General features: G+C 58.4%; 62 protein-coding genes and 1 pseudogene (2 of these 63 only partly in view). 42 read left to right on the top strand and 21 right to left on the bottom strand.

All coding sequences use genetic code 11. The features are described 5' to 3' along the window. On the bottom strand, positions 1-182 hold the start of the coding sequence (locus DET50_RS12240) for a DNA internalization-related competence protein ComEC/Rec2 (RefSeq protein ID WP_258546122.1). It extends 2,122 nt beyond the left edge of the window; the window shows 182 of its 2,304 coding nt (coding positions 1-182); the start codon lies at positions 180-182; its stop codon lies off the left edge, out of view. A 201-nt stretch (positions 183-383) separates the two neighbouring features. On the opposite strand from DET50_RS12240, the gene DET50_RS12245 reads away from it, so the two are divergent. After that, a complete protein-coding gene (locus DET50_RS12245; protein WP_113863130.1) occupies positions 384-929 on the top strand; it encodes a DUF2062 domain-containing protein in 546 nt (181 codons plus the stop codon). On the opposite strand, the gene DET50_RS12250 is transcribed toward DET50_RS12245, so the two are convergent. Both DET50_RS12250 and DET50_RS12255 read right to left on the bottom strand, forming a co-directional pair. Beyond that, positions 917-1,627, bottom strand: coding sequence for an ABC transporter ATP-binding protein (locus tag DET50_RS12250; protein WP_181799983.1), 711 nt, complete (start codon positions 1,625-1,627; stop codon positions 917-919). The two genes, DET50_RS12245 and DET50_RS12250, sit on opposite strands and share 13 nt — an antisense overlap. After that, on the bottom strand, positions 1,620-2,861 hold the full coding sequence (locus DET50_RS12255; RefSeq protein ID WP_113863131.1) for a lipoprotein-releasing ABC transporter permease subunit: 1,242 nt from the start codon (positions 2,859-2,861) through the stop codon (positions 1,620-1,622). Before DET50_RS12255 ends, DET50_RS12250 begins: the two co-directional genes overlap by 8 nt. Positions 2,862-3,122: 261 nt before the next feature. Here DET50_RS12255 and DET50_RS12260 point away from each other — a divergent pair, with 261 nt between their 5' ends. The 8 genes from DET50_RS12260 to infA all read left to right on the top strand — a co-directional run bounded on the left by DET50_RS12260 (position 3,123) and on the right by infA (position 9,184). Then, on the top strand, positions 3,123-3,431 hold the full coding sequence (locus DET50_RS12260; RefSeq protein WP_113863132.1) for a hypothetical protein: 309 nt from the start codon (positions 3,123-3,125) through the stop codon (positions 3,429-3,431). 103 nt (positions 3,432-3,534) lie between these two features. Next, entirely contained in the window at positions 3,535-4,587 is a 1,053-nt protein-coding gene (locus DET50_RS12265) for an agmatine deiminase family protein (protein ID WP_113863133.1), read from the top strand. Then, positions 4,584-5,507, top strand: a complete 924-nt coding sequence (locus DET50_RS12270; RefSeq protein WP_113863134.1) for a carbon-nitrogen hydrolase — start codon at positions 4,584-4,586, stop codon at positions 5,505-5,507. The genes DET50_RS12265 and DET50_RS12270 overlap by 4 nt, the downstream gene beginning before the upstream one ends. Before the next feature lie 7 nt (positions 5,508-5,514). Further along, complete coding sequence (locus tag DET50_RS12275; RefSeq protein ID WP_113863135.1) at positions 5,515-6,426, top strand: AAA family ATPase; 912 nt, start codon at positions 5,515-5,517, stop codon at positions 6,424-6,426. Positions 6,427-6,477: 51 nt separating this feature from the next. Then, a complete protein-coding gene (gene trxB / locus DET50_RS12280) occupies positions 6,478-7,431 on the top strand; it encodes a thioredoxin-disulfide reductase (protein ID WP_091999898.1) in 954 nt (317 codons plus the stop codon). Positions 7,432-7,456: 25 nt separating this feature from the next. Continuing rightward, entirely contained in the window at positions 7,457-8,170 is a 714-nt protein-coding gene (aat, locus tag DET50_RS12285; protein WP_113863136.1) for a leucyl/phenylalanyl-tRNA--protein transferase, read from the top strand. After that, positions 8,171-8,884 (top strand): arginyltransferase, encoded by a 714-nt coding sequence (locus tag DET50_RS12290; protein ID WP_113863137.1) that lies wholly within the window; start codon positions 8,171-8,173, stop codon positions 8,882-8,884. It begins immediately after the preceding gene. An 81-nt stretch (positions 8,885-8,965) separates the two neighbouring features. Further along, on the top strand, positions 8,966-9,184 hold the full coding sequence (gene infA, locus DET50_RS12295; RefSeq protein WP_014421226.1) for a translation initiation factor IF-1: 219 nt from the start codon (positions 8,966-8,968) through the stop codon (positions 9,182-9,184). Positions 9,185-9,290: 106 nt separating this feature from the next. Here infA and clpA read toward each other — a convergent pair whose 3' ends face one another. Both clpA and clpS read right to left on the bottom strand, forming a co-directional pair. Further along, positions 9,291-11,561 carry an ATP-dependent Clp protease ATP-binding subunit ClpA gene (gene clpA, locus DET50_RS12300; RefSeq protein WP_113863138.1) on the bottom strand — a complete coding sequence of 757 codons (2,271 nt, stop codon included), beginning with the start codon at positions 11,559-11,561 and terminating at the stop codon, positions 9,291-9,293. 18 nt (positions 11,562-11,579) lie between these two features. Beyond that, positions 11,580-11,939 (bottom strand): ATP-dependent Clp protease adapter ClpS, encoded by a 360-nt coding sequence (gene clpS, locus DET50_RS12305; protein WP_091999910.1) that lies wholly within the window; start codon positions 11,937-11,939, stop codon positions 11,580-11,582. Between the two features lie 331 nt (positions 11,940-12,270). On the opposite strand from clpS, the gene DET50_RS19745 reads away from it, so the two are divergent. From DET50_RS19745 to DET50_RS12345, 8 genes are all read left to right on the top strand, one after another. Further along, complete coding sequence (locus tag DET50_RS19745) at positions 12,271-12,579, top strand: cold shock domain-containing protein (RefSeq protein WP_113863139.1); 309 nt, start codon at positions 12,271-12,273, stop codon at positions 12,577-12,579. Positions 12,580-12,806: 227 nt separating this feature from the next. Then, the gene (locus DET50_RS12315) at positions 12,807-13,424 is read left to right on the top strand and encodes a pseudouridine synthase (RefSeq protein ID WP_113863193.1); all 618 of its coding nucleotides are present in this window, start codon (positions 12,807-12,809) and stop codon (positions 13,422-13,424) included. After that, on the top strand, positions 13,421-13,870 hold the full coding sequence (locus tag DET50_RS12320; RefSeq protein ID WP_113863140.1) for an NUDIX hydrolase: 450 nt from the start codon (positions 13,421-13,423) through the stop codon (positions 13,868-13,870). Before DET50_RS12315 ends, DET50_RS12320 begins: the two co-directional genes overlap by 4 nt. A gap of 48 nt (positions 13,871-13,918) precedes the next feature. Beyond that, positions 13,919-15,097, top strand: a complete 1,179-nt coding sequence (gene mnmA / locus DET50_RS12325) for a tRNA 2-thiouridine(34) synthase MnmA (RefSeq protein ID WP_113863141.1) — start codon at positions 13,919-13,921, stop codon at positions 15,095-15,097. Continuing rightward, the gene (gene hflD / locus DET50_RS12330) at positions 15,094-15,732 is read left to right on the top strand and encodes a high frequency lysogenization protein HflD (RefSeq protein ID WP_113863142.1); all 639 of its coding nucleotides are present in this window, start codon (positions 15,094-15,096) and stop codon (positions 15,730-15,732) included. The genes mnmA and hflD overlap by 4 nt, the downstream gene beginning before the upstream one ends. A gap of 104 nt (positions 15,733-15,836) precedes the next feature. Next, complete coding sequence (purB, locus tag DET50_RS12335) at positions 15,837-17,204, top strand: adenylosuccinate lyase (protein ID WP_113863143.1); 1,368 nt, start codon at positions 15,837-15,839, stop codon at positions 17,202-17,204. Positions 17,205-17,219: 15 nt separating this feature from the next. Beyond that, the gene (locus tag DET50_RS12340) at positions 17,220-18,371 is read left to right on the top strand and encodes a cupin domain-containing protein (protein ID WP_113863144.1); all 1,152 of its coding nucleotides are present in this window, start codon (positions 17,220-17,222) and stop codon (positions 18,369-18,371) included. 7 nt (positions 18,372-18,378) lie between these two features. Continuing rightward, positions 18,379-19,344, top strand: coding sequence for a GNAT family N-acetyltransferase (locus DET50_RS12345; RefSeq protein WP_113863145.1), 966 nt, complete (start codon positions 18,379-18,381; stop codon positions 19,342-19,344). Here DET50_RS12345 and DET50_RS12350 read toward each other — a convergent pair. Continuing rightward, entirely contained in the window at positions 19,333-20,343 is a 1,011-nt protein-coding gene (locus DET50_RS12350) for a LysR family transcriptional regulator (RefSeq protein WP_113863146.1), read from the bottom strand. The two genes, DET50_RS12345 and DET50_RS12350, sit on opposite strands and share 12 nt — an antisense overlap. Positions 20,344-20,617: 274 nt before the next feature. On the opposite strand from DET50_RS12350, the gene DET50_RS12355 reads away from it, so the two are divergent. Continuing rightward, positions 20,618-22,879, top strand: a complete 2,262-nt coding sequence (locus DET50_RS12355) for a hybrid sensor histidine kinase/response regulator (protein ID WP_404932740.1) — start codon at positions 20,618-20,620, stop codon at positions 22,877-22,879. Positions 22,880-22,904: 25 nt separating this feature from the next. Here DET50_RS12355 and DET50_RS12360 read toward each other — a convergent pair whose 3' ends face one another. Next, positions 22,905-23,390, bottom strand: coding sequence for a glutathione peroxidase (locus tag DET50_RS12360; RefSeq protein WP_113863148.1), 486 nt, complete (start codon positions 23,388-23,390; stop codon positions 22,905-22,907). Positions 23,391-23,626: 236 nt separating this feature from the next. Between DET50_RS12360 and DET50_RS12365 the strand changes: the two genes are divergently transcribed. The 3 genes from DET50_RS12365 to htpX all read left to right on the top strand — a co-directional run bounded on the left by DET50_RS12365 (position 23,627) and on the right by htpX (position 26,294). Beyond that, positions 23,627-24,841 carry a pyridoxal phosphate-dependent aminotransferase gene (locus DET50_RS12365; RefSeq protein WP_091999942.1) on the top strand — a complete coding sequence of 405 codons (1,215 nt, stop codon included), beginning with the start codon at positions 23,627-23,629 and terminating at the stop codon, positions 24,839-24,841. A 10-nt stretch (positions 24,842-24,851) separates the two neighbouring features. Beyond that, positions 24,852-25,319: a hypothetical protein gene (locus DET50_RS12370; RefSeq protein ID WP_113863149.1), complete on the top strand. Its 468-nt coding sequence runs from the start codon at positions 24,852-24,854 to the stop codon at positions 25,317-25,319. A gap of 93 nt (positions 25,320-25,412) precedes the next feature. Beyond that, positions 25,413-26,294, top strand: a complete 882-nt coding sequence (gene htpX, locus DET50_RS12375; protein ID WP_113863150.1) for a protease HtpX — start codon at positions 25,413-25,415, stop codon at positions 26,292-26,294. 171 nt (positions 26,295-26,465) lie between these two features. On the opposite strand, the gene pdxB is transcribed toward htpX, so the two are convergent. The 3 genes from pdxB to DET50_RS12390 are packed head-to-tail and all read right to left on the bottom strand — an operon-like array spanning position 26,466 to position 29,515. After that, entirely contained in the window at positions 26,466-27,620 is a 1,155-nt protein-coding gene (pdxB, locus tag DET50_RS12380) for a 4-phosphoerythronate dehydrogenase PdxB (RefSeq protein WP_113863151.1), read from the bottom strand. 15 nt (positions 27,621-27,635) lie between these two features. After that, entirely contained in the window at positions 27,636-28,928 is a 1,293-nt protein-coding gene (locus DET50_RS12385; RefSeq protein WP_113863152.1) for a DEAD/DEAH box helicase, read from the bottom strand. Further along, positions 28,925-29,515 (bottom strand): elongation factor P hydroxylase, encoded by a 591-nt coding sequence (locus DET50_RS12390; RefSeq protein WP_113863153.1) that lies wholly within the window; start codon positions 29,513-29,515, stop codon positions 28,925-28,927. The genes DET50_RS12385 and DET50_RS12390 overlap by 4 nt, the downstream gene beginning before the upstream one ends. Positions 29,516-29,643: 128 nt before the next feature. On the opposite strand from DET50_RS12390, the gene dsbD reads away from it, so the two are divergent. Continuing rightward, positions 29,644-31,551 (top strand): protein-disulfide reductase DsbD, encoded by a 1,908-nt coding sequence (dsbD, locus tag DET50_RS12395; RefSeq protein WP_113863154.1) that lies wholly within the window; start codon positions 29,644-29,646, stop codon positions 31,549-31,551. An 8-nt stretch (positions 31,552-31,559) separates the two neighbouring features. Here the strand turns inward: dsbD and tusA are convergent, their stop codons facing one another. Further along, positions 31,560-31,799, bottom strand: a complete 240-nt coding sequence (gene tusA / locus DET50_RS12400; RefSeq protein ID WP_113863155.1) for a sulfurtransferase TusA — start codon at positions 31,797-31,799, stop codon at positions 31,560-31,562. A gap of 87 nt (positions 31,800-31,886) precedes the next feature. Here tusA and DET50_RS12405 point away from each other — a divergent pair, with 87 nt between their 5' ends. Next, complete coding sequence (locus tag DET50_RS12405; protein WP_113863156.1) at positions 31,887-32,177, top strand: antibiotic biosynthesis monooxygenase family protein; 291 nt, start codon at positions 31,887-31,889, stop codon at positions 32,175-32,177. 30 nt (positions 32,178-32,207) lie between these two features. On the opposite strand, the gene rlmM is transcribed toward DET50_RS12405, so the two are convergent. Continuing rightward, complete coding sequence (gene rlmM, locus DET50_RS12410; protein WP_113863157.1) at positions 32,208-33,281, bottom strand: 23S rRNA (cytidine(2498)-2'-O)-methyltransferase RlmM; 1,074 nt, start codon at positions 33,279-33,281, stop codon at positions 32,208-32,210. A 112-nt stretch (positions 33,282-33,393) separates the two neighbouring features. On the opposite strand from rlmM, the gene DET50_RS12415 reads away from it, so the two are divergent. Continuing rightward, a complete protein-coding gene (locus DET50_RS12415; RefSeq protein ID WP_113863158.1) occupies positions 33,394-35,259 on the top strand; it encodes a sensor domain-containing diguanylate cyclase in 1,866 nt (621 codons plus the stop codon). On the opposite strand, the gene DET50_RS12420 is transcribed toward DET50_RS12415, so the two are convergent. Then, a complete protein-coding gene (locus DET50_RS12420) occupies positions 35,228-35,881 on the bottom strand; it encodes an alpha/beta family hydrolase (protein WP_258546123.1) in 654 nt (217 codons plus the stop codon). The two genes, DET50_RS12415 and DET50_RS12420, sit on opposite strands and share 32 nt — an antisense overlap. Before the next feature lie 220 nt (positions 35,882-36,101). Here DET50_RS12420 and ccoN point away from each other — a divergent pair, with 220 nt between their 5' ends. The 9 genes from ccoN to DET50_RS12465 all read left to right on the top strand — a co-directional run bounded on the left by ccoN (position 36,102) and on the right by DET50_RS12465 (position 44,766). After that, positions 36,102-37,532 (top strand): cytochrome-c oxidase, cbb3-type subunit I, encoded by a 1,431-nt coding sequence (gene ccoN / locus DET50_RS12425; RefSeq protein WP_113863160.1) that lies wholly within the window; start codon positions 36,102-36,104, stop codon positions 37,530-37,532. A 15-nt stretch (positions 37,533-37,547) separates the two neighbouring features. Further along, on the top strand, positions 37,548-38,156 hold the full coding sequence (gene ccoO / locus DET50_RS12430) for a cytochrome-c oxidase, cbb3-type subunit II (protein ID WP_113863161.1): 609 nt from the start codon (positions 37,548-37,550) through the stop codon (positions 38,154-38,156). A 4-nt stretch (positions 38,157-38,160) separates the two neighbouring features. Next, positions 38,161-38,346, top strand: a complete 186-nt coding sequence (locus DET50_RS12435; RefSeq protein ID WP_113863162.1) for a cbb3-type cytochrome oxidase subunit 3 — start codon at positions 38,161-38,163, stop codon at positions 38,344-38,346. Beyond that, entirely contained in the window at positions 38,343-39,233 is an 891-nt protein-coding gene (gene ccoP, locus DET50_RS12440; protein ID WP_113863163.1) for a cytochrome-c oxidase, cbb3-type subunit III, read from the top strand. The genes DET50_RS12435 and ccoP overlap by 4 nt, the downstream gene beginning before the upstream one ends. 134 nt (positions 39,234-39,367) lie before the next feature. Further along, complete coding sequence (gene ccoG / locus DET50_RS12445; protein WP_113863164.1) at positions 39,368-40,798, top strand: cytochrome c oxidase accessory protein CcoG; 1,431 nt, start codon at positions 39,368-39,370, stop codon at positions 40,796-40,798. A 48-nt stretch (positions 40,799-40,846) separates the two neighbouring features. Next, positions 40,847-41,362: a FixH family protein gene (locus tag DET50_RS12450; protein WP_113863165.1), complete on the top strand. Its 516-nt coding sequence runs from the start codon at positions 40,847-40,849 to the stop codon at positions 41,360-41,362. Next, positions 41,359-43,806, top strand: a complete 2,448-nt coding sequence (locus tag DET50_RS12455) for a heavy metal translocating P-type ATPase (RefSeq protein WP_113863166.1) — start codon at positions 41,359-41,361, stop codon at positions 43,804-43,806. The genes DET50_RS12450 and DET50_RS12455 overlap by 4 nt, the downstream gene beginning before the upstream one ends. 37 nt (positions 43,807-43,843) lie before the next feature. Beyond that, positions 43,844-44,092, top strand: a complete 249-nt coding sequence (gene ccoS / locus DET50_RS12460; RefSeq protein WP_113863167.1) for a cbb3-type cytochrome oxidase assembly protein CcoS — start codon at positions 43,844-43,846, stop codon at positions 44,090-44,092. Beyond that, entirely contained in the window at positions 44,092-44,766 is a 675-nt protein-coding gene (locus DET50_RS12465; protein ID WP_113863168.1) for a sulfite exporter TauE/SafE family protein, read from the top strand. Before ccoS ends, DET50_RS12465 begins: the two co-directional genes overlap by 1 nt. Before the next feature lie 13 nt (positions 44,767-44,779). Here the strand turns inward: DET50_RS12465 and ttcA are convergent. Beyond that, positions 44,780-45,523, bottom strand: a pseudogene (ttcA, locus tag DET50_RS12470) (tRNA 2-thiocytidine(32) synthetase TtcA); the annotation flags it as partial. Positions 45,524-45,797: 274 nt separating this feature from the next. Then, positions 45,798-46,022 (bottom strand): helix-turn-helix domain-containing protein, encoded by a 225-nt coding sequence (locus DET50_RS12475; protein WP_113863169.1) that lies wholly within the window; start codon positions 46,020-46,022, stop codon positions 45,798-45,800. Between the two features lie 115 nt (positions 46,023-46,137). On the opposite strand from DET50_RS12475, the gene DET50_RS12480 reads away from it, so the two are divergent. Genes DET50_RS12480 through DET50_RS19635 form a run of 3 tightly spaced genes read left to right on the top strand, consistent with a single transcriptional unit; the run spans position 46,138 to position 48,208 of the window. After that, positions 46,138-46,689: a hypothetical protein gene (locus tag DET50_RS12480; protein ID WP_113863170.1), complete on the top strand. Its 552-nt coding sequence runs from the start codon at positions 46,138-46,140 to the stop codon at positions 46,687-46,689. Next, on the top strand, positions 46,686-48,086 hold the full coding sequence (locus DET50_RS12485) for a DEAD/DEAH box helicase (RefSeq protein ID WP_113863171.1): 1,401 nt from the start codon (positions 46,686-46,688) through the stop codon (positions 48,084-48,086). The genes DET50_RS12480 and DET50_RS12485 overlap by 4 nt, the downstream gene beginning before the upstream one ends. Further along, positions 48,083-48,208 (top strand): hypothetical protein, encoded by a 126-nt coding sequence (locus DET50_RS19635; RefSeq protein WP_258546124.1) that lies wholly within the window; start codon positions 48,083-48,085, stop codon positions 48,206-48,208. Before DET50_RS12485 ends, DET50_RS19635 begins: the two co-directional genes overlap by 4 nt. 140 nt (positions 48,209-48,348) lie before the next feature. On the opposite strand, the gene DET50_RS12490 is transcribed toward DET50_RS19635, so the two are convergent. Continuing rightward, positions 48,349-48,933 (bottom strand): DNA-binding protein, encoded by a 585-nt coding sequence (locus tag DET50_RS12490; protein WP_113863172.1) that lies wholly within the window; start codon positions 48,931-48,933, stop codon positions 48,349-48,351. Between the two features lie 683 nt (positions 48,934-49,616). Here DET50_RS12490 and DET50_RS12495 point away from each other — a divergent pair. Genes DET50_RS12495 through DET50_RS12510 form a run of 4 tightly spaced genes read left to right on the top strand, consistent with a single transcriptional unit; the run spans position 49,617 to position 51,024 of the window. Further along, positions 49,617-50,237, top strand: a complete 621-nt coding sequence (locus DET50_RS12495) for a 3'-5' exonuclease (protein ID WP_113863173.1) — start codon at positions 49,617-49,619, stop codon at positions 50,235-50,237. A 59-nt stretch (positions 50,238-50,296) separates the two neighbouring features. Next, positions 50,297-50,536, top strand: a complete 240-nt coding sequence (locus tag DET50_RS12500; RefSeq protein ID WP_113863174.1) for a hypothetical protein — start codon at positions 50,297-50,299, stop codon at positions 50,534-50,536. A gap of 34 nt (positions 50,537-50,570) precedes the next feature. Beyond that, complete coding sequence (locus DET50_RS12505) at positions 50,571-50,792, top strand: MbcA/ParS/Xre antitoxin family protein (protein ID WP_181799984.1); 222 nt, start codon at positions 50,571-50,573, stop codon at positions 50,790-50,792. Between the two features lie 28 nt (positions 50,793-50,820). After that, entirely contained in the window at positions 50,821-51,024 is a 204-nt protein-coding gene (locus DET50_RS12510; RefSeq protein WP_113863176.1) for an AbrB/MazE/SpoVT family DNA-binding domain-containing protein, read from the top strand. A 39-nt stretch (positions 51,025-51,063) separates the two neighbouring features. Here the strand turns inward: DET50_RS12510 and DET50_RS12515 are convergent, their stop codons facing one another. After that, the gene (locus tag DET50_RS12515; protein ID WP_113863177.1) at positions 51,064-51,480 is read right to left on the bottom strand and encodes a hypothetical protein; all 417 of its coding nucleotides are present in this window, start codon (positions 51,478-51,480) and stop codon (positions 51,064-51,066) included. After that, on the bottom strand, positions 51,477-51,722 hold the full coding sequence (locus tag DET50_RS12520; RefSeq protein WP_113863178.1) for an AbrB/MazE/SpoVT family DNA-binding domain-containing protein: 246 nt from the start codon (positions 51,720-51,722) through the stop codon (positions 51,477-51,479). Before DET50_RS12520 ends, DET50_RS12515 begins: the two co-directional genes overlap by 4 nt. A gap of 246 nt (positions 51,723-51,968) precedes the next feature. Here DET50_RS12520 and DET50_RS12525 point away from each other — a divergent pair, with 246 nt between their 5' ends. Further along, positions 51,969-52,151: a hypothetical protein gene (locus tag DET50_RS12525; RefSeq protein WP_113863179.1), complete on the top strand. Its 183-nt coding sequence runs from the start codon at positions 51,969-51,971 to the stop codon at positions 52,149-52,151. 9 nt (positions 52,152-52,160) lie between these two features. Here DET50_RS12525 and DET50_RS12530 read toward each other — a convergent pair whose 3' ends face one another. The 3 genes from DET50_RS12530 to DET50_RS12540 form a co-directional block, all read right to left on the bottom strand. Continuing rightward, a complete protein-coding gene (locus DET50_RS12530) occupies positions 52,161-52,595 on the bottom strand; it encodes a hypothetical protein (RefSeq protein ID WP_147252216.1) in 435 nt (144 codons plus the stop codon). Positions 52,596-52,614: 19 nt separating this feature from the next. Beyond that, entirely contained in the window at positions 52,615-52,896 is a 282-nt protein-coding gene (locus DET50_RS12535; RefSeq protein ID WP_220150143.1) for a hypothetical protein, read from the bottom strand. Positions 52,897-53,109: 213 nt separating this feature from the next. After that, positions 53,110-53,382, bottom strand: coding sequence for a helix-turn-helix domain-containing protein (locus DET50_RS12540; RefSeq protein WP_113863181.1), 273 nt, complete (start codon positions 53,380-53,382; stop codon positions 53,110-53,112). Between the two features lie 736 nt (positions 53,383-54,118). On the opposite strand from DET50_RS12540, the gene DET50_RS12545 reads away from it, so the two are divergent. Continuing rightward, a protein-coding gene (locus DET50_RS12545; RefSeq protein ID WP_113863182.1) for a DEAD/DEAH box helicase crosses the window boundary here: on the top strand, positions 54,119-55,286 show its beginning. Its footprint extends 1,850 nt past the window's final position; only the first 1,168 of its 3,018 coding nucleotides appear in the window; the start codon lies at positions 54,119-54,121; its stop codon lies beyond the right edge, outside the window.

Consider the following 55,286-nt stretch of genomic DNA (forward strand, 5'->3'; position numbering starts at 1 on the left):
GGAATCCGCTCCAGATCCGGCGGCAGACGCTGACTCAACTTGTGCCCGGCCTGCCATCCGCCCCATGCCAGACCGGCTGTCAGGGCGGCAACCACCAGCGCCGGCTTCCGTAGCGCCGGAGACTTCGCCACCAGCACACTGTAAAAAGCTGTCACAAGGGCCGCCACCAGCCACCACGACACTGGTAACACCGACAAGCGATAAAGTAAGATAACGCCGCACGAGAAAGCTATGGCGCAGAGAAACGCCACGCCGTGCGATTGCGGCTTATACGGCTGTTCAGAGCTGGTATGACTCGCGGACAATCCTTGTCCTCCTGATATTTATTCTCCGGCAACATCCCTTTTGCCGGTGCAATCACACGCTTACAGGCAGAACTTCCTATGCCAAAGAAGTTCATGAAACGATATCTGCCGTCACCGGAACGGGTGCAGTCCATGAAATCACTGCACTTTCTGGGCGATATCCTTCATGAACCGAACCTCTGGCACATCAATCGCCACAGCGTCGCCAGAGCCTTTCTCATCGGCATCTGGTTCTGCTTCATTCCCATGCCGTTCCAGATGGTGGCGGCCGCGCTGTTTGCCATCTGGTTCAACGCCAACCTTCCCCTGTCAGTGGCGCTGGTGTGGATCAGTAACCCGGTCACCATGCCACCCATGTTCTACTTCAACTACAAGGTCGGGGCGTGGATCCTGAACCGGCCGGTACTGGCCTTTGAATTCGAACTCTCCTGGCCCTGGATCAGCGAACGGCTCGTGGATATCGGGATCCCCCTGTATCTGGGCTCACTGATCTGCGCCACCGTCTTTGCCTGCCTTTCCTACCTCGTCATCCAGTATCTCTGGCGCCGGAAAATCCGCTCGGACTGGCGGGAGAGACGGCTGGCGCGGCGCAAACGCCGCCGCACCGCCAATCAGGCTTCCTGAAGCAGACGCCCCTGTTCCAGCCGCATCACCCGCCCCAGGCTCCGGGCCATCCGCATGTCGTGGGTTACCATGACAAAGGCAATGCCGGACTGGTCACGCAGGGTTTCAATCAGCGCCTGAACGCCCTCACCAGTGTGTTCATCCAGGTTACCGGTGGGCTCGTCCATCAACACGCATTCAGGTTCGTTCACCAGGGCGCGGGCAATGGCCACGCGCTGGCGCTCGCCCCCGGACAACTCGCCGGGCTTGTGGGTCAGACGGGCGCCGAGGCCGACCTTCTCCAGCAGCGAGGCTGCCTTGTCACGGGCTGCCTTGACCGGAAGCCCGCCAAGAGCACAGGGCATCATGACATTCTCCAGGGCGGTGAATTCCGGCAGCAGGTGGTGGAACTGGTACACAAAACCGAGATGCCGGTTCCGGAACCGCGCCCTGCCCGCCTCCGACATGCGATGAATATCCTCACCACAGATGTGGATGTGCCCCGAGGATGGCTTGTCGAGCCCACCCAGCAGGTTCAGCAACGTGGTTTTGCCTGCACCGCTACTGCCGACAATCGCGACGGTCTCACTGGCCCCGACCTGCAGGGAGATATCGGAAAAAATTGTGAGCTTTTCCGGACCCTCGTTGTAGGTGCGGGTAACGCGGCGGCAGTCAATGACCGGTGTTTTATCGTTCATGGGAGCTTTTGCCTCACTCATACCGCAGTGCCTCCGCCGGATCGATCCGGGATGCCCGCCAGGCCGGATAGATGGTTGCCAGCAGGCTCATCGCCAGCCCGGCACCGCTGATGATCATTACGTCCTCCATCCGGAGCTGGGACGGCAGATAGCTGATGAAATAGACGTCAGCACTCAGGAACTGGTGCCCGAGGACTTTTTCCAGCCAGGAGATAAACGCGCTGATATTCAAGGCCCCCAGCACGCCCAGCGTGGTCCCCACCAGGGTCCCGAACACTCCGATCACTGCACCCTGAACGATAAAGATCCGCATGATCCGCCCCGGGGTCGCCCCCATGGTCCGGAGAATGGCGATATCGGCGGTCTTGTCGGTAACTACCATGACCAGCGTCGAAACAATGTTGAACGCCGCTACCGCCACGATGAACATGAGCAGCAGGCCGATCATGGTCTTCTCCATACGGATGGCCTGGAACAGGTTGCCGTGGGTCCGGGTCCAGTCGGAAATGTAGTAACGACCGTCCAGAAGCCGCGCCGCCTCCTCCGCCACTTTCGGGGCGGCGAACAGGTCATCCACCAGCAGGCGCACGCCCTGGGCTTTGCCGCCCGTACGCATCAGCTTGGCAGCATCGTCCATGTGCACGAGCGTGTAGTTACCATCAAGTTCCGCACCCACGCTGAAAATACCCTTGACGGTAAAGCGCTTGAGACGGGGCAGAACGCCGGCCGGAGTCACGGAGGCCTCGGGCAGCACGACCGTCAGCCTGTCCCCTACCTTGAGGCGAAGACTCGCGGCCATGGTCCGGCCCACGATGATGCCAAACTCACCGGACACCAGGTCCTCCAGGTCGCCCTCGATCATGTGGTTTTCAATAATGGAAACCGTGCGTTCCTGTTCCGGAAGGATGCCATTGAGCATCACGCCCCGAACGTCGCCGCCTCCGGTCACCATCCCCTGCCCCTGGATAAATGGCGCGGCGGCCAGCACTCTCGGGTGTTCCTCCACACGGGCGTCGACTGCCTCCCAATCGGGCAGCGGGCCGGCACCCTGAATGACCGCATGGGGCACCATGCCCAGGATCCGTTGCTTGAGTTCGCGATCAAAGCCGTTCATCACCGACAACACAATGATCAGAACGGCGACACCAAGCATCAGACCGATCATGGAGGTCAATGAGATAAACGAGATGAAATGATTGCGGCGCTTGGCTGCGGTGTACCGCAAACCGATATAGAAAGATAAGGGTCGGAACATGTAGGAGTGCTGCTCTGTTAGAATCCCTGAATGGCAAGCTCGGCGTGGTCGAGCGCATTATGGCCCTTGTCGAAAATAGGTTGCAACCGGACCTCCCGCACCCTGCATGTGAAAGCCTTGGCAAAAATTTCGGGCCCAAACAGTATAAACTGGGGGAAAGCGGGTGACTTTTGCTAGTCTTTTTCGGATATTACGTTTTATCCATGTCCTTTCGGAGCACCCCGCAAGGACCAGAGCTGTAGCGTCAATGGAGAGCCATCAATGAGAAACAACAAAACCCTGTTCGGTGTACTGGCCCTGACGGCCGCCCTGTCGTTGGCACCGGCCAGCGGTGTCCTGGCTGAAGAACTTCGAACTCCGGTAGGCAGCCAGGCCGACCGCAACCAGGGAAACTATCCGAAAACGGGGCTGTCCCAGTCCTCGGTTCGAGCAAAGTGGGGCAACCCGCTGGAAGTTCGTGGCCCCGTTGGCGAGCCTCCCATTACGCGGTGGCATTACCAGGATTTCGTCGTCTATTTCGAAAAGGATCTCGTGCTTCATACGGTACTGAAACGCCAGACCGGACGATAACAAAAATACACCGCCAACCGGCCGGTTTTCACGGCGACTGTCCTGACGCCGGGCCGGTCCTTGGTTAGAATGGCGGCTTTTGCGAGTTAAGGTAGCTTCAACAGTGACTTCAAGACGCGTGTTGCCCGCCGAGTGGGCACCTCAAAGTGCCGTAATGCTGACCTGGCCCCACCCCGGTACTGATTGGGCTGCCCGCCTCGAAGAGGTGGAGCCCGTCTTTGAGGCCATTGCCCGGGCGGTGCTGCGCTTCGAGCATCTGGTCATCAGTTGCGAACATGTTTTCCGCCTCCAGGAACTGGGCGACAACCTTAACCGGTACGCGGAGGAAAACCGTCTGCCCGGCCGGGTCGTCACCGTTCCGGCGCCAGCCAACGACACCTGGGCCCGGGACCACGGCCCAATCACGGTTCAGGCGGAAGAAGGTCCTGAGCTGCTCGACTTCCGCTTCAATGCCTGGGGTGGCAAATTTCCCTGGGAAAAGGATGATGCCCTGAACCGGCACCTGGCCAATGCCGGTGTGTTTGGCACATCACCACTCAAGCCGGTGGATTTCGTGCTTGAGGGTGGCTCCATCGAATCGGATGGCCAGGGCACGATCCTGACAACCAGCGAGTGCCTGCTCACACCGAGTCGCAACCCGAGCCTCGATCGCACCGCCATTGAACACCTGTTGACCGAAATTCTTGGCAGCGACCGGGTACTCTGGCTGAATCATGGCTACCTGGCCGGCGATGACACCGACAGTCATATCGATACCCTGGCCCGCTTCTGCGCTCCCGACCACATCTGCTACGTGACCTGCCCGGATGTTTCGGACGAGCACTACAGCGCCCTGGCAGCCATGGAGGAGGAGCTGCGGGAATTCCGGCAGGAAAATGGCCAACCCTACCGGCTCACTGCCCTGCCCTGGCCCGACCCGGTTTACGACGAGGATGGCGAGCGCCTGCCGGCCACCTACGCAAATTTCCTGATCATCAACGGTGCGGTTTTGCTGCCAGTATACGGGGTTACCCAGGACGACGAGGCCATCAAGATCATGCAGGGCATTTTTCCGGACCGGGAAATCATCCCCATTGACTGCCGGCCACTGGTTTACCAGCACGGCAGTCTGCATTGCGTCACCATGCAAATCCCCGCAGGAGTGGTTAATACATGAGCAAGGCCCGCGACAGTCACGAACTTCGCATCGCAGCAATCCAGCAAGCCTGCAGTGAGGACAAGGCGGCCAGCCTGGCCACCAGCGAAAAACTGATTCGTGAAGCGGCAAGCCAGGGCGCAGAGCTGATTGTCCTGCAGGAACTCCACGCCACCCTGTATTTCTGTCAGACCGAAGATACCTCGGTGTTCGAACTCGCCGAGCCGATCCCCGGGCCAACCAGCGACCGATTGTCCGCACTGGCGCGGGAGCTGGGCGTGGTCGTCGTGGGTTCGATTTTCGAGCGGCGCATGAACGGCGTTTACCACAACACTGCCGTGGTGTTCGAACGGGATGGCGAGATTGCCGGGATCTACCGGAAGATGCACATTCCCGATGATCCGGGCTTCTACGAGAAATTCTATTTCACCCCCGGTGATGCCCAGTTCAACGACGGCCGCAATGGCTTCACGCCCATCGACACATCGGTCGGCAGGCTCGGCGTGCTGGTGTGCTGGGATCAGTGGTACCCCGAGGCTGCCCGCCTCATGGCCCTCGCCGGCGCCGAGATCCTGATCTACCCCACCGCCATCGGCTGGGATGTCACCGACGATCCGGACGAGCAGGCCCGCCAGCTGGAAGCCTGGGTGACAGTCCAACGCGGGCACGCCGTCGCCAACAACCTTCCGGTAGTGGCACCGAACCGGGTGGGCACCGAACCTGACCCTTCCGGTCAGTCCGATGGCATCCGCTTCTGGGGTAACAGCTTTATCTGCGGGCCCCAGGGAGAATTCCTCGCCCGCGCCGATGACGACAACGAATGCATACTCTCTGTCACTCTCGACCGAACCCGCACTGAATCGGTTCGACGGATCTGGCCGTATCTCAGGGACCGTCGTATCGATGCCTATGGCGACATTCTGAAGCGGGTGAGGGACTGAGGACCGGATGAAAAAACTGGTAGACAGCGTTGTTGATGAACTGAACAGCATTCTCCTGGGCAAGGACCGGCAAGTACGCCTTGCCCTGTGCGGCCTGCTGGCCCGGGGCCATCTGCTGATCGAAGACATTCCCGGCATGGGCAAAACCACCCTGTCCCATGCCCTGGCGAAGGTGATGGGGCTGAGTTACCAGCGCATCCAGTTCACCAACGATCTGTTGCCCGCCGATGTACTCGGCTACTCCATGTATGACAAGGCCGCGGGCACCCTGGTCTTCCATCCCGGCCCCATCTTCGCCCAGGTGGTCCTGGCGGATGAGATCAACCGGGCCTCCCCGAGAACCCAGAGTGCCCTGCTCGAAGCCATGGAAGAACGGCAGGTATCCATCGAGGGCGAGACCCGCCCGCTGCCGGAGCCGTTCTTCGTGATTGCCACCCAGAACCCCATCGAACAGGGCGGCACGTTTCCGCTGCCCGAATCCCAACTGGACCGGTTCCTGATGCGTCTGAGACTAGGCTATCCGGACCCGCGCGCCGAGCGGGAGCTGCTCGAGGGCGAGGACCGTCGCGCCATGACGGAGCGACTGGGCACCCTGCTCTCTGCCGAGAACCTCCGGACCCTGCAGGACGGCGTCGCCCGGGTCACCGCCAGCCCGGCGCTGCTGGATTACGTGCAACGGCTTCTGGAGCAGAGCCGGCGCATGCCGGGCCTGCTCTACGGCCTTTCACCCCGGGCTGGCCTTGGCCTGCTCCGGGCATCCAAGGCCTGGGCGATGATGGAGGGGCGCCACCATGTCCTGCCCGACGATATCCAGGCCGTCTTCCCGGCCGTCGCGGAGCACCGGCTCGAGCAAGGCGAATCAGGCAAGAGCGCCGAGCGGGTCCGGCAATTGCTGGCGACGGTCTCGGTACTTGAATAAAAACCGTCTGACCTCATAGTATTCATTTTCAAACATCAGTGAGAGACATTCATGAGCGACACCCAACACTCCCGACTGATCATTCTCGGCTCAGGTCCTGCCGGCTATACCGCAGCAGTCTACGCGGCCCGCGCCAACCTGAACCCGACGCTGATTACCGGCATTGAAGTCGGCGGCCAGCTCACCACCACGACCGACGTCGACAACTGGCCCGGGGACAACGATGGGGTTCAGGGTCCGGAGCTCATGCAGCGCATGCAGAAGCATGCCGAGCGGTTCGAGACCAGCATCGTATACGACACCATCAACGAGGCTGACCTGCGCAACCGTCCGTTCCGGCTCAAGGGCGACGGTGGCGAATACACCTGTGATGCGCTGATCATTGCCACCGGGGCCTCCGCCATGTACCTGGGGCTGGAATCCGAAGAGAAGTTCAAGGGCCAGGGTGTTTCCGCCTGCGCCACCTGTGACGGCTTCTTCTACCGCAAGCAGAAAGTTGCGGTGATTGGCGGTGGCAATACCGCGGTCGAGGAAGCCCTCTACCTGTCCAACATTGCCGACGAAGTGACCCTGGTGCACCGTCGCGACAGCCTGCGGGCGGAGAAGATCCTGCAGGACAAACTGTTCGAGAAGGCGGAGAACGGCAACGTCAACATCATCTGGGACCACACCCTGGACGAGGTGCTCGGCGATGCCACCGGTGTAACCGGCATGCGCATCAAGAGCACCAAGGACGACTCGACGCAGGACATCGAGCTTGCCGGCGTGTTCATCGCCATCGGCCACAAACCCAACACCAGCCTGTTCGAAGGTCAGCTGGACATGGACAATGGCTACATCCGTATCCGTTCCGGCCTCGAAGGCATGGCGACCCAGTCCAGTATTCCGGGCGTATTCGCCGCCGGCGATGTGGCCGACCACGTCTACCGCCAGGCAGTAACCTCTGCCGGTTTCGGCTGCATGGCAGCACTGGACGCCGAGAAGTTCCTGGACCAGCAGGACTGAGCCGGACCGGAATGACTGGAGCAGGATGACCACTCTCCCCTGGCTGGAACCGGACCACCTGTGGTTCCCACCCGCCGAGGAGGCCCTGGATGACCCGGATGGTCTCCTGGCCCTCGGCGGTGATCTTTCCACCGACCGGCTGGTGCTCGCCTACCGGAACGGTATTTTCCCCTGGTATAGCGACGACCAGCCGATCCTGTGGTGGTCCCCGGACCCCCGCTGTGTGCTGTTCCCACCCGACATCCACATTTCCCGGAGCCTGCGGCGAACGCTGAACCAGAGACGATTCCACGTTACCGCTGACCGGGCTTTCAGTCGGATCATCCGGCTGTGTGGCTCCACCCGTGCCGAAGGCACCTGGATTACCGACGACATGGTGGCAGCCTATACCGAGCTACATCGGCGGGGCATTGCCCATTCCATTGAAATCTGGAACCGCAACAACGAGCTGGCCGGCGGAATGTACGGGGTTGCACTCGGTCGCTGCTTCTTTGGCGAATCCATGTTTTCCCTGGAAACCAACGCGTCGAAGGTGCTGATGGTGCACCTGGCGAACCAGCTGAGGCTTTGGGGCTACCGGATGATGGATTGCCAGGTGGAGAGCGGCCACCTGCTGACCATGGGTGCCCGGAGCATTCCCAGGGCGGAGTTTTTATCTATACTCAGGGCATGTGTTGATCAGAAACCGGACCAGTCCGACTGGACCTTCACCTGGGAATGGCGTGGACCGGAGGTGTAAATGAGTAACCTCAGAACGCTGGTATTTTTTGCGACTCCACCCCATGACTGCAGTTACCTGCCAGATCGGGAGGCAACCACGATGTTTGTCGACCCGAGGGCCAATATCGACAAGAAACTGTACAGTCAGTTGACCGCCCTGGGTTTCCGTCGCAGCGGCTCCCATTACTACCGGCCCCATTGCGAGCACTGCAATGCCTGTATCCCCGTTCGTCTGAAGACAGAGGAGTTCCAGCCGGACCGGAGCCAGCGCCGGGTGATGAAAAAGAACGCGGACCTTGATTGTGACATGGTGCCCGCCCGGTTCACCGAGGAGTACTACACGCTCTATGCCCGGTATATCAATGAGCGGCACAGCGACGGCGATATGTATCCCCCGTCCCGGGAGCAGTTCAGCTCATTCCTGGTGGAAGGCGCCACGGATTCCTGGTTCCTGGAGATGCGCCTGGAGGGCAAACTGGTGGGGCTTGCGGCCGTGGATGTGCTCGATGACGGCCTGTCGGCCATCTACACGGTGTTTGCCACGGAACTGGAGCACCGCAGCCCGGGAACCTTTGCCATCCTTTGGCAGATCGAAGAGGCCAGACGCCAGGGCCTGCCACATCTGTACCTGGGTTACTGGATCAAGGAATGCCGGAAAATGAACTACAAGACCCGTTTCCAGCCTATTGAGGCTCTGCGCGATGGCCACTGGCGGACGATGGATGACAACTGACTTTGCCAAATGACGACAAATCAGGCAGAATTGCGCAATTTAAAATCACGAGAAGCATATTCAAAGAGAGGTTTCTACTGAATGGCGAAATCAGATGTCATTGAAATGGAAGGCGTCATCATCGACACCCTTCCCAACACCATGTTCCGCGTTGAGCTGAGCAACGGTCACGTTGTGACTGCTCACATTTCCGGCAAGATGCGCAAGAACTACATCCGCATCCTGACTGGCGACAAGGTCAAGGTTGAGCTGACCCCCTATGACCTGAGCAAGGGCCGCATTGTTTACCGCGCCCGTTAATATGCCTCAGTGACATCTGAAAAACCCCGCCACGGCGGGGTTTTTTGTTGCCTGCGATATAAAAAAGCCGCTGCACAAGGCAGCGGCTTCGCCGGATGGGCCGGAATCAGACGGCTTCCGCGGGTTCGTCCTCGTACTCGAACTCGAGCTCGTCTCCCTTGAGATGGATGAAGACCTCACCGCCGTGATCTGAGAGCCGACCAAAGAGGATCTGCTCCGCCAGCGGCCGCTTGATCTTGTCCTGGATCAGGCGGGACATCGGGCGCGCACCCATGGTGACGTCGTAACCGCGTTCCGCAAGCCAGGCCTTGGCGTCCTCATCCACATGCAGAACCACATGCTTCTCGTCCAGCTGCGCCTGCAGTTCGGTGAGGAACTTGTCGACCACGTGGGTGATGGTCTCCTTCTGGAGATCACGGAACTGGATGATGCCATCAAGGCGGTTACGGAATTCCGGTGTGAAAGTCTTGGTGATCACCTCCATGCCATCGGTGCTGTGATCCTGCTCGCTGAAGCCGATGGAACGACGGGCCATGCTCTCGGCACCGGCGTTGGTGGTCATCACCAGAATCACGTGGCGGAAGTCCGCCTTGCGGCCGTTGTTGTCAGTCAGGGTACCATGGTCCATCACCTGCAACAGCAGGTTGAAGACCTCGGGATGCGCCTTCTCGATCTCGTCAAGCAGCAACACGCAGTGCGGATGCTTGTTGACGGCCTCGGTCAGCAGACCACCCTGGTCGTACCCGACGTAGCCCGGCGGTGCACCAATCAGGCGTGACACTGTATGCCGCTCCATGTACTCGGACATGTCGAAGCGCACCAGCTCGATGCCCAGCACCTTCGCCAGTTGCTTGGTCACCTCGGTCTTGCCCACCCCGGTGGGGCCGGCAAACAGGAACCCGCCCTCCGGCTTCTCCGGTGCCTTCAGGCCGGCGCGGGCAAGCTTGATGGCCGTCGCCAGGGATTCGATAGCCGGGTCCTGCCCGAACACCACCATCTTCAGATCCCGCTCCAGGTTGCGGAGCAGATCCTTGTCGCTGGTGGACACATTCTTCGGCGGAATCCGCGCGATATTAGCCACCACGTCCTCGATTTCCGAGACGTCGACAGTCTTCTTGCGCTTGTTTTCCGGCAGCATACGCTGGCGGGCACCCGCCTCGTCGATTACATCGATGGCCTTGTCCGGCAAGTGGCGATCGGTAATGTAGCGATCCGCCAGTTCCGCCGCTACCCGCAGGGCCTTGTCCGTGTACTTCAGATCATGGTGCTTCTCGAAGTTGGGCTTGAGGCCTTTGAGGATCTGGTAGGTATCCTCGACGCTCGGCTCGTTGACATCGATCTTCTGGAAACGACGAGCCAACGCGCTGTCCTTCTCGAAGATGCCCCGGAACTCCTGATAGGTAGTGGAACCGATACAGCGGATCTCACCGGAGCTGAGCATCGGCTTGAGCAGGTTGGACGCATCCATCACCCCGCCGGACGCGGATCCCGCACCGATGATGGTATGGATCTCGTCGATGAACAGGATCGCATGCTGCTGTTTCTTCAGCTCGCTCAGCAGACCTTTCAGGCGCTTCTCGAAGTCACCCCGGTACTTGGTACCGGCCAGCAACGCGCCCATATCCAGGGAGTAGACCACCGCATCAGAGATGATGTCCGGCACCTGACCGTCCACGATCCGCTTGGCCAGGCCTTCGGCGATGGCGGTCTTGCCGACGCCGGCCTCACCCACCAGCAGCGGGTTGTTCTTGCGGCGACGGGCCAGGATCTGGACCACCCGCTCGACTTCGTGCTCACGGCCGATCAGCGGGTCGATACGACCCTGACGGGCCTGCTCGTTCAGGTTCGTGGCATAGCTTTCCAGCGGCTTGGACTGGGAGCCCTCTTCACCTGCCTCCTCGTGGGAAGCCTGGTCATGCCCTTCCTGATCCTCGGCACCCTGAACCCGGGAGATGCCATGGGAAACGAAATTGACCACGTCGATGCGGGCAATGCTCTGCTTCTTCAGCACATACACCGCCTGGCTTTCCTGCTCGCTGAAGATGGCGACCAGGACATTCGCACCGGTCACCTCCTTCTTGCCAGAGGACTGGACGTGGAAAACAGCCCGCTGCAGCACGCGCTGGAAGCCCAGCGTGGGCTGGGTTTCACGTTCGCTGTCGTTACTGGGAATCAGTGGTGTGGTGGAATCGACGAATTCCACCAGTTCTTCCTCGAGGCGCTTGAGGTCAGCACCACAGGCTTTGAGGACGCCCACCGCCGATTCATTATCAAGCAGAGCCAACAGTAAATGCTCGACGGTCATGAATTCATGACGCTTGTCCCGGGCATTTTTGAAGGCCGTATTCAGCGTAATTTCAAGATCTTTGCTCAGCATGGGCCACCCCAACGTCTGTCAGTCCGCACGTTCAATCTCGCAAAGGAGCGGATGTTCGCATTCCGAGGAATACTGGTTCACCTGTGCTGCCTTTGTTTCTGCGATGTCTCGGGTATATACCCCACATACGGCTTTTCCCTGCGTATGGACGAGCAGCATCACCTGCGTCGCCTTCTCCTCGTTCATTCCGAAGAACTTCATCAATACATCCACCACGAAGTCCATGGGGGTGTAGTCATCGTTCAGAAGCACGACCCGGTAACGCGCCGGGCGCTTCAGAGCAGGCTTTTCGGGCGCAACACTGAGGTCGTCCTGTCGGCCTGGCTGATCGTCCTCCCCCTGATTCAATACTAGTAGAGAATTGTCGATAGTCCGCATGTTTCTTTACCGGTTTACTCGGTGTCCTCGGGTTAAATGTGGTTGTCCGGGGACGGGTTTTCAAGCGGCCCGAGTCCCCGAGCGTGAGATATTTATCAATACGGGGATGATACAGCTTCCGGACCGCGTTAAACCACACATAACCTCGATAGAAACTATTGACTACGGGCGCTGATTGGTCGACAGTTAAGGAGCATTGTAAAATAATGTAAATGTATGCGATGCAAACGTAACCGAGCGCACAAACAAGCAACAGGATCCCGGCGGAGTTCCGGGATTCCGGGTGTAACGAATAATAAGAACTGACAGCAAAAGAACAGGGGAGTTCATCATGCCAAGAGGCAAGGTCAAGTGGTTCAACAATGCCAAGGGCTACGGATTCATCGTCGAGGATGGCTGCAGTGACGACCTGTTTGCCCACTTTTCCTCGGTTCAGATGGACGGCTACAAGACACTGAAAGCCGGTCAGGCCGTCACCTTTGACAAGAAACCCAGTGACAAGGGAGTTCACGCAGTCAACATCGTGCCCGAGGAGATGCCTTCCCGGCAGTCCCAGGCACCTTCCGGTAGCAGCGAAAAGAAGTCCGACCCCCGCGACGAGGGCCGTGGAGACTACCCCCCGCGGGCAGTAAACGCCTGAGGCGGCAAGCTGTTTCCCCATACCTGCCTGACAGGCAGGTATGAACCGGATGGCTGGCGCCAGCGCCAGCCGGGCTGTTGAAGAACCGGGATCGATACGGCGGGCGGCTGACGCGCCGGCCCGCTCAGGTGTTTATTGCCCAGACCCCTGTTGCCAAATTCCCGGATTCGGGTACCCTGCAGGCCTCCATCCCGTCCAATCAGCAACCCACGATACGCATTGCAGGCATGGCCGAACTCGTTCTGTTCAACAAACCTTTCCAGGTTCTCTGCCAGTTCACCGACCGACGCAACGACCCGGGCCAGTCTCCCCGCCAGACCCTGGCTGACTGGATTCCGCTTGAGAACGTCTACCCGGCCGGTCGTCTCGATTTTGATTCCGAGGGCCTCTTGCTGCTCACCGGTGATGGCTCCCTGCAGCACCGGATCGCCTCCCCTTCGCTGAAAATGCCCAAAACCTATTGGGTCCAGGTGGAAGGCGACATCACCGACGCAGCCCTGTCCCAGCTTGCAGCCGGGGTCGAACTCAAGGACGGCAAGACCCGCCCCGCCCGGGCAACGCGTATGAAGAACCCTCGGGTGTGGCCCCGCGTGCCACCGGTCCGGCGCCGGGAGTCCGTACCCACCAGCTGGATCGAGCTGACCATTACCGAAGGCAAGAATCGACAGGTCAGGCGCATGACCGCTGCTGTCGGCTTTCCCACACTGCGCCTGATCCGCTACCGTATCGGGGACTGGACACTGGACAACCTGGCCCCGGGCGAATACCGCACCCTGGCCGTGCACATGCCGGCCACAAAGCAACCGGCCAAACACCGACCCAGCAGGAGACGCTCCCGATCATGACCTGGACACCCCACGCAACCGTTGCCGTTATTGTCGAAGATGACCGCGGGCGCTTTCTCATGGTCGAGGAGGTCAGCGGCGGGCAGGTGGTCTTCAACCAGCCCGCCGGGCACGTCGAGGAAGATGAAGCCATCCTCGATGCCGTACGCCGGGAAACCCTCGAGGAAACCGGCTGGCAGGTTGAACCCCGCCATTTTCTCGGGGTATACACCTACAAGGCGCCCGCCAACGGCGTCACCTATTATCGCTTCTGCTACGCGGCAGAGGCGGTTCGCCATCACTCTTCCGAGCTCGACGATGGCATCATCGCCGCCCACTGGCTTGACCTTGACGACATTCGCCAACTCGGGGACAAGCTGCGCAGCCCCCTGGTGCTCCAGTGCATAGAAGATTACCGAAATGGCCGCCGTTACCCGCTTGACGTCATCGTCGATGCGCAGACGTGATTCCGCGGAAATGTTAGAATCGACTGTTTTAGCGGCAACAGGGCTGACATGAGCACAACACCCCATACCAAGTCTCCGGAATCCACCCGTGTCATCGTCGGCATGTCCGGCGGCGTCGATTCTTCCGTGGCTGCCTGGCTTCTGAAACAGCAGGGGTACCAGGTCGAGGGCCTGTTCATGAAGAACTGGGACGAAGACGACGGCACCGAATACTGTACCGCCATGACCGACCTGGCAGACGCCCAGGCCGTGGCCGATGACATCGGAATCAAGCTGCACACCGCAAGCTTCGCGGCAGAATACTGGGACCGCGTGTTCGAACACTTCCTGTCCGAGTACAAGGCCGGGCGCACCCCCAACCCGGACATCCTGTGCAACAAGGAAGTGAAGTTCCGGGCCTTCCTCGACTATGCCATCACCCTGGGCGCGGATTACATTGCCACCGGGCACTATGCCCGCCAGCGCCCGCTCGAGGACGGCTCCGGCAGGGCCCTGCTGCTGAAAGGTCTCGATCCCAACAAGGACCAGAGCTATTTTCTCCATGCGGTTTCCGGCGAGCGGATCGCCCGCACCCTGTTCCCGGTCGGCGAACTGGAAAAACCCGAGGTACGGCGGATTGCCGAGGAACAGGGTTTTGTCACCCATGACAAGAAGGATTCCACCGGCATCTGTTTCATCGGCGAGCGCAAGTTCCGGGACTTCCTGAAACAGTATCTGCCGGCCCAGCCGGGTGATATCGAAACCCCGGACGGCCAGGTCATCGGCCGGCACCAGGGTCTGATGTATCACACCATCGGCCAGCGCCAGGGCCTGGGAATCGGCGGTCTCAGCGAGTTCGGAGACGAACCCTGGTACGTAGCCGACAAGGATCTGACACGCAACGTATTGATTGCTGTCCAGGGCAAACACCATCCCCTGCTTTTTTCACGGGGTCTGGTCTCGGGCCCGATCGACTGGGTGGCCGGCGAGCCACCGGCCAGGCAATTCCGCTGCAAGGCCAAGACCCGCTATCGTCAGCCGGATCAGGACTGCGAGGTAACTGTGCTGGAAAGTGGCGTGAAGGTTGTCTTTGACGATGCCCAGCGTGCGGTTACTCCCGGTCAGTCCGTGGTCTTCTACGATGGCGAAATCTGCCTTGGCGGCGGCGTGATCGAGGAAACCTGGCGTGATGACGAGCCCCTGCCCGAGCGCCTCCAGAGTACGGAACAGAAGGAAGCCAGCGCATGAGCCGGTCCCTGCATGATCAGACCCTCGCGCTGGCCGGTGTGTTCCAGGCGGCCAACCTGGTGCAGCAGATCGCCCACAACGGTCAGTGCAACCCGGCATCCCTGGAGACCTGCATCCGTTCGCTGTTTGCCACCGACCCGGCCTCAACCCTGGACGTCTATGGCGGCGAGCTGTCCGACATCCGGGAGGGCCTCGTTACCCTTTCCACGGTCATGAGCCAGCAAAGCAAGCAGCGGGATATCGAGGTGCTCAAATACGTGCTCAACCTGATCCACCTGGAGTCCAAGCTGAACCGCCGTTCCGACATGCTGGACGTGATCGGCAGCCGGATCGACCAGGCCCGCCATACCGCCAGCCATTTCGGCTATACCCACGCCAACCTGATCGGCAACCTGGCCTCCATCTACGCCGACACCATCAGTACCTTCCGGCAGCGCATCCAGGTCACCGGTGACCCCACGGTGCTGCAGCGTGAAGAGAACGCCGACAAGGTACGGGCGCTCCTGCTGGCCGGTATCCGCTCAGCCGTGCTCTGGCGCCAGTGCGGCGGGCGCCGCTGGCAGCTGATCTTCTCCCGGCGCAAGGTTATCCACCATGCCCGGGAACTGGCCGAGAAGGCACGCCAGCCGCTGTAACGGCATAGCCGGGATTAACGCTGATTCAGAGGGCCCGCTGGTGTATCATTGGCACCCCTGTTTCCCAGTTTGTTTCGATTCTTTGATCACTTGAGAGGTTTTCGATGGAACTCACCGCCCTGACCGCCATTTCCCCGGTCGATGGACGCTATGGCAGCAAAGTCAGCGTATTCCGCAGCATCTTCAGCGAGTATGGCCTGATCCGTAACCGGGTAACCGTCGAAATCCGCTGGCTTCAGAAGCTGGCCGCGCACCCGGAGATCACCGAAGTGCCTGCGTTCTCCGCCGAAGCCACCAGCTTCCTCGACAAGCTGGTCAGCGAATTCAGCCTGGAAGACGCCGAGCGCATCAAGGAAATCGAACGTACCACGAACCACGACGTCAAGGCGGTCGAGTACTTCATCAAGGAAAAGATTGCCGGGGTTCCCGAGCTGCATGCGGTCACCGAGTTTGTGCACTTTGCCTGCACCTCCGAGGACATCAACAACCTCTCCCATGCCCTGATGCTGCGTGAAGGCCTGGATCACGGCCTGTTGCCGGCGATGGACCGGGTGGTCGACAAACTGGCGGAACTGGCGAAGGAACACGCGGACCAGCCCATGCTGTCCCGGACCCACGGCCAGACCGCCTCCCCCACCACCGTGGGCAAGGAACTGGCCAACGTGGTGTACCGCCTGCGCCGCCAGCTGATGCAGATCCGCGAAGTGGAAATCATGGGCAAAATCAACGGCGCCGTGGGTAACTACAACGCCCACATGTCCGCCTACCCGAACGTGGACTGGGCCGCCAACGCTGAAGAGTTCGTCGAGAGCCTGGGCCTGGACTGGAACCCGTACACCACCCAGATCGAGCCCCACGACTACATTGCCGAGCTGTACGATGCCATTGCCCGGTTCAACACCATCCTGATCGACCTCGACCGGGATGTCTGGGGCTATATCTCTCTGGGTTACTTCAAGCAGAGAACAGTGGAAGGCGAAGTGGGCTCCTCAACCATGCCGCACAAGGTCAACCCCATCGACTTCGAGAACTCCGAGGGCAACCTGGGTATTGCCAACGCCCTGTTCGATCACCTGGCGGCGAAGCTGCCGATCTCCCGCTGGCAGCGGGATTTGACCGATTCAACCGTGCTGCGCAACCTCGGCGTCGGCTTCGGCCACAGCCTGATTGCCTACGAAGCGACCCTCAAGGGTCTGGGCAAACTGGAAATCAACCCGGCCCGCCTGGACGAGGATCTGGACCACGCCTGGGAAGTCCTGGCCGAGCCGATCCAGACCGTCATGCGCCGCTACAACATCGAAAAGCCCTATGAAAAGCTCAAGGCTTTGACCCGGGGCAAGGCGATGACTCCGGAAGTGATCAAGAATTTCGTGGAAACCCTCGACATTCCGGACGCCGCCAAGGCAGAGTTGATGGCCCTCACACCGGGCAACTACATTGGCAATGCCAGAGAGCAGGCGCGCAACATCTGATAGCGGGAGCACACCATGGACATGCTTGGCGGACTGACACCTTCCGAATTTCTGCGGGACTACTGGCAGAAAAAACCCTTGGTGATCCGCCAGGCTTTTCCGGGTTTCCAGTGCCCGGTCAGCCCGGATGAGCTGGCCGGCCTGGCCTGCGAGGAAGGCGTGGAATCCCGGATCGTCATCGAGAATGACGACGGCAAGCCCTGGCAGTTGCACAACGGCCCCTTCACGCCAGACCGGTTCAGCGACCTGCCGGAGCAGGACTGGACGCTTCTGGTTCAGGGGCTGGACCACTGGGTTCCGGAAATTGCCGACCTGCTCGAACACTTCCGGTTCATTCCCAACTGGCGCCTCGATGACATCATGGCCAGTTACGCCCCGAAAGGTGGCAGCGTCGGCCCCCATTACGATCAATATGATGTGTTTCTGCTCCAGGCCCAGGGCCATCGCCGCTGGACCTTCGGCGGTCAGTGCGACCATACCTCGCCCAGGGTGGAAGGCACGCCCCTGCGGATCCTGAGCAGCTGGGAAGGCGAGGAAACCGTCACCCTGGCTCCGGGCGATATGCTCTACCTGCCGCCGGGCATCGGCCATCACGGTGTCGCCGAGGACGATTGCATTACCCTGTCGGTCGGCTTCCGGGCGCCCACCATCGACGACATCCTGACCGGTTTTACCGACTTCCTCTGTGGCCAGTCAGACGCCGCCGAGCACATCAACGATCCCGACCTCAAGGTTCAGGACAATCCCGGCACCATTGCCCCGGAGGTGATTGACCGGCTCAACGGCATCATCCAGGAGAAAGTCGGCAACCGCCGGCAGCTTGCCCTGTGGTTTGGCCAGTACGCCACTGCGCCGAAGAGTCTGGATATCGTGGTTCCCGCCGAGGAGCCGGCGTCCGAAGAGGACCTGGCAGAGGCCATCAGCGCCGGCGAACAGCTTCGCTGGAACGAGGGCTCCAGATTCGCCTTTTACGAACTCGGCGAAGACACCGCACTGTTTGTGGATGGCGAGCAATACCTGCTCAAGGGCGATGCCCGCCCGCTCGCACCCCTGCTGTGCGCCGCGGCCCGTGTGGATATGAAAGCACTCGCCGGATTCGCTGCGGACCCCGCCCTGCTCGGACTGCTGACGACCCTGTACAACCAGGGCTCGGTCTATTTCGAATAGGAGTGTCATGACGGTCCGGATTCGCAAATACAGCTGGCAACTGGCTCCCGGTCATATCCGGGATATCCGCCAGCGCGTGTTTATCGAGGAACAGCAGATACCGCCGGAACTGGAGTGGGACGAGACCGACGAGATTGCCGATCACTTCCTGGCAGTTCTGCCTGACAACACCCCGGTAGGCGTGGCCCGGCTGTTCTCCAGCCTGGATGAAACTGCCCACATCGGCCGCATGGCAATCCTGCCCGAGCATCGGGGCAAAGGTATCGGAGAGGCGCTGCTGCGCCACCTGCTGGCCGAGGCCGCAGGCCAGTACGATGAGGTCCGGCTGTCTGCCCAGGAACACGCGATTCCTTTCTACCAGCGGTCCGGGTTCCATGTGTGCTCGGACGTCTACGACGATGCCGGGATTCCCCACTACGACATGCGCTGCCTGGCGCCAGAGCTTGCCGTAGCCGCACTGGAAGAGCGCGACCATCCGCTGCTGCTGGAAGAGGACCGGCAAAGCTGGCGGTTTGAAAACGAGACCCGCATGCTGGCCCTGATGGACTCCCTCGCCGGCCAGGCGGGGCAACGGATCTGGCTGTATGACCGCCTGCTGGAACACGACCTGTATGATCGCTTCCGGTTCCGGGAACTGATTTCTGCCCTCGCCCGCCGCCACCGGCTCAGCGAAGTCCGGCTGCTGATCCACGACGACAAACCCCTGGTAAAACGCCGCCACCAGCTGGTGGAGCTGATGCGCCGGCTACCCAGCCGGATTGAGCTGAAGCTGGTGAACGACGACTATCCGGTGGAGGACCAGCCGTTCATGCTGATCGATCGGGAAGGCGTGCTGTACCGCCACGACTTCTACAAGCCTGAGGGCTTCTGCAACTTTTCCGACAGTGGCCGGGTGAAGCTGCTGTCAGAGGCTTTCCAGCGTATGTGGGACGTTGGGCGAAGTTCCCTGGAACTCCGCCAGCTACCGCTCTGAATGGTGGACCTGCGGGAGATCCGCGGACTCGAACCGGGCGCCGAAGGGCGCGAACTCCGTATCCACTTCCTCAGCCACCTCGGCGATCAGTTTCCTCAGCCACTGGTGATCCGTGTTGTGCTGCAGCAGCGGACTCCAGGCCATTTTCAGTTCGAACGGCGGTATTTCGAACGGTGGCACCTTGACCACCAGGTTGGGATTGTCCTTCTGCAGCCAGGCCGCCCGTGACGGCAGGGTGGCGATCAGATCGTGCTGTTCGGCCAGCAGCATGGCCACCTGGTAATGTCGGGTAAACACGGAAATCTGCCGCTTGGCCCCCATTCGCCCGAGTGCCTCATCCACCCAGCCAAGACGCTGCACATCTTTCGGATTCACCCCCACACCAACGCCAAACCCGGTCTTGCTGACCCAGATATGGCTCGCCGCCAGGTAGGTATCGAGGGTGAACGGTTCCTTGAGGATCGGATTCCGGGCATTCATCAGGCAGGCAAAATACTCGGTCCAGAGGGTCTTCTGGTGAAACGACTGGGGAATCTTGTCAAAGCGGTTGATGGCCATGTCCAGCCGCCCCTGCTCCACGTCCAGGAAACTCACGTCACTGGGGGTCAGCACATCCAGGGTGACATGGGGCGCCTCCTGGCGGATCCGGCGCAGAACCCGGGGCATCAGGCAGGACTCGGCGTAATCACTGGCCATGATCCGGAACACCCGTTGGCTCTCCATGGCCGAGAAGGGCGTTTTCTCCTGCACCGCCTGCTCGATATCCGACAGGATGCCACGAACCAGCGGCTGCAGCTCCCTGGCCCGCTCCGTGGCCGTCATCCCTTCACTGGTTCTGACCAGCAACGGATCGGCAAACAGGTCCCGCAATCGACGCAGGCCGTTACTCATGGCAGGCTGGGTGATCCCGAGATGGTTGGCCGCCTTGGTCACGTTGCGTTCCCGCAACAGCACATCGAGATACACCAGCAGGTTCAGGTCGACACGGGAAAGATCCATCAGGCGCTCCGGCATTGCATCAGGGGAAAATCGGATAGTGCTGGTCGCCAACCAGACACATCATTCATGCCAATGATACATTTCTGATACAAAATTCACAAAATCTATAGAACTCTTTGTCCACGTCATCCAAAACACGGATTCCATTCGCCTTTTCTGCTAACCTTGGCTCCGATGCCTAACCAGCCGGGAACAGAGACAGCAACTACCCGTGACCAACACCTTCAAAAAGCGGCTTTCATACAGGCTGACCCGAGACACTCTCCTTGTCGCCATGGCGCTGGGGCTTGTGTTGAACCTGGTCCAGATCACCCTGGACTATTTCAGCGCCCGGGAGGCCATGGAATCCGAAATCAATGCACTGATCGAGATCAGTCACAGCCCGGCATCCCAGATTGCCTACAACATCGACGTCCGCCTCGCCGAGGAACTGCTCGATGGCCTGCTGCGCCACCCTGCCACCATTGATGCCCGGATCATCGACAACGAGGGGCATACCATGGCCGCGGCCAGCCAGAGCAGCCCTGTATCACCCTATCGCTGGCTCAGTGACCTGCTGTTCGGTGACACCCGGTCCTTCAGCTCCGAACTCGAGGTCCGGCAGCTCGCAGACCTGCCCCTGGGCAACCTGGTTGTCACCATTGATACCTTTCACTACGGATTGCAGTTCCTCAAGCGGGCCGCCTATACCCTGTTCAGCGGCCTGCTGAAGAGCCTTGCGCTGTCGGGTGCGCTGTTGGCCATTTTCTACCTGGTGCTGACCCGGCCCATGATGAATGTCATCAGTGCGCTGAGCCGGGTTTCCGCCGACTCCCCGGAGAAGATCCGGCTACCCGTACCCGCCAGGCATGAGCAGGACGAGATCGGCACCATGGTCGGCATCATCAACCAGCACCTGGCAACCATCGACTCCAGCCTGGAACAGTTGCGGGAAGCAGAGAGTGCCATCAAGAACTACTCCAGCCAGCTGGAGCAGGAAGTCGCCGACCGCACCCGTGAGATCTCGGACAAGAACGAGGCCTTGCAGCGGGGCAACCGGGCCCTGGTGAGAGCCAAGGAAGATGCCGTCCGCCGGGCCCGGTCGCGGGCCAACTTCCTTGCCAGCATGAGCCACGAGATACGCACACCGCTCAATGGCGTCCTGGGCATGCTGGGAGTCGCGCTTGAGGGCGAGCTGGACCCGGTTCAGCGCAACCGGATCGAGATCGCCCTGAACGCGGGCGAGAGTCTGCTTGGCCTGCTCAACGATATCCTGGATATTTCCAAGGTCGAGGCCGGCAAGCTCAATCTGGAAAATATTCCGTTCAGCATGCGCCACCTGATCGAGGAATGCGCGACCCTGCACTCCCAGCAGGCCCGGGCCAAGGGCATCGACCTGGTCAGCGAAATTGATCCGGAACTGCCGGAAACTTTCCTGGGCGATCCCACCCGGACCCGACAGATTCTCAACAACCTGATCAGTAACGCCATCAAGTTCACCGATGCCGGGCATGTGAAGATCAAGGCCACCCATTCCGGGGGCAGCCTGCGCCTGGAAGTCATCGATACCGGCATCGGCATGTCCCGGGAAGGGTTGCACCGGATTTTCTCGCCCTTCTCCCAGGCAGATACCGACACCACCCGCCTGTACGGAGGCACCGGCCTCGGCCTGACCCTGTGCCGGCAGCTGGTGGAGCGAATGCACGGGCAGATCATGGTGGATTCCCGGGAAGGAAGCGGCACCCATTTCACTGTCACCCTGCCACTTCCGGTTCACGAAGAACCCGAGTCGGGCACGACAGCCGAATCACTTCCGGACAAGCTCCGGCAGATTGGGGTTGCACTGGCGGTGCCCCCGCCCCATCCCCACCGCCTGGCGCTGGAGAGCCAGTTACGGGCCTGGGGAATACCGGTCCGGGGCGCAAGCCGGCATCCCGAGGGCATCCTGCTGTCAACGATTGATGCGGGTGACGCCGAAACCATGGCATTTGCCGACAACTGGCCCGGGGAAGGCGTCATTCTCGCCGAGGCCAGAGGCAACAGCATAGAGGGTCATACCGACCACCAGATCCTGTCGCTCCCCCTGAGGCGGGACGAATTCTATCGATGCCTGTGTCGGGCGGTGGGACTGATGCCGGCAGAAAAGGCGCAGGAACAGCAAACAGAAGTGCCGACCGCTGCCACCCGGCCGTTGCAGATACTGTTGGTGGAGGACAATCAGGTGAACCAGCTGGTCGCCAGCAGCCTGCTGAAAAAGCTTGGCCACCGGGTGGACCACGCCGAAAACGGCAAGCGGGCGCTGGAAGCCCTGAAGAATGCCGCCTACGACCTGGTCCTGATGGACTGCCAGATGCCGGTCATGGACGGTTACGAGGCCACCCGCCAGATTCGCGAGAACCCGGACTGGAAGGACCTGCCCGTGATCGCGGTCACCGCCAATGTCATGCAGGGTGACCGGGAGGACTGCATCGCCGCCGGCATGAACGATTACATTACCAAGCCCTACAACCGGGACGAACTCCGCAGCGCTATCAGTCGCTGGGCGCCCCGGGAGTAACCCCCGGATTCGGGGGGCAAGGCTGCTAAAGCAACTCTTCAATATCCTTGCGGATCGCCTCGGGCTTGGTGGTAGGCGGGTAGCGACGCACAACCCGGCCGTTACGGTCCACCAGAAACTTGGTGAAGTTCCATTTGACCTTTTCCGAGCCCATCAGGCCCCGCGCCTCCTGCTTGAGGAATTTATACAGGGGGTGCGTTCCGTCACCGTTCACCTCGATCTTGGCAAACATGGGGAAATCCACGCCGTAATTGAGGCTGCAGAACTGGCTGATGGATTCGTCGGTGCCCGGATCCTGGTTCATGAACTGATTGCAGGGGAACCCCAGAACTTCCAGGCCTTGTTCGTTCAGGTCCTTGTACAGAGCCTGAAGGCCCTCAAACTGGGGCGTGAAGCCACACTTGCTGGCCGTGTTCACGATCAGCAATACCTTGTCGCGGTAGGCCTCCATGCTCTGTTCGTTGCCCTGAATATCACGAACGGTAAAATCGTAGATACTGGATTGCGCCATTCTGGTCTCCTGTGGTGAGCGCGAGGAACCTGATTGTGACCAAGTCCGATGGAAAATAACACGCCGTTACAGGCCACTTGGTCACAAAACCGGGAACCCGCCTGAGGTTTACTCCCTAAATCCGCCACAATTCATCATAATTACCCTGTTGTAGCGCACCCTCGCTCCGCTAGAATAAAGCCTTCCGTCAACCGGACGGCTGTGTATCCGTATTACCTCTCAAGGAATCTGAATCCATGCAGAACTACTACAAATCCGCCAAGCTCGATAACGTCTGTTACGAAATTCGTGGAGTGGTTCTGCGTGAGGCGCGTCGGCTGGAGGAAGAGGGTCACCGTGTGCTCAAGCTCAACATCGGCAACCCCGCCGCATTCGAGCTGGATGTGCCGGAAGAGATCCAGCAGGACGTCATCTACAACATGCATCAGGCCCAGGGCTATGTGGAGTCCAAGGGTCTGTTCTCTGCCCGCAAGGCGGTCATGCACTACTGCCAGCAGCGCGGCATCGACAAGGTGGATATCGACGACATCTACCTGGGTAATGGCGTCAGCGAACTGATCGTGATGTCCATGCAGGCGATGCTCAACACCGGTGACGAGGTGCTCATTCCGGCACCGGATTACCCGCTGTGGACCGCCGCGGTCACCCTGTCCAGCGGCAAGCCGGTGCATTACCGCTGTGACGAGGAGCAGAACTGGTTCCCGGATATTGACGATATCCGCAAGAAGATCACCCGGCGCACCCGTGCCATCGTGCTGATCAACCCCAACAATCCGACCGGGGCGGTCTATTCCACCGAGCTGCTGGAGCAGGTCATCGAGCTGGCCCGCAAGCACAACCTGATCGTGCTGTCGGACGAGATCTACGACAAGATTCTGTATGACGGAACCCGGCACGTGTCCACCGCTTCCCTGGCCGACGACGTCCTGTTCTTCACCTACAACGGCTTGTCAAAGAATTACCGTGCGGCCGGTTACCGCTCCGGCTGGATGATCATCAGCGGTGCCAAACATCGCGCCCGGGATCTGGTGGAAGGCATCGAGATGCTTTCGAACATGCGCCTGTGTGCCAATGTGCCGGCACAGCTCGCCATCCAGACCGCCCTGGGTGGATACCAGTCCATCGACGACCTGGTCGCCCCGGGTGGCCGCCTGTTTGAGCAGCGCGACACCGCCTGGCGAATGTTGAACGACATTCCCGGCGTCAGCTGTGTGAAACCGGAAGGCGCCCTGTACCTGTTCCCGAAACTGGACCCGAAGAAGTTCCCCATCGTCAATGACGAGAAGCTGGTGCTCGACCTGCTGCTGCAGGAAAAGATCCTGCTGGTACAGGGGTCCGCGTTCAACGTGGATGACAAGCAGCACCTGCGGGTGGTCTTCCTGCCACGGGCAGATACTCTCGAGGACGCCATGGGCCGCCTCGGCAATTTCCTGAGCAAATACCAGCAGTAACGGACAATTTATGGCAGACATTCACGTCGAGGAATTCTACAAGGACGTCGCCGTCGCCCTGGTGCAGCTCTACGGTGTCTTCCCCCGCCGGGTCAACCTGTTCGTGGAAGACATTGCGGGGCCGGACGAGCCCGATGAGTTCGGTCTTCACAGCAAGCGGCACATGGCCTGTTTCGGCGCCCTGCTCTGGCTCGAGGAGGAAGGCCTGTTGCGCTACGTGGACACCATCCGGCAGGAAGCCCTGGACCAGGCCGTACTGACCCGCACCGCCTTCATCCGGCTCAGCGCCCCGGCCCCGCAAGCACTGGCGGATGCCGCCGGCGTACAGGTGGCCGAGACCGACAACCTCCCCCGTTCCGTCCAGCGGGATCTTTCCACCCATATCCACCTGATCCGCCAGGCGCTGAAGAGCGGCAACTCCGCCCGCATCAGCCAGGTGGTCCAGGCTACTTTTTTCGCCGACAGCAGCTACCATTAAATCGCGGTAATACTCTTGAAGCCGAGAACCCGGACCGCATATTCCGGTCAGATGGGTGAATCATGTCTTTGACTGAACTTTCAAGGAATTAACATGCGCATACTGCTGTTTCTGGCGACCAACCTTGCGGTCATCGTGGTTGCCAGTTTTACCCTGCGTTTGCTGGGTGTCGACAGTTACCTGAGCCAGCAGGGCATCGAATACGGCTCGCTGCTGGCGTTCGCGGCGGTGTTCGGCTTCGCCGGTGCCCTGATTTCACTGTTCATTTCCAAGCCGATGGCCAAGTGGAGCACGAAGGCTCAGGTCATCGAATCTCCGCGGACTCCGGCTGAGCGCTGGCTGGTGGATACCGTCGCGGAACTGGCCCGGAATGCGGGCATCAAGATGCCGGAGGTGGCCATTTTCCCGGCCTCCCAGTCCAATGCGTTTGCCACGGGCTGGAACAAGAATGATGCACTGGTGGCCGTCAGTGAGGGGCTGCTGCACCGGTTCAACAAGGATGAAATCCGCGCGGTCCTTGGACATGAGATTGGGCACGTGGCCAATGGGGACATGGTGACCCTGGCCCTGATTCAGGGCGTGGTGAACACGTTTGTTATTTTCGCTTCAAGAGTGATCGGTTCATTTGTTGACCGCGTGGTGTTCAAGAATGAGCAGGGCCACGGTATTGGTTTCTTCGTGGTCAGCATCGTGGCCGAGATCGTCCTTGGTATCCTGGCCAGCACCATCGTGTTCTGGTTCTCCCGTCGCCGGGAATACCGGGCGGATATTGCGGGGGCTCAGCTGGCAGGCCGTTCGGCGATGATTAACGCGTTGGCCCGGTTGAAGCAGGAAAGCGAGGTGCCGGATCAGATGCCGGATTCGCTGCAGGCGTTCGGCATCAACCGTGGTGCCCGGGCCGGCCTGAGTGCTCTGTTTATGACCCATCCGCCGCTGGAAGACCGTATTCGAGCCCTGCAGGAAGCGAATCTCTGAAGAATTGCACAAAGGTTCGATAGCTCCGCTGGTGGGGCCACCCTTCCGAAACTGTGCGGAGCCATGGATGGCGGAGCTCAAGCGTCACAGGGACGTGCCGCCAGGAGCGTGTTTCGGAAGGGTGGCCCCGCCAGCGGAGCTCCCCCCAAGTTAAAGCCTGACGGACATTCCTCAGATCTTCAGTTTGAAACCAATTGCTCTGAAACTGTCCTGCAGGGACTTACTGGTTCCTTTGAGCTGGACCTTCAGACTGGAACATTCTCTTCTTACCGGATAATCCCGGCGCAGCCGATCGAAGGCCACACCCCTTTCCTCGGCACTCCCGTTCATTACCAGCCGCAGGCGAGCATCATCCTCTCGGGGGTCGTAACAGGCCCTGAGCGCGGTCTTGATGGCTTTATCTTCGTCTGCAGCCGAGGTAAACGAAACCTTGCTCAAAGCGGGTTCCGGAAGGAACTGGCCGGCTTTCTTGCGGATCGGCAGGCCCAGGAAGGTGCTCAGGGCCTGATAGATCATTTCGGTGCCCTGGACCTTGCCTTCCAGGCTGTAGCCAGCGATATGGGGCGTCGCCAGCCAGGCGAGATCTACCAGATCGGGGTCGATTTTCGGCTCCCGTTCCCAGACATCGAGGGCTACGAGGGGCGAGTTGGCGGAGTTCAGGCGCTGCTTCAGTACGGAGGTATCGATTACTTCGCCACGGCCGGCGCTGATCAGGAGTTGGTCGGAGGTGAGTCCGGAGAGTTCGCGTTCTCCGATCATGTGGAAGGTGGCGTGGGGGCTGTTCCGGGTCAGCGGGGTGTGTAGGCTGACCACGTCGCATTCCATGGCTTCGTCCAGGCTGACGAACTCGGGGCCCTGCTCGCCTTCCCGTTCGGCTCTGGGCGGGTCGCACAGTCGGGTAGTGAAGCCGAGGCGTTCCAGCTTGGCTGCCAGTTCCCCGCCGACGTTGCCGACACCGACGATACCCACGCTCAGGTCCGTCCAGTCAGTCAGACCACGCCTCTCGGCATAAAGTGAAAGTACCGAAAGAACGTATTCGACGACGCTGTTGGCGTTGCAGCCCGGTGCGGCGGAGAATCGGATCCCCTGCTCTTCCAGCCACTGGCGATCGACGTGGTCGGTGCCGATGGTGGCGGTTCCGACAAAGCGGATGCGGCTGCCCTCGAGCAGCTCGCGGTTGACCCGGGTTACGCTCCGGACCAGCAGAATGTCTGCGTCGCGGACGTCATCAGGGCTCATGTGGCGGCCGGAGACCCGGCGGATTTCGCCCATATCCCCGAAGAAGGAGTCGAGTAACGGAATATTCTCGTCAGCTACGATCAGCATGGTCGTCTACGTCCTTCAGTTCCTGCGCTGGCGCTGGGAGCCGCCGCGACCGCCCTGGGGACGTCCGCCGCCGCCACTGCTGCGCCGGCCACCGCGTTTGCGGGTTATGGCCGGCTGTTCCAGTGGTGCTCTCAGGGTATCGTCAGGAACTTCGGTTTTCAGCTTCTGATTAATATAGGTTTCGATCGCCGGGAGGGTGAACGAGTCGTCCTCGCCAGCCAGGCTTATGGATACGCCTTTGCTGCCCGCGCGCCCGGTCCGGCCGATACGGTGCACATAGTCTTCCGCGTTGTCCGGCAGGTTGTAGTTGAACACGTGGGTGACGCCGTTGACGTGTATGCCCCGGCCGGCCACGTCGGTGGCGACCAGTACCTGGATATTGCCTTTCTTGAACTGGTCTAGGGTGCGCAGTCGTTTGTTCTGGGCGATCTCGCCGGACATCAGGGAGACCTTGACGCCCTGGTTTTTCAGGTCTTCCTCGAGGTCCCGGCACTGGTCCCGGCGGTTGGCGAAGACGATGGCCTTGTCCACTTCCGGGCGTTTCAGGTAATTGACCAGTACCTGCAGTTTTTCATCTTCACCCAGCAGGTAGACGGTCTGTTCGACCCGTTCCGCGGTCTTCTGCTCCGGCTCGATTTCCACAAACTCGGCGTTGCTGGTCCACATGGATGCCAGGTTGAGTACGTCCTGGTTGAAGGTGGCGCTGAACAGCAGAGTCTGGCGGTCGTCCTTGGGGGTGCACTTGCGGATAATGCGCTTCACGTCGGGGATGAAGCCCATGTCCAGCATCCGGTCGGCTTCGTCGAGGATCAGGATGTCCACCTGGTCCAGGAACACGTCCTGGGAACCCAGGAAGTCGATCAACCGGCCCGGGGTGGCCACCAGGATGTCCACGATTTCATTCTGGAGCTGGTCCCGCTGCTTGTCATAGTTCATGCCGCCAACCACGGTGACAACATTGTGACCGGTGTACTGGCACAGCTGCTCCGCATCCTTGGCAATCTGCATCGCCAGTTCCCGGGTCGGTGCCAGCGCCAGTACACGAGGCTCGGAGGCGAAGCGGTCCTTGTCGGGAATCGGTGTTTCCAGCAGTGTCTGGATGGCGGTGATCAGAAAGGCCGCGGTTTTGCCGGTACCGGTCTGGGCCTGGCCAATCAGGTCTTCACAGGCCAGTGTCCACGGCAGTGTTTCTGCCTGGATCGGTGTGCAGTATTCAAATCCGATGTTGGAGATGGCGTCCAGCAGGCGTTTGTCCAGGTTCAGGTCACTGAACTTCAGATCGCCGGTGTGTTTTGGGTCAGATGTCATACAGTCTGTGTATTCCTTGCTCTGTCGGAAAACGAATTGTGTGGAACCAGGCGTTGCACGTCCTGTTGCCAGGCGCTGTCGAAGTCCGGGGTGGTTCCGTAAAAGCTCTTAAGTGAATCAAAAAATTGCTGCCCCCGGGGCGGTAACCCCTCGGCCAGGTAACGCTCGGCCTGTGCCAGGACATTGGCACGGAACTGCTGTTCGTCACAGGCCCCATCGCCGGAGAGGTTGTCCACGCTGATGTGAAAGCGTGTACCGGCAGCCACTGAGAACAACCATTCCTGGGCCTGGGGTTTGATTTCAACCTGCTCAAAGGCCCGCTGTTGTTCCGGAGTGCGACCATCCGGACAGTACCAGTAGCCGTAGTCGTGAAGTGTGCGGCGATGCTCACCGGCAATACACCAGTGGCTTATTTCATGTAATGCACTGGCATAATAGCCGTGAGCAAACACGACCCGGGCCAGACCGGACGGTCCGTCAGCGGGCAGGTACTCGGGTTCTGCGCCGCCCCTGACCAGAATCGTCCGGAATGGCTCCCGGAACAGGTCATTGAACAGCATGATAAGATCGTTTGGACTGTGATTCATTGGATGGCTATTGTGCGACTTTAACGCATCCAATACCAGACCACCGGGAACTTTACCAGCAAGCCTGTGTCCACTGCCGTCGGAGCAGGAATCATCCATACACCTACAACCGGGAAATTGCACACCAGATGACAAACCCGAGCTTTGCCGACCGCCTTCGCCAGACAGCCTTCACCATGTTTTTTATCCTGGCCACCTGCCTGGCCCTGCTTGCTTCCCCGGCCCATGCCCTGGGCAGTTCCGGCTCCAGCCTGTTCGGCGGCGGCAATGACTTCCTTCCTGTCGACGAAGCGCTGCCGTTCAATTACACCACGGACCAGGGCGCGGTCACTCTGAACTGGAACATCACTCCCGGCCACTATCTGTACCAGAACCGTGTTGCTATCAGCGCAGTCACCGACGGCGTGACGGTGGGGAATCCATCCTTCTCGTTGCAGGGTGAAACCACCACCGATGAATTCTTTGGTGAAGTTACCGTTTTCTATGAGCCCGTGGCGGCACGCGTGCCGGTCACCCTCCCCGAAGGGGTTCGCGAGGCCACGCTCGAGGTCACCTACCAGGGCTGTGCCGAAGCCGGGTTATGTTACCCGCCCCAAACCCGGGAGGTGCTGTATTACCCCGGTGGGGATGACGCCGGCCCAACCAACACTGCGTCCTCCGGTTCAACCGCTGGCACGTCCGGACCTGCCACCTCCAGCGGGCCTGCCGGTTCCATCGACACGAACTCTGCCACCGGCCTTGCGGGCTTCCTCTCGGAGCAGTCCGTGCTGGTCATTGCCGGCCTGTTCTTTCTGCTGGGCCTGGGCCTGACCTTTACCCCCTGCGTCCTGCCCATGGTACCCATCATCTCCACCCTGGTGTCCGGGCATAACACCCGCACCACCGGTCACGCCCTGATGCTCTCGGGGAGTTACGTCCTGGGCATGGCGCTGACCTACGCCGCTGCCGGGGTGCTGACCGGATTGCTGGGCGCCAGTTTCAACCTGCAGGCACAGCTCCAGTCCCCCTGGGTCCTGGGCATCTTTGCCACGCTGTTCGTGGTGTTTGCGCTGTCCATGTTTGACCTGTTCGAGATCCAGCTCCCGCGCTTCATCCGGGACCCTCTCAATAACGCCAGCCACAAGCTGACCGGCTCCAGGGTCGCGGGTATTTTTGGCATAGGAGCCCTGTCGGCACTGATTGTTTCGCCCTGTGTCTCAGCCCCACTGGCGGGCAGCCTGCTGTACATTTCCACTACCCAGAATGCAGTGACCGGCGGTATCGCCCTGTTTGCGCTCGGTCTGGGCATGGGTGTCCCGCTGATCCTGGTTGCGGTTGGCGGTCGCAAACTGCTGCCTACCAGCGGCCACTGGATGACTGCGGTCAAACACTTCTACGGGGTGATGCTGCTTGCGGTGGCTATCTGGCTGGTAGAGCGACTGGTTCCGGCCTGGGTGGCGCTGACCCTGTGGGGTTTGCTGATCGCCATCACCGGGGTCCAGCTCGGCGCCTTTGACGCCGCCAGGGCCGGCTGGCAGCGAACCCGCAAGGGGCTGGGTTTGATCATGTTCGCTTACGGCCTGGCCCTGCTTGCCGGGGCCGTCGGTGGTGCCAACGATCCGCTCAAACCCCTGGCGCCATTCACGGTCGCCTCTTCGGCTCCTTCAGCTCAGGCGGCCGCCAGCCACGCGGAGTTCCGGCAGGTCGAGAATCCTGCGGAAATCCGGAGGCTGTTGCAGGCAGCCCGGGACCGGAACCAACCGGTCATGCTCGACTTCTATGCGGACTGGTGTATTTCCTGCAAAGTCATGGAGCGCAACGTATTCAGCGATGCCCAGGTTGGCCAGGCACTGTCATCCTATACCCTGCTGCAGATCGACATGACCCGGAATACACCCGAGCAGCAGGCCTTCCTGAATGAGCTGGGCCTGTTCGGTCCGCCGGCGATCCTGTTCTACCAGGCTGATGGCGACGAGCTGGAAGACCAACGAATCCTCGGTGAGATGGACAAGCGGGAATTCCTGACCCACCTTGAGCGGTTGCCGATCCGGAGCTGATGGCCGTTTCATCCGCCCCGGCGGATCAGGTAGATGAACTCCCCCTCCTGCTCCACCTGACTCACCAGCTCGTGCCCGAGAAACTGGCAGAAACGTGGTATATCCCGAGTGGTGGAGGGGTCGGTCGCCACCACGCGCAGCACGCCGCCGGGCTCGACGTCGTTGATACGGTTGTGGAGCATCATCACCGGCTCCGGGCAGAACAGGCCCCGGGCATCAAGTTCGGCGTCAAATTCAGTGGCCGTCAAACGATCACTCCTTCTGGTTAAGCTGATTTTTCAGGAATACGTGCTAAATTCCTGTTTATAACAGGTAAAAATATACGGAGGAAAACCATGATACGGGTTTTGATCGAACGCCACATCGCCGAATCCCTGGAAGAAGCCTATGAACAGCGGGCCCGACTGGTGCTGCAGCAGGCAGTGGCGGCGCCGGGCTTCATCTCCGGCGAGACTCTCGTCGACAGCCACGACCCCAACCACCGGATCACCCTGGCCAACTGGCGATCGGAAGCCGACTGGGACCGCTGGTACCGTTCCGAGGAACGCAAGGAACTGATGACAGAGCTGGTTCCCATGATGGACAAGGATGAAGCCATTACGGTTCTGCAGCAGAACGCGATCTGATTCCATCCGGTTGCCCCTGGCCCCGTCGGATCAGCCTGTGCGCTCGATAAAACAGGTGATCTCTTCGCGGTCATGATACAGGTGGCGGGCGCGCAGTCGGAAACCGACGCCCGCCTGTGCCAGCCCGTCTTCGATGATTTCCCGGCAGATCAGCCACTCTTCGTAGCGTTTCTTCATGGGCAGCTTCAGGTTGAATACGGTGAACCGGCAAAACCCCGAGCCGACCCAATCCACCGCCAACCGTGCCGTCTTCCTGGGCTGATCCACAATATCGCAGACCATCCAGTCAATTCCGCGCTTGGGTCGCCAGCTGTATCCGTCAGCACGCACATGTTCAACCTGACCGGAGGCCATCAGGTCAGGATCCATCGGGCCGTTGTCCACCGCGGTTACCAGCATGCCCTGGCGTACCAGCTGCCAGGTCCAGCCACCGGGGGCGGCACCCAGGTCGGCGGCCTTCTTCCCGCCCCCGAGATAGTCCAGCTCCTGTTCAGGGGGCAGAAAAACCTTCCAGGCCTCTTCCAGCTTCAGCGCCGAGCGACTCGGGGCCGATGCCGGCAGCCGAAGCCGCGGAATGCCGCCCACGAACCGGGCCCGGTTATTCCGCAGGCTGTACCCGACCACCGCATGACTGAAATCCGGCAGAAAAATCTCCAGCCGGGCCAGGGTCTCTGCCTCCACGGCCTTGAGTAGTCCGGCCCCGCGCAGCCCCTTGGAGAGCGGCGCCACCCATTTGCGGGCGAAGTTGCCCAGGTCCTTGTCGGCGTTGTTCTCCGGTAACCGGATTTCCACCCGTGCGCACTCCGGCATACCTCCCTCAAGCTGCCGAAGGCCTGAAATCACCGCTCCAACCCGGTCTTCCACCGGCAGCTCCAGCCGGCCAAGGACCACTAGCCAGTCCCGGACAAACACCAGATTCTCCAGACTGAGCCTGGCCAACAACTCCTCCGCCGGCTCCGGTCCGGGGAGGGAAAACCAGACAATGCCCTCGCCCCTGGCCGGTTCAAAAAAGCCGTACAGACCGGATTCCAGCGCGGAATCGGTGAGTTCACGCCCGGCCTCTGCCTCGAAGCCGGGCCTACAGAATGCGAGAATCTGTTCCATGTTGCCCCTGTGGCGGATTCCGGACCGAAACCCGCAAATTTGAAACTGTTTAACAGTGAAACTTGTGTACGTTGGCTACACTTCCAGCTCACTTTCTTGCTGGAAACACTGAATGCCACTCCTGACCCGGCTGATGTCTGCGGCCATGATCTCCTGCCTGTCTGCCCTTGCCTGGGCCGATCAGCCCGGAGCTCCGGGTCAATGCCCCGTGCTGGACGTCGCAGAGGACAATTCCCGGCACCACCTGATGGATTATGTCTGCTACTACAGCGCCGAGCCGGACGACGCCGCCCACCGGGCCGAATCACCGCAGGAACTGCCAGAATCACTGGCCTGGATACCGGCTGACGGCCATGACCTGGTGTTCAGCCATACTGAATCCGTCTACTGGCTGACGCTGCAGCTGAACAATAGCGGTAAAATCCGGGGGCTCTGGTACCTCAAGCTGGATTATCCCCTGCTCGATGAGGTCACATTCTGGACGGCTACCCGCGATGGCACCAGCCGGAAACTGACAACCGGCGACCAGTACCCGTTTGCATCCAGAGGCATAGGTTATCGGTATTACCTGCTGCCCGTCACCCTCGGAGCGCAGCAACAGCTCCAGGTCACCATCCGCATCCGCAGTAGCGGCGCGCTCAACGTTCCCCTGTCCCTGGAGACCCCGGCCGAGGTTATCTCCACCAGCAATCACCTGACACTGACCCACGGGTTGTTCTATGGGGCGCTGGCGATCTTTGCCGCCTTCAATCTGCTGCTGTTCTTCAGTTCCGGAACCGTCTACTACTTCTACAACGCCTTTTATATGGGCGCGATGGGGCTGTTCCTGTTCGCCATGGGCGGTTTTGCCAACCAGTATTTCTGGCCCGAGAGCGCGGGCTTCGCCAACACCTCGATTCCTCTGGCCCTGGGGCTCTGCGCCCTGGCGATGACACTGTTTGGCCGATCATTCCTGGAAGTCCGGCCGGATACGCTGGCCAATACCACCCTCAAGGTCCAGGCCTGGTTCTGTATCGTCTTTCTGGCCCTGACTTTCATCCTTCCCTACAACAAGACCATCATCCTGAACACGGTTCTGGCGTTGAGTGTCATCGCAAGCCTGCTGATTTCGGCCGGCATTCGCTGGCGCCAGGGCTATCAACCCGCCATCTGGTACCTGCTGTCCTGGATGGTGATGCTGGCCGGGGCTCTCATCTACGCACTCGCGGCGTTCGGCTACCTTGCCGATTTCCTGGCCCGGGAGTCTTTAATGCAGGCAACCATCGGCGGCCAGGTCATTCTGCTGAACTACGCCATGGTCCAGCGCTGGCGCCTGCTGAACCAGAAACTTCTGGAGGTGGAGCACAAGGCCCGCACCCAGCTGGAATTCAAGGTACATGAACGCACCTCTCAACTGCGCAACGCCATGCGGGAACTGGAGAAAGCCAATCGCAAACTGGCGGCCCTGAGCCTGAACGATCCATTGACCGGTCTGTATAACCGCCGGCATCTGGATAACATCCTCCCGGAGCTCTGTGCCGAAGCCAGGAGAACCGGCCAACCCCTGACTCTTGCCCTGGTCGATGCCGACCGGTTCAAGGCCGTAAACGACACCTGGGGCCACGGTTTCGGGGACACGTGCCTGCAACTGATTGCCGATATCCTCACCCGCCACGTGAAACGGCCAAGGGATATCGCCATCCGTTTTGGCGGCGAGGAGTTTGCCGTACTGTTACCCGGCGCCGACATCGAGGGCGCTCGCAAGGTATGCCAGGCGATACTGGATGACCTGAGGAACACGCCGCTGGACACTCCGGACGGCCGGACCCTGACCATGACCCTGAGCGCCGGTGTCGCGCAGCTGGCTAACCCGGAGGACCAGAGCACGCTCTTCCGCCGAGCTGACGATGCTCTGTATCAGGCCAAAGCCTCCGGGCGTGACCGGGTACAGACCGAAGAGCCGGAACTTACTGACCGGGACACACCCGCGACTCAATAAATGTACGAACCTGGCTGGCGGCCTCCTTGATCAAATCCTGTCGGGTCAGGGCCTGGCGGGCCAGTGGCTGAAAATCGTGGTTACCACCTTCCAGCCATACCAGCTGGCAGGCCCCGAGCTCACTTTGCCGCTCAGTCACCTCATCCGGCTTGCCGAAGGGATCACGGGTGCCCTGGATCACCAGCATGGGGCAGCCAATACGGGGAAAATGGTCAATGCGCCAGTTATCCGGCTTTCCCGGGGGATGAAACGGATAGCCAAAACAGACAACACCGTCGATCCCGCTGTCTTCGGCTGCCAGCAGACTGGCCATTCGCCCACTCATGGACTTGCCACCGATGACAACCGGGCACCCATCACCCACCTCCGACCGGACCCGGGCAAGTACATCCCGGAAACTCTCCAGAAGCCGGGGCCGACGATCCGGTGGCCGCTTTTTGCCATCCTGCCGGCGCTTCTGCATATACGGAAACTCGAACCGCACCGCCGCGACTTCTTCGGCATCCAACGCTGCGGCCAACTCTTCCATAAAGGGAGAATCAGCCGGTGCACCGGCACCATGGGCCAGAATCAGTACGACTTTCGGCTGATTTTCGTAGTAATTGCTCTTAATCAATTCCACTGAATTCACCTCTGCCAGATCAGGGACTATCATACCCAGAGCAAGCAGCAATTACCTTGGGCGCATCTTCCGCTTCGCGAATGATTCACATGCTCGCCATGTCGCTGATTTCGGTGAATTTGACGGATATCAGGAGTTGACCTGAGTCATTGCAAACAGCTAATGGTTTCTCCATACTTGCGCCCGCATAATTCCCCATCCTAAACCCATTGGTAAGGCTATGAGCACAGTAAATGCAAACCTGACATACAACTACAAGGTGGTGAGACAATTCGCCATCATGACAGTGGTATGGGGTATTGTAGGAATGGCTATGGGTGTGCTGATCGCAGCGCAGCTCGTCTGGCCATCCCTCAACCTCGACCTGCCCTTTACCCACTTCGGCCGGCTCCGGCCGCTGCATACCAACGCCGTCATCTTCGGCTTTGGTGGAAGTGCCTTGTTTGCCACCTGCTATTACGTCGTCCAGCGCACGTGTCAGGCCCGCCTGATCTCGGACGGCCTGGCAGCGTTCACGTTCTGGGGCTGGCAGGCAATCATTGTGGCAGCAGCAATCACCCTGCCAATGGGCCTTACGTCATCCAAGGAATACGCAGAACTCGAGTGGCCGATCGACATCGCCATTGCCGTGGTCTGGGTCACCTACGCCCTGGTCTTCTTCGGCACGATCATGAAGCGGAGCACTCCGCACATCTATGTGGCCAACTGGTTCTATGGCGCCTTCATCATTACCGTTGCCTTCCTTCACATCGGTAACAACCTGGCTCTGCCTGCCAGCGCCTTCAAGTCCTACTCTGCGTATGCCGGTGTCACCGACGCCATGATGCAATGGTGGTGGGGCCACAACGCCGTAGGCTTCTTCCTGACCGCGGGCTTCCTCGGCATGATGTACTACTTTGTGCCGAAGCAGGCTGCGCGTCCGGTCTACTCCTACCGCCTGTCCATCGTTCACTTCTGGGCGCTGATCGCCACCTATGTATGGGCCGGTGGTCACCATCTGCACTACTCCGCCCTGCCTGACTGGGCCCAGACTGCAGGTATGGTTATGTCCCTGATCCTCCTGGCGCCCTCCTGGGGCGGCATGATCAACGGCATGATGACCCTGTCCGGTGCCTGGCACAAACTGCGTACCGATCCGATCCTGCGCTTCCTCGTGGTCTCCCTGTCCTTCTATGGCATGTCCACCTTCGAGGGCCCGATGATGTCCATCAAGACCGTCAACGCACTGTCCCACAACACTGACTGGACCATCGGCCACGTGCACTCCGGCGCCCTGGGCTGGGTTGCCATGATCAGTATCGGCGCGGTCTACCACCTGGTCCCCAAACTGTGGGGCATCAAGGAAATGTACAGCACTGCTCTGATCAACGTGCACTTCTGGCTTGCGACTGTCGGTACCGTACTCTACATCGTTGCCATGTGGGTTAACGGCATCATGCAGGGCCTGATGTGGCGCGCAGTCAACGAAGACGGCACCCTGACCTACAGCTTCGTGGAAGCCCTGGAGGCCTCCTACCCGGGTTACTTCGTCCGCTTCCTCGGCGGCGTCATCTTCCTGAGCGGCATGCTGCTGATGGCCTACAACGTCTACATGACCGTTCGTCAGAAAGAAGCGGTTGCAGCGGACAGTGCTGCGGCTCAGGCGGCGTAACGGGAGAGAGATCAGATGAAACACGAAATTATCGAAAAGAATATTGGTCTGATGATCATCCTGATCATCCTGACCATCAGTGGTGGCTTCCTGGTGGAAGTAGTGCCCCTGTTCTTCCTGAAGCAGACCAACGAGCCGGTAGAGGGCCTTGAGCCGCTCTCCGCTCTGGAACTGGAAGGCCGGGACATCTACATCCGCGAAGGCTGCCACGTGTGCCATACCCAGCAGATCCGTCCATTCCGTGCGGAAACCGAGCGCTATGGCCACTACTCCGTCGCGGGCGAGTTCGTCTATGACCGCCCGTTCCTGTGGGGCTCCAAGCGTACCGGTCCGGACCTTGCCCGTGTTGGCGGCCGTTATTCCGATGCCTGGCAACGTCAGCATCTGTTCAACCCGCGCAGCGTGGTACCGGAGTCCAACATGCCGGCATTTCCCTGGCTGTTCGAAAACCGCGTAGATCACACCGAGACAGCGTCAAAAATGGAGACACTCCAGACTCTGGGAGTACCCTATTCCGACGAGCAGATCTCCAACGCTGCAGAACAGGTCAAGGGTAAATTCGAGATCGAAGCACTGGTCGCATACCTGCAGCAGCTAGGTACTGTGATTTCAGACAAACGGTGATCCAATGGATATTAACGAGCTACGCGGAATTCACACCCTTCTGGTAATGGCGGCTTTCTTCGGAATCGTCTGGTGGGCCTATAGCGCCCACCGCAAGAAGGCAAATGACGAAGCGGCGCAACTGCCCTTCGATGATGACGAAGTGGAAAAGCGTACTCTCGAACAGGAAAAGACGGAGAAGAAACAATGAGTACCTTCTGGAGCATCTGGATCAGCGTGATCGTGCTCGGTACTGTTTTTGGCTGTGCATGGCTTCTATGGGCAACCCGCAAGAGCCAGACCACTGACGTCGAAACAGACCGGACCATGGGCCATTCCTTCGATGGCATTGAGGAATACGATAATCCGCTGCCGAAGTGGTGGTTCTATCTGTTCATGGCGACCTGTGTGTTTGCCCTGGGTTACCTGGCGCTGTATCCGGGCCTGGGCAACTACAAGGGCCTGCTGGGCTGGACTTCCACCAACCAGTGGGAAGCAGAGGTGGCTGCCGCCGAAGAGAAATACGGCGAAATCTATGCCCAGTACGGCAACACCCCGGTGCCAGAACTGGCCACCAATGAGGACGCCCTGAAGATCGGCCAGCGTCTGTTCGCTAACAACTGCGCCGTCTGTCACGGCTCGGCGGCCCGTGGACAGGTCGGCTTCCCCAACCTGACCGACGACGACTGGCTTTACGGCGGCACGCCTGATGCCATCCTGGCAACCCTGCACAATGGCCGCATGGGTAACATGCCGGCCAAAGGCACCATGCCCAGCATGACCAACGAGCAGGTAGATCAGGTGGTAAACTACGTGCTGAGTTTCAGCGGTCGTGAAAAAGACGCCGAAGCAGCCAAAGCCGGTGCCCAGGTATTCCAGCAGGCATGCGTAGCCTGTCACGGACCCAACGCCAAAGGCAATCAGGCAATGGGCGCTCCCAACCTGACCGACAACACTTGGCTCTATGGTTCCACTTACGAGTGGATCAAGGAAACTGTCATGAACGGCCGCCAGAACCAGATGCCGGCTCAGGCCGGACGTCTGACCGAGGATCAGATCCAGATCCTGGCAGCTTACGTGTACAGCCTGTCCAACTGAGAATGGTCCGGCCAGGGCCCTGCCCTGGTCCGGTCTTTTCAACCCTGTGTCTGCCCTCGCGGGCACAGGCTTGAGAAGATCAGCAGACCCTCCGAGGCCCGCTCCCCGCTTTTCCATTTCATCGGGAGGTTACGATGAGCAGTGAGATTCCGGTCAAACAGGTTGACCCTTCGTCTGATTCCTCCAACAACAATAAAAAGCCCGAGACTGTCGAGCTCTACGCGAGCCGAAAGAAGATCTATGTCAAAGAAGTGAAAGGCTTTTTCCAGCGTATCAGGAATGTGAGCCTGACCCTTCTGATGGGCATGTACTTCCTGTTCGTCTGGATCACCATCGACGGCCAGCCGCTGATCCATTTCGACCTTCCGGCGCGGGAATTCCACCTCTATGGCATGACCTTCTATCCCAAGGATTTCATCCTGTTATCGGGCATGCTGATCATCTGTGCCTATGGCCTGTTCTTTATCACCACCCTGTTCGGACGGGTCTGGTGTGGCTATACCTGTCCGCAAACGGTGTGGACCTTCATATTCATGTGGGTTGAAGAGCGGATCGAGGGCAGCCGCAACAAGCGGATGAAGCTGGACAAGGCACCGAATTCCGGTGTGAAAATTGCCAAAAAATCTGCCAAGCACGCAGTCTGGCTACTGATTGCTTTTGCAACTGGCCTCACGTTTGTCGGGTATTTCTATCCCATCCGGGAGTTGATCGCCGACATTTTCACCTTGCATGCCAATGGCTGGGCCTACTTCTGGGTGGCCTTCTTCACCGTCGCCACCTACCTGAACGCTGGCTGGTTGCGCGAACAGGTATGCCTGTACATGTGCCCGTATGCGCGCTTCCAGTCGGTCATGTTCGACCCGAACACCAGGGTGGTTTCCTACGACCCTAACCGTGGCGAGCCCCGGGGCAGCCGCAAGAAGGGTGTTGACCCGAGCGAACTGGGCCTCGGTGACTGTATTGACTGCGGCCAGTGTGTCCAGGTCTGCCCCACCGGTATCGATATCCGGGATGGTCTCCAGTACGAGTGCATTGGCTGTGCCCTTTGCATTGACGCCTGCGACGAAGTCATGGAAAAAATGAACTATCCCAAGGGTCTGATCCGCTACACCACGGAGAACGAACTGGAGGGCAAGACCTCCAAACTGCTTCGTCCCCGTACCTTTGGCTATGGCATCATGCTGGCACTGATGATTTCCGCGATTATTTTCACCATTGCGACCCGGGTTCCGGCCCAGATGGATGCCCTGCGGGACCGTGGCGCTTTGTACAGCTTTAACGGTCAGGGACGGATTGAGAACTCCTATACCCTGAAGATTGCCAACATGACCGAAGTGCCTCAGGTCTTCTCCATCTCCGTGAGTGGCCTTGAGGGCATCCAGATCCTGACCGACACCAGGGTAACCGTTGAAAGTGGCGAGAACCGTTCGGTACCGACCGTCGTGGACGTTCCACCGGAATCCATCTCCGAATCCAACAACGAGATCCGGTTCCAGGCGGTTTCCGAGACAGATTCGTCACTGAAACTTGAAACTGAAAGCCGGTTTGTCGGTCCAACGCGCTGATTTTTAAAATTGGCCCCGACACACCGGCTAGAAAAGAGATGAAGCATTATGAGTGAACACGCTCCGGTCGCACCCTGGTACCGCCAGCCCTGGTTCTGGTTCCTGACCATTTTTCCGCTGGCGGCCATTATCTGGTGCCTCGTCATGATTGTCGTTGCGAGCAATATGAAGGACACCATGGTAACCGACGACTACTCCAAGGAAGGCCTTGCCATCAACCTTGACATTGCCCGCGACCAGCTGGCCTATGACATGGGCATGGTTGGTGAAGTGAACTTCGATAATCGTCAGGTCACCCTGAAGCTCAACACCGATAATGGCCCTGCCCAGTTCCCGTATGTGGTCCTGAACCTGTTCCATCCAACTCTGGCGGGCCGGGACCGTACCATCCAGTTCAGTAACGAGGGCGGCGGGTATTACTCCGGCACCATGAACCAGGACATCGAAGGCCGCTGGTATTACGACCTGAGAGGGCCGGATAACAAGTGGCGCCTGAAAGGTGAAGCCAAGCTGCCGGCGGAGGATGGCCTGACCATTCAGGCGGAAGAACCCGTCAAGGGGTGAGTGCTCTGGATTGTTTCCATTGCGGTGAACCCGCCGAGGGGAATCCGCCGATCACGCTGGAGCTTGAAGGCACTACAAGGCATTTCTGCTGTCAGGGCTGTAAGGCGGTTTGCGAGACTATCCATAATGAGGGTCTCACCGGCTTCTACGACTTCCGGACCGAACCGGCGGTAACGCCGAGGGAGCTGTCTGCCTCCGAGCTCACCCGTCTGCGCGAGCTGGACCATCCGCTGGTCCAGCAATCCTTTGTTTCGCCCGTCAAAAGTGGTCAGGAAGCGAACCTGTTGATTGGCGGTATCACCTGTGCCGCCTGTATCTGGCTGCTTGAAAATCACATGAAAAAGCAGCCGGGAGTGCAGATTTTCTCGGTCAACCACACCACCCAACGGGCACGGCTGGTTTGGTCCCAGGATCAGGCGAAGTTGAGTGACCTGCTGATCGCCATCCACCAGCTCGGTTACACGGCCCGCCCGTACCAGGCCGACGAGGTCGAGCAACAGTTAAAGGCGGAACACCGCTCGATGCTCATCCGGCTCGTGGTGGCGGGGATCGGTTCGTTCCAGAGCATGATGCTGGCGTTTCCGCTGTATTTTGAGCTGGTCAATGGCCTGTCACCAGACTTTGTCTCGTTTTTCCGCTGGTTCAGCCTGCTGGTGGCAACTCCCGTGGTTTTCTACAGTGCCCGCCCGTTCTTCCGCAATGCCCGTCGCGATATCCGGAGCCGGCACCTCACCATGGACGTTCCCGTCGCCATTGCCATCGGCCTGGCCTACGCGGCCAGTGCCTGGGTGACGGTGTTCGGAGGCGATGAGGTCTATTTCGAATCGGTGTGCATGTTCACCTTCTTCCTGCTCCTTGGCCGCTACGTGGAAGTCCAGGCCCGCTACCGGGCCGGCCTGACCGGCAATGCCCTGGCCGGATTCCAGCCGGCGGTTGCGGCGAGGGTGAACGGTGATCAAACCGATATAGTTCCGGCCCACGACATCCGGCCCGGCGACGTGGTCCGGGTAAGGCCTGGCGAAACCCTGCCTGTGGACGGAAGCATCGTGCGGGGCGAATCCACCCTGAACGAGGCGGCGTTGACCGGAGAATATCTGCCGGAGTCACGGGGGCCGGGCGACACGGTCCACGCCGGCAGCATCAATGGCGAGAACCCCCTGGATGTACTGGTGGAAAAATCGGGAGCCCAGACCCGGCTCTCCGGCATTCTGCGGGTCCTTGACCGGGTCCAGTCCGAGAAACCGCCGGTTGCCCGGATGGCGGACCGGATTGCTGGCAAGTTTGTGGGGCGCGTGCTGATCCTGGCCCCGCTGGTGTGGATCGGATGGTGGCTGGCCGGAGCAGACAACGCTTTCGATATCACACTCTCGGTGCTGGTGGTGACCTGCCCGTGCGCCCTGTCCCTGGCTACGCCAACCGCCATCACCGCAGCTACAATGCGCCTGCGAAAACTGGGATTCCTGCCGACCCGGGGCCACACCCTCGAATCCATGAATACCATCGACACGGTCGTCTTCGACAAGACCGGGACACTCACCCGGGGCGAACTGAGCCTGGTGGGACAGCAAAGCGTTGGCAGCCTTGATGACGATACCTGCCTGCGCCTTGCTGCGGGCCTGGAAAAGTTCTCCGAACACCCGATTGCCCGTGTCTTCCACGACCGCCCCGCTGCAGCCATGGAGCAGGTCCGGAACCACGTAGGCGGAGGCCTGACCGGGCAGCAAGGCGATCAAAGCTACGCCATCGGTCACCTGGACTTTGTGTCGGCACACACCGATGCACCCATGCCCGAGCAGGGTCAACACACCGGCATGGAAATCTGGCTGGCGTCCAAAGCCGAATGGCTGGCCTGTTTCCGACTCGATGATCAGCCCCGGGAGGATGCGTCCGAAACCATCCGGGCGCTGCAGGACCAGGGTATCCGCACCATTCTGCTCAGTGGTGACCGGAGCGGCCACGTGGCCCGTGTCGCCGAGGCGCTGGGTATCACCGAAGCCATCGGGCAGGCATCGCCGGAACAGAAGCTCGAAGTTCTGGAGAAGCTCACCAGCGAAGGGCGCAAGGTGATGATGGTCGGTGACGGCCTGAACGACCTGCCCTCCATGGCAGGCGCCGGCCTCTCGGTGGCCATGGGGAGTGCCGCCGACCTGACCCAGCTGAAAGCGGATGCAGTACTTCTGAATGGCCAGCTCACGCAATTGGTGGAAGCGCTCAAGACCAGCCGGCAGACCCGCCGGGTCATCCGCCAGAACATGATCTGGGCCCTGGCTTACAACCTGTGCGCCCTGCCCCTGGCTGCGGCGGGCCTGGTACCACCCTGGCTTGCAGCCATCGGCATGTCCGCCAGCTCATTGATTGTGGTGCTCAACGCGCTCAGACTGGGCGCCAACCCCAGACAAGCTCCGGCGGAACCAACACCGGTTGGTACTCAGGCGCTGTCCTGATAACGTAAAAGCCGAACTTCACGATGAGGTAAGTACCGTGCAAATTGTAATGGTCCTCGTACCATTGATGCTTATTCTGGTTGCCGTGGGGATTGCCCTGTTTGTCTGGGCGGTCAAGAACGGCCAGTATGACGACGTGGAAGGCCCGGCCCATCGCATCCTCTATGATGATGACAAGGACATGATTCCCCGGGAAGCCAGAACCGACAAACCTGCACAGGAAGAAGGTAAATCCGGGCAGAGCACCGGGGAGGAAGACCGGGACAGCGCCGGACCGAAGAGCTGATGGCAGCAGACCTTTACCTGAGTTATCCCAGCGCTTTTCTCATCGGTCTGCTTGGCAGTACCCATTGCCTGGGCATGTGTGGCGGGATCAGCGCCTCCCTGTCCATGGCCCTGCCGGTCGGGCGGGGATTCCGCCTTCGCCAGTCACTGATGCTGCTGGCCTTCAATTTCGGAAGAATCGGCAGCTACACCCTGATTGCCACATTGATCGCGGTGCTCAGTACCGGCGCCGCCAGCCAGTGGGCCTCGGCAGGGATGGTGTTGCGGACTATCGCGGGATTGCTGCTGATTTTCATGGGCCTGTCCATGGGCCAGTGGTGGCAGGGAATCCGCTATGTGGAGAAGATTGGCGCCCCGGTCTGGCAGAAACTCTCTCCGCTGACCCGCCGACTGATGCCAATCCACCATCCCGCACAGGCACTGGCACTGGGCGCACTCTGGGGCTGGCTACCCTGTGGCCTGGTCTACAGCACCCTGGGATGGGCTGCGCTACAGCCTACGGTTACATCGGCCGCTCTGACCATGTTCTTCTTTGGCCTCGGCACCCTGCCGTCCATGCTGGCAACCGGTTATGCCGCCAGCTGGGTGCGCGGACTGCAAAAGCACCAGGCGGTCCGGAAGGCCAGTGGTGCCCTGCTCATCCTGTTCGGAATCTGGACCCTGCCCCTGTTCTGATCAGAAAGGCGCCCTAGATATTCAGCACATCCAGCCGACCGAAATCCGGGCTTGCCTCCGGCTCCGCGGACTGAACCACCGCCTGGCGCTTGCCGCCAAGGCGTTTGCCTTCCTTGAAGTCATACAGGTTCGGGTCGGCCAGATGGGACGGCTCAACATTGCACAGGGCCCGGAACATGGTTTCCAGCCGGCCCGGATGCTGCTTGTCCCAGGTCTGGAACATGTCCTTGATCACCTGGCGCTGCAGGTTCTCCTGGGAGCCACACAGGTTGCACGGGATGATGGGGAATTCGCGCAGGGCCGCATAACGGGCAATGTCCTTTTCGCGAGCGTAGGCCAGCGGACGGATCACGGTGTTGCGGCCATCATCACTGTGCAATACCGGCGGCATGGACTTGAGCTTGCCGCCGTAGAACATGTTCAGGAACAGGGTCTCGAGCATGTCGTCCCGATGATGGCCGAGGGCAATCTTGGTAACCCCGTGCTCTTCGGCAAAATTGTAGAGAATGCCCCGACGCAGGCGCGAACACAGGCCGCAGGTGGTCTTACCCTCAGGCACCTTGTCCTTGACGATGCTGTAGGTATCCTTCTCGATGATGTGGTATTCGATTCCCAGTGAAGCAAGATATTCCGGCAATACTTCCTCGGGAAACCCGGGCTGCTTCTGATCCAGGTTGACCGCAATCAGCTCGAAGGAGACCGGTGCGCTTTTCTGCAGGTTGAGCAGGATGTCCAGCATGGCGTAGGAATCTTTTCCTTATATTTGATACCTGAACACTTCATGAGTGAGTGATCAAGCTATATTCTCAATAAATACAGATACTTATAATACTCATAACTGTTTGAAACCTTACAATATCCCTTTAAAATGTAAATATTTCCCAAAATCCGCTTAAATTTTTCCCAATTAGTGAGGCTTGAAGCTTTACAAAAATACGGATTCTACCCCAGCATTACTGAGCATGAAGTGGGAAGACAGTTGCGGGCAGGGTCCGACCAACAATACACGCATAAAACCATAAAAATGGCTTCTACAGCTGATTAAGGTCGGTTATCAGGTCCTTTGGCGAGCAGTCAAGTAACCTAGCGAATACATAAATTTTTTCAAGTGTAATGTTGACCTCCCCTCTCTCGATCTTGCCAACATAACTTCTATCTATCCCCGCATCGTGCGCTAAGCGTTCTTGGGAAAACCCTTTTGATTTTCGAATTGTTCGAAGATTCCGCCCGAAAGCTTCACAAACAAGAGAACCCATTTCTTACCCTCATAAAGAGCAAGACTATGGTTTCTTGAGGCATATGAAGCCACGGCATATACTACCCATTTTTGGGAGTCGACCAAATCGACGCACAGACCAATTGGGCCTTCGAATGGACAAGTTTCAGTCACTGCAAGTCGACAAGACGCTAATCGAGCTGTTGCAAAAACAAGCAGGCAACCCTTTCTCTACTACCGCAATTCGAGATCTCTACGTTCTTGAAATTCCGGAAGGTCAGCAACCGGGACGCAATCAACTCCGCAAGCATATCTATAGAGAGCTACTGCGACTTGAATCGGCCAAGGTGATCGAACGGCACGGTAGATCGACCGGCCGTGGGTGTAAATTCATCTTCAACCCAGAGCTTTCAGGTGTTGAGCTCGAGACTAAACCCTCTCCGTTTGTAGCCATTGATTCTCATGATGAGTCGCCGATGGATGTTAAAACACAGCGTGCGCTGCAAGAGGAGCTCTCCCAAAGGAGAATCGAACTTGTCGCTAGCATTGGGGAAGCGGAGGAATATCAGCGTCTTTATAACAAATATCCCGCGCTTCGCGGTGCCGTGAAGGAGCAATATCTGGAGTCCCGAGAGAAGAGTACAAAACTCTTGGGTCAATTGCGTGCTGTCGAGTCCGTGATCGCAAAAATTGGCTTTCCGTCATGATGCACTTGCGCGCATGGCAGAGCGAGTGTATTGCTCAGGCCCTAGAATCTTTTGAACGCCAGACCCATTTTTTATGCCATGCGACACCTGCTGCAGGGAAAACCGTAATGGTTGCGTCTGTCGCCAAGGCACTTTTTGAACGCGGCGACATCGATTTTGTCGTGTGCTTTTCACCTTCCAGGGCAGTAGCACAAAGTGTCGCCACAACTTTCAGTAAGATCCTCAGGAGAAGCTTTAACGGTCAAATTGGCGCTGCGGGAGGGTCCTACACCTATCAATCGATGAGCACGCTCCCCAAGGAGCTTTGGCGAGTGTTGAGTGACCATCGAGTTCTTGTAGTATTGGATGAGATCCATCACTGCTCTGGCAGTAGCTGGGACGAATTCCCTATTGGCAACAGTTGGGGGAGGATCATTCTAGATAGAATTCAGGGAACTGCCTCCTTCACAATCGCATTATCCGGAACGCCTTGGAGAACGGACAACAACCCTATCGTTCTCGCTCGGTATACCCAACCGGACGGCGAGCTGCAATGTGACTATGAATACGGTTTACAACGAGCTGTTATCGATGGAGTATGCCGTGCTCCAAATATCGTGCTCACTGACAATCAAGAGATCCATCTGAAATCCTCTGAACTCGGCCTTAAAACCTATTCCAGTATCCGAGACACTATTAAGCATGGTCATATCTCTTATCCCGACTTTCTTTTTCGGGACGAGGTGATCGATCACATACTTTCCGAGGCATCGAAAAAACTTTCAGAGATTCGACAGCAGGTCCCTGCTGCAGCCGGTTTGGTCGTAGCAGCAACAGTGGCACACGCGGAGCAGATTGCGAACAGGCTTTCAGCACTTGGCGAGAGGCCTGTGATTGTCACTTGCCGCACCCCGGAAGCTCATCAAATAATAAATAATTTCAAGACTTCGTCTGATCGATGGATCATCTCTGTAGGGATGATCAGTGAAGGAACAGACATCCCTCGACTCCAAGTGTGCTGCCACCTCAGTAAAATTCGAACAGAACTCCATTTTCGGCAGGTGCTCGGCAGAATCCTCCGACGCCAAGCAGACGAAACTCCTGAAATTGGAGGTTGGCTCTACGTACTTGCAGAGTCGAGCCTGACAGAGTTCGCACGTAGAATTAGTGACGACCTTCCAGAGCACAACGTGGTTTCGTTTTCACCAAAATCGTCAAAGCAAAACTCGGAGGCTGCCTCGGAGTATGCGGTTCTCTCTGAAAACGATGAGGCTACCGAGTGGGGCTTCAGCATCGATGCAACTGGCACATGGCTTTCTGGACCTGATCAAACAGAACAAAAGGAAACAACGGAGTTTTCTATTAGTCATCATTATTGGAGCGAGATTCTTTCGCTGTTCGAGGATAGGAACGTGTGACCCTTTACTCAGAAATTATTGCCGTCAATACCTATTATGCCCGGGAGTTCGCTGGTCAGGACGACCTGAACTCACCCCCGGCAGGGATGTCAGGCGAGCGCGACACCTGCACAGTGGTGTGACACGCCAGGGAGAGGCATGGCTTCGACTTGCCCTTAAAATGCCACTGACACTCTTCCTCTATAGCGCAACTTCATCCAGAAATCGTAAAACCCAATCGGCGATTTTCCCCGACTCTCTCCACTCAGATGTGGAATAGTCGTCAACCATTCTCGCGTTTGCTTTCAAGTGCAATAATTCGCTTCATCAACTCTTCATACGTTGAGTTTTCTCTGAGTTGATTTACCTCGGCTTCAAGTGTGATTGCTTGTCGCTCGAAGTGATAACGGGCTTCATGCGATTGTTTTAACTCTTCCGCCGATTCATGAAGTCGCTGCGTGGTCTCTGCCAGTCGCTGTTCTAAATCTTCAATGATGGTGTTCGCATCCAGAATCTCGGCTTCAATTTCTGACCTCAGCTGTTTGAGCTCACGAGATGTCTCTGAGACCTGTCTTTGTGCTGCTTTCAAAGCACCTTCATAGAGCTGAACTGTCAGTGGGCGAACCTGTTCTATTAGATTGCTCTCAAGCTCGGTAACCAGATCTTCTAGCTCGGCAGGTAGGCGAAGATCCGCGTTGTTGTCCACCTTGTCTCTGCTGGCGTATTCGTCCCAGACAGACTTCAGGCGTTTGGGGTCTCCTGCCCCAAGAATTCGGCGGAGCCCGTAGCCAGTGATATTCTTTCCTGTGGACTGCAGTCTTTTTCCAGCTTCAATGATTTCTTGATTCGCTATTTCGGCCGGTCGCATAGGTGAGCTCCAATGATAAGCGTAGTCCGGGATTATATGCAGAAAAAAAGAAACTAAGAAAGAAAGTAAGAAAGGAAGAAAAAATCGTGGAAGTGAGCAGATCAACCAGAAAGTTGGGTGCAGCCCACCGGAACTTCAAATTTTTAAAGGTAGGTACATGCGGGCTATCTAGTGTGGGAAGGTAGGTACACGCGGAGCATTAACTTTCGCTTAAACCTACCTATCCCACCTGGTAACGCACCTCGTAATAGTGAATGAGGTTCAGTTCGCTTTCTTCGGCAACAGATTCACAATGATGTTGCCGCTCGCCCCCAGTCATCGCATGAAACTCCCTACCTCATATGCTGCTCTTCTGGTATTGGGCGCACACATTAGGCACTTTGTAATAATCCGTCTGTACCTACCTTCAAGCTGGATTGGTATAGATTCCCCAGATGAATCTAGCCATATTTCTTTGTTTTTGTTGGATTTTTGCTCACTTTCAGACCCTCGAGGTCGGTACACACGGACTACCTGAGGCCTGGAGGGTAGGTACACACGGAACATTCCCCATCGCATCAAACTTCCTATGCCATTCGATAGCTGCTCTCGGTATAGTGAAGGCGGCCTGACGCCGCTTGCTTCGGCAACAGGTTCACAATCTTGTTGCCTTTCACTGCTCTAGCTATCGCATGAAACTTCCTATGGCTGCATCCAAAAACACACCCCTTCTGATTGTGGACCTGGAGGCCACCTGCTGGGAAAACTCCCGGTTGCCGAGTGGCGAACGCCAGAGCATCGGGAACATGGAAATCATTGAATTCGGGTGTGCGCTGGCGACCCGTGCCGGCGAGCTGCTGAATAGCCAGTCGTTCCTGGTGCGGCCAGTCCGGAACCCGGATCTCAGCGCGTTTTGCCGTTCTCTGACCGGGATTACTCAGGCCATGGTGAACGCTGCCCAGGTCTACCCCGAGGTGGTTCGCGCCCTGGATAGCTGGCTGGGCCAGCCCGCCGAGTCCCTGGTCTGGTGCAGTTGGGGTAACTACGACCGACACCATATCCAAGCTGAAAGCGAAGCCCAGAGCATCGCCCCGAGATTCCTGTCCTGTCCGCACCTGAATCTGAAACGGATCTGGCGGCGATCCACGAGGCAGAAGAAAAAGACGGGGCTGGCCAGTGCGCTCGCATTCCACAACCTGGCGTTTGAAGGGCGACCGCATCGCGGCGTGGATGACGCCCGAAACATCGTGCGGCTGCTACCCTTCATGGACTGGGAGCTGGAGCCCGAACTACTGACCCGGAGCGTCAGTCATGTCGATTCGTGACTGGTTCCTGCCCCCCCCTCCATCACCCTGAACATCTGACGAACCGAGGAAGGTGATCGATGACCGTAGAAGAATTGATGGATCAGCTTAAAACCTTGCCACCGGAAACGCCGGTCCTCGTGGAGGGCTACGAAACGGGCTACGATGACATTGTGGAGCTCAGGCCTCTGAAGGTATTTCGTTACTGCAATGCCCAGGAATGGGATGGCGAGTACCAAGCGAAGAATGAGTACTCCGGTCAGGGAAGCAAAGCGGTACCTGCAGTAGCCATACTCGGGCGCCGTGGGCATTTGAGGTAATCATTAGTATCCATTGTGACTGCAGGGCATGCGAATGAGTGAGAGAAAGCACGATGACTCCGCCGAGGATAACCGAGCGGCTCGACTCATAGCACAGGCCGAAGCGGTTTTTGGCAACGCCGAGAGTGCCCGGCGCTGGCTCAGAAAACCCAAGAAACAGTTAAGCGGGCTGTCCCCGAACGAAGCCATGCAGGACGAGCGTGGCGCAGCGCTGGTTGACCAGTTACTGACAAGGATCGATAGCGGATACTTCTAGTCAAGGATCCACCTGAACAAGGCAGCTTATGGCTAAAAAGAAGACGTACACCCTTGCCGAACTGGTATCCCAGTGTGATCCAGATGCCCCGTTCCCAAAGGAACTGCGGGACTGGGAAGAGGCAGAGAGTTTTGGCCGCGAAAAACTGATGGATGAGAATCAACGGCGCATAGACATTGAGGAAGATCGACGGGAAGAACCCGGTATTCCGATCAATCCGGATAAGCTATAGAGCAGTCGGCGTCGTCATAGTGGTTTGCTAAAAATGCTATCAGGTTTCGAGTCCGAGCCAAGTCTGCATGGATTTCCCATGCACTAACTGGCCGGCCCGCTCCCACTCCCACTCCCGGATCCAGCCCCGAATCACCTCAAAGTCCACCACATCATCCAGGTCCGACGGCTGCACATTCGGCACGGGCCGGTTGTTCAGTTCGATGTGGTGGTACAACAGATCGAACACCGCCCGTTCGTAGCTGGCACACCGGCTCAGGGTTGCCTGAATCCCGGCGAGGGCCAAGTACTCCGAGACATCGACGATCTCGCGGTCCCCGAACAGGTGTGAGGTATCCGGATAGTTCCGGCCGGCGACGGTCCAGGTATCGGGGGATCCTGCACCGTGCCAGAACGCCTTGAATCGTCCCGGATGAGGAATGCACAGGGCCGTGAGGCCCGTGATATAGGCACTCATTCCTTGCGGCCTTTCGGCGGCTGATCCCGGTCGTGCATGAAATCTCTGGTCACGTGCTCCTCGGACTCAAACCACTCGTCCCAGACCGGATCCAGGGGGTGCTCGTAGCGTTTGGCGGAGCCTTTCAGTCGTTCCAATGGTGTCAGTTCCTGCGGAAGCGGTTGCGTCAGCTCGTCGGCGTGGGCCGTGTGGGCATCCAGGTCGTCCATCAGGTCTTTTTCAGTCAGGCGTTTTTTACTCATGGCGTTTTCTCCCTGCTCCCGAACCGAAAGGACAAACCGGATTGATGCGCAGTTCAGTGAATTGGTGGCCGGTCACTGTCCCGAAACCGCCCTTTTCGGGCCTCTCCCGATTATGTCACAGCGGCGATGGTTCATCGGGCACCCTGAAACTGTCCCTTTGGTTCATCCGGCCCCTGAAACTGTCCTTTTGACGCGGTATCCTGTTAGACGACGGTAAACGCTACCTTCATTCCGGAGCGGTTTTTTATGGCAAAAAACAGGAAAGCACCCGCCTCTCCAGATGACGTTGAGGGCTTCTTCGCTCGCCGGGCCGCGCACAAGGACGCGGTTCGCATGAGGGAGTATCGTGATCCGGAATATGCCAGAGGCATCGACGCGCTTTTCAAGGGTGCGATCAGGCCGCCCCGGCGCGGTCGTCGGCGGTTCTGACTACTCCCGTCACGTGTCCCCCACGCCACTGAGATCACTTATTTGTCCCTGCTCGATCTCGCCACAGAAATGGTAGAAAGGATGGACGGGATGACAAAAGTGCTGCCGGAACGCCGCTCTGTTCAGGTACAGGATCGTAAATAACCCCTTGTGCCTTCGGATCTCCAGTGCCGATCGGGCCACGTAGGCTTCAGGCCTTTTGGGCGAGCATTTCTCGAAGCCATGCACAACAGCCAGCTCAGAGTCGCATAAGGCCAGTTGCTCAGGGCTTTCCTTGTCCAGGTTGAATACGCGCACTGAGCGATACCGCTGTCGTACCTTCTCGCTCAGGCGGTTCAGGGTGGCTTCCCCTTCATCCTCGTTTTTGATGATGGCAACGCACCCGGAATAGAGCCCGCTTCGCATGAGGTCCTGTATTCGGTCGAGGTTTACCTGGTTCCTCATGATTACAGTGTCACCCGGATCACGCATAGCCTCCGTCCGCCAGGTGGGCCAGATAAGCCCGAACCTCGTCGCCCCGGCCCCAGGCCACCAGTGCCTCCGGAGTCCGATTCCCCAGGGACGGAATCCGTTCACAGTGGTACCAGGCCAGGGCCGCTGCTTGCGAGCCGGCCCAGCACTCCGCCGGCGCAAGAATGTCCGCCTTTATCTTTTGTGCCGTGCAGGCCATGCCAGTGCTCTCTCCGAATGTGTGTTGCCGGATCAGCGGCAACACCATTGTGAAGGCGTTGCCGACCGGTTCCACCAGACTACCCACCCTGGAACCTCTCATTATTTCAGGTGAACTGGGGGCAGTGTTTTTTTGCCAGATGTACATGAACCGAAACTGTCACACATTCGGCTCATGCGCCACCCAACGCGGCCACAGGCGGAACTGAACGTCCGCTAACCCAACAGGGTTGCCGGCGATTTCGCAGCCACCACGGGTCTGTCGTGCAACGGTTTGTTTGCTTGGCCCCTACTGGTCCGAAGGGGCATTTCTGTTGGTGAAGCGGTCATGGGGAGCCGCCGAGATACTGGTCATTGTCAGGCGCATTCCGAACTTTCGCAGGATCCGGTTCAGCGTCTTAACCGTGGCACACTCGGGATCCCGTTCGATGGCCGAGAGGGTATTGGCCGATACCCCCACAATCTTCCCCAGCCGTCCCTGGCTGAGGCCGGTCCAGTCCCGGCGCATCTGTCGTATGGCTGCCCCGAGGTCAATCTCGCCTCGGTCCAATGCCGCCAACATCTCATGTTTGTCGCGAATGCGTTCGTCACTGGGAATAGGGCGTCGGAGTTTAGGTATGGTGGTTTCCTCGGAGCGGACCTCTGGCTCAGAGCGCCTCCAGGACCGCAGATTCGGTTGCTCAAAATTACAAGTTTAATGGTAATAATGTTAGCCGATCTCCGTTTTATTACCATCATATTTGGAAATCTATTAAGCGAGCCGCGCGCCCGGCTGCGTTACTCATAGCCTCCGTTCGCCAGCTGGGCCAGATAGCCCCGAACCTCGTCGCCCGGGTCTTGTTCAACCAATTCCTTTGAGGGTGCGGCGTGTCATTTGCCATAGGCATCCAGGCTCAGGCCAGTGGGACCACATTTTTCCCCACTGAAGGAGTAACTAGTATTTGAAACCCAAGAGCATACTATTGGGGCCAGCAATTGATCGTTCGGTGAGGTCGCAAAGCGGACATTCCTCTGGTTCGATAGCGCTTTGATCAGCCCACCTACAGTGTAGCGGAAAGGCAGTCAAACGGAGGCCCAAAAGGCCAGAACGGCTGCATTTATAGCTTTTTTACGGCAAGAGAACTCAGCATATCTGTGCGTTGAAAACAAAAGAGGACTGCGTCTAGCTCAAGATGGTGCTTTCCACATCGTTATTTTGCTAAGGTTGGGACAATCAAGGCAATTTTTGTCAAGTAACAAATCCCACGACGGTGATTGATAAAAAAGACCGGCATAAGAATTAGTTTAAGAGGCTGTCAATGAATATTGAGGGAACAAACGTAAAAGATGACTTATGGAACGCTCTTAGATCCTGTCAGCAGGAAAGTGTAAAAACAGCGTTTAGCTATCTGTCAAAACCAAAATCTGATAAATCGTGCTTGATAAGCCTTCCTACAGGTGCTGGTAAAAGTGGTGTTGTAGCTACTGTTTCGCACTTCACCAAAAAGAAAAAAATTCTAGTTCTTTGTCATAGGCGAGCTGTATGTGATCAGTTGTATAGAGAAATTAAAAAGGACTTCTTCGAGAAAATCCATCCAGATCACAGCTTAGCGCTGAAGAATGTCTTTAATAAAGTAGATGACGTATCTAAAGATGGCATCTATGTTTCAACCTTTCAAAAACTTCAAATGATGTCAGAGAATGAATTCAATGTACTAAAGAATAATATAGATGTACTACTAGTTGATGAGGGACACACTGAGCCTTCTCCCATTTGGAGCCAGTTATCCAGAAAACTTGAAGCACATAAAATTATAATTACAGCAACACCTTACCGAAATGACCTTTTCCAGTTCGATATTGACGCAAAGTCAAGCTATATATTTACTTTTGGAAATGCTTTGGATGATAGCGTGCTGCGAGATCCAACATTCTCCACGATTAATGAAAAAGAATTGGCAGATGTTGTTTATAAAAGGCTTTCAGAACAACCAGGCACAATTTGTATTGTAAAGTGTAATACAGGCTCAGAAGTTAAGAGATATTACGACATGTTGACCCAAAAGTTTAAAACGCTGGCTATACATGACTCGTTTAAAAATACCGATGATGAATGTCTAAAATCTTCTGTGCCGAAAAAGGTCGCTAGTCAATCTTGGCAGGTTCTCATCCATCAGAGAAAATTAGATGAAGGTGTTGATATACCTCATGCTAAAACCTTGATTTTAACTTATCCGGTTTCTAGCGGAAGAGAGCTTGTGCAGACTATCGGTAGAGTAGTTCGTATTTATGAAAACTTCATCCCGCAGGTTGTCGAAATAGACACTAGTTCGAATAAAAAGTTGTGGATAAATTATCGGAAATTCGACAAATCCCTTTCGAGTGTTAGTTCGTCAAGAAAATTCCTTAATTCATTAAACACAGCATCATTGATTAACAGCTACTTAGAAGATTTTCCAGAGTATAGCTATTTTGATTCTTCTTTTA

This window comes from Marinobacter pelagius, from assembly GCF_003315345.1.
Classification (GTDB): domain Bacteria; phylum Pseudomonadota; class Gammaproteobacteria; order Pseudomonadales; family Oleiphilaceae; genus Marinobacter; species Marinobacter pelagius_A.

Coding starts and splice junctions, on each gene's coding strand:
- DET50_RS12415 (WP_113863158.1), top strand. CDS start 33,394: ATGCCACTCCTGACCCGGCTGATGTCTGCGGCCATGATCTCCTGCCTG.
- DET50_RS12385 (WP_113863152.1), bottom strand. CDS start 28,928: ATGACATCTGACCCAAAACACACCGGCGATCTGAAGTTCAGTGACCTG.
- DET50_RS12525 (WP_113863179.1), top strand. CDS start 51,969: ATGGCAAAAAACAGGAAAGCACCCGCCTCTCCAGATGACGTTGAGGGC.
- DET50_RS12520 (WP_113863178.1), bottom strand. CDS start 51,722: ATGAGTAAAAAACGCCTGACTGAAAAAGACCTGATGGACGACCTGGAT.
- purB (WP_113863143.1), top strand. CDS start 15,837: ATGGAACTCACCGCCCTGACCGCCATTTCCCCGGTCGATGGACGCTAT.
- DET50_RS12480 (WP_113863170.1), top strand. CDS start 46,138: ATGGACAAGTTTCAGTCACTGCAAGTCGACAAGACGCTAATCGAGCTG.
- DET50_RS12355 (WP_404932740.1), top strand. CDS start 20,618: ATGGCGCTGGGGCTTGTGTTGAACCTGGTCCAGATCACCCTGGACTAT.
- dsbD (WP_113863154.1), top strand. CDS start 29,644: ATGACAAACCCGAGCTTTGCCGACCGCCTTCGCCAGACAGCCTTCACC.
- DET50_RS12350 (WP_113863146.1), bottom strand. CDS start 20,343: ATGGATCTTTCCCGTGTCGACCTGAACCTGCTGGTGTATCTCGATGTG.
- DET50_RS12435 (WP_113863162.1), top strand. CDS start 38,161: ATGGATATTAACGAGCTACGCGGAATTCACACCCTTCTGGTAATGGCG.
- infA (WP_014421226.1), top strand. CDS start 8,966: ATGGCGAAATCAGATGTCATTGAAATGGAAGGCGTCATCATCGACACC.
- trxB (WP_091999898.1), top strand. CDS start 6,478: ATGAGCGACACCCAACACTCCCGACTGATCATTCTCGGCTCAGGTCCT.
- DET50_RS12540 (WP_113863181.1), bottom strand. CDS start 53,382: ATGTTGGCGGCATTGGACCGAGGCGAGATTGACCTCGGGGCAGCCATA.
- DET50_RS12370 (WP_113863149.1), top strand. CDS start 24,852: ATGGCAGACATTCACGTCGAGGAATTCTACAAGGACGTCGCCGTCGCC.
- DET50_RS12250 (WP_181799983.1), bottom strand. CDS start 1,627: ATGAGTGAGGCAAAAGCTCCCATGAACGATAAAACACCGGTCATTGAC.
- clpA (WP_113863138.1), bottom strand. CDS start 11,561: ATGCTGAGCAAAGATCTTGAAATTACGCTGAATACGGCCTTCAAAAAT.
- htpX (WP_113863150.1), top strand. CDS start 25,413: ATGCGCATACTGCTGTTTCTGGCGACCAACCTTGCGGTCATCGTGGTT.
- DET50_RS12405 (WP_113863156.1), top strand. CDS start 31,887: ATGATACGGGTTTTGATCGAACGCCACATCGCCGAATCCCTGGAAGAA.
- pdxB (WP_113863151.1), bottom strand. CDS start 27,620: ATGCTGATCGTAGCTGACGAGAATATTCCGTTACTCGACTCCTTCTTC.
- aat (WP_113863136.1), top strand. CDS start 7,457: ATGACCACTCTCCCCTGGCTGGAACCGGACCACCTGTGGTTCCCACCC.
- DET50_RS12255 (WP_113863131.1), bottom strand. CDS start 2,861: ATGTTCCGACCCTTATCTTTCTATATCGGTTTGCGGTACACCGCAGCC.
- clpS (WP_091999910.1), bottom strand. CDS start 11,939: ATGCGGACTATCGACAATTCTCTACTAGTATTGAATCAGGGGGAGGAC.
- hflD (WP_113863142.1), top strand. CDS start 15,094: ATGAGCCGGTCCCTGCATGATCAGACCCTCGCGCTGGCCGGTGTGTTC.
- DET50_RS12290 (WP_113863137.1), top strand. CDS start 8,171: ATGAGTAACCTCAGAACGCTGGTATTTTTTGCGACTCCACCCCATGAC.
- DET50_RS19745 (WP_113863139.1), top strand. CDS start 12,271: ATGCCAAGAGGCAAGGTCAAGTGGTTCAACAATGCCAAGGGCTACGGA.
- DET50_RS12245 (WP_113863130.1), top strand. CDS start 384: ATGCCAAAGAAGTTCATGAAACGATATCTGCCGTCACCGGAACGGGTG.
- DET50_RS12275 (WP_113863135.1), top strand. CDS start 5,515: ATGAAAAAACTGGTAGACAGCGTTGTTGATGAACTGAACAGCATTCTC.
- DET50_RS12320 (WP_113863140.1), top strand. CDS start 13,421: ATGACCTGGACACCCCACGCAACCGTTGCCGTTATTGTCGAAGATGAC.
- DET50_RS12475 (WP_113863169.1), bottom strand. CDS start 46,022: ATGGGTTCTCTTGTTTGTGAAGCTTTCGGGCGGAATCTTCGAACAATT.
- ccoO (WP_113863161.1), top strand. CDS start 37,548: ATGAAACACGAAATTATCGAAAAGAATATTGGTCTGATGATCATCCTG.
- DET50_RS12360 (WP_113863148.1), bottom strand. CDS start 23,390: ATGGCGCAATCCAGTATCTACGATTTTACCGTTCGTGATATTCAGGGC.
- DET50_RS12450 (WP_113863165.1), top strand. CDS start 40,847: ATGAGTGAACACGCTCCGGTCGCACCCTGGTACCGCCAGCCCTGGTTC.
- DET50_RS12490 (WP_113863172.1), bottom strand. CDS start 48,933: ATGCGACCGGCCGAAATAGCGAATCAAGAAATCATTGAAGCTGGAAAA.
- rlmM (WP_113863157.1), bottom strand. CDS start 33,281: ATGGAACAGATTCTCGCATTCTGTAGGCCCGGCTTCGAGGCAGAGGCC.
- DET50_RS12390 (WP_113863153.1), bottom strand. CDS start 29,515: ATGAATCACAGTCCAAACGATCTTATCATGCTGTTCAATGACCTGTTC.
- DET50_RS12510 (WP_113863176.1), top strand. CDS start 50,821: ATGGCTAAAAAGAAGACGTACACCCTTGCCGAACTGGTATCCCAGTGT.
- DET50_RS12465 (WP_113863168.1), top strand. CDS start 44,092: ATGGCAGCAGACCTTTACCTGAGTTATCCCAGCGCTTTTCTCATCGGT.
- DET50_RS12485 (WP_113863171.1), top strand. CDS start 46,686: ATGATGCACTTGCGCGCATGGCAGAGCGAGTGTATTGCTCAGGCCCTA.
- DET50_RS12505 (WP_181799984.1), top strand. CDS start 50,571: ATGAGTGAGAGAAAGCACGATGACTCCGCCGAGGATAACCGAGCGGCT.
- ccoN (WP_113863160.1), top strand. CDS start 36,102: ATGAGCACAGTAAATGCAAACCTGACATACAACTACAAGGTGGTGAGA.
- ccoP (WP_113863163.1), top strand. CDS start 38,343: ATGAGTACCTTCTGGAGCATCTGGATCAGCGTGATCGTGCTCGGTACT.
- ccoG (WP_113863164.1), top strand. CDS start 39,368: ATGAGCAGTGAGATTCCGGTCAAACAGGTTGACCCTTCGTCTGATTCC.
- DET50_RS12500 (WP_113863174.1), top strand. CDS start 50,297: ATGACCGTAGAAGAATTGATGGATCAGCTTAAAACCTTGCCACCGGAA.
- DET50_RS12315 (WP_113863193.1), top strand. CDS start 12,807: ATGGCCGAACTCGTTCTGTTCAACAAACCTTTCCAGGTTCTCTGCCAG.
- DET50_RS12270 (WP_113863134.1), top strand. CDS start 4,584: ATGAGCAAGGCCCGCGACAGTCACGAACTTCGCATCGCAGCAATCCAG.
- DET50_RS12340 (WP_113863144.1), top strand. CDS start 17,220: ATGGACATGCTTGGCGGACTGACACCTTCCGAATTTCTGCGGGACTAC.
- DET50_RS12530 (WP_147252216.1), bottom strand. CDS start 52,595: ATGAGGAACCAGGTAAACCTCGACCGAATACAGGACCTCATGCGAAGC.
- DET50_RS12260 (WP_113863132.1), top strand. CDS start 3,123: ATGAGAAACAACAAAACCCTGTTCGGTGTACTGGCCCTGACGGCCGCC.
- DET50_RS12495 (WP_113863173.1), top strand. CDS start 49,617: ATGGCTGCATCCAAAAACACACCCCTTCTGATTGTGGACCTGGAGGCC.
- DET50_RS12365 (WP_091999942.1), top strand. CDS start 23,627: ATGCAGAACTACTACAAATCCGCCAAGCTCGATAACGTCTGTTACGAA.
- mnmA (WP_113863141.1), top strand. CDS start 13,919: ATGAGCACAACACCCCATACCAAGTCTCCGGAATCCACCCGTGTCATC.
- DET50_RS12345 (WP_113863145.1), top strand. CDS start 18,379: ATGACGGTCCGGATTCGCAAATACAGCTGGCAACTGGCTCCCGGTCAT.
- DET50_RS12515 (WP_113863177.1), bottom strand. CDS start 51,480: ATGAGTGCCTATATCACGGGCCTCACGGCCCTGTGCATTCCTCATCCG.